This window comes from Streptomyces sp. NRRL S-455 (assembly GCF_000717875.1).
Classification (GTDB): domain Bacteria; phylum Actinomycetota; class Actinomycetes; order Streptomycetales; family Streptomycetaceae; genus Streptomyces.
The window spans coordinates 57672-113727 of record NZ_JOCT01000001.1; the positions used below are offsets into that span (position 1 = coordinate 57672).

54 protein-coding genes (2 of these 54 only partly in view) are annotated in these 56056 nt (G+C 72.4%); 24 read left to right on the top strand and 30 right to left on the bottom strand.

Features of this window, described 5'->3' with window-relative positions; translation table 11 throughout:
• Window positions 1–983, bottom strand: the 5' portion of a protein-coding gene (locus tag IE97_RS0100230) for a lysine N(6)-hydroxylase/L-ornithine N(5)-oxygenase family protein (RefSeq protein ID WP_030147083.1). Its footprint begins 385 nt before the window's first position; 983 of the gene's 1368 nt are visible here — the first part of the coding sequence; it begins with the start codon at window positions 981–983; the stop codon falls past the left edge of the window.
• Between the two features lie 194 nt (window positions 984–1177).
• Here IE97_RS0100230 and IE97_RS0100235 point away from each other — a divergent pair, with 194 nt between their 5' ends.
• Window positions 1178–2125, top strand: coding sequence for a methionyl-tRNA formyltransferase (locus tag IE97_RS0100235; RefSeq protein WP_030147084.1), 948 nt, complete (start codon window positions 1178–1180; stop codon window positions 2123–2125).
• 39 nt (window positions 2126–2164) lie between these two features.
• On the opposite strand, the gene IE97_RS0100240 is transcribed toward IE97_RS0100235, so the two are convergent.
• Window positions 2165–2449 (bottom strand): transglycosylase family protein, encoded by a 285-nt coding sequence (locus IE97_RS0100240; RefSeq protein WP_106975268.1) that lies wholly within the window; start codon window positions 2447–2449, stop codon window positions 2165–2167.
• Between the two features lie 282 nt (window positions 2450–2731).
• Between IE97_RS0100240 and IE97_RS0100245 the strand changes: the two genes are divergently transcribed.
• On the top strand, window positions 2732–3154 hold the full coding sequence (locus IE97_RS0100245) for a DUF350 domain-containing protein (RefSeq protein ID WP_030147086.1): 423 nt from the start codon (window positions 2732–2734) through the stop codon (window positions 3152–3154).
• Between the two features lie 61 nt (window positions 3155–3215).
• On the opposite strand, the gene IE97_RS0100250 is transcribed toward IE97_RS0100245, so the two are convergent.
• The 4 genes from IE97_RS0100250 to IE97_RS0100265 all read right to left on the bottom strand — a co-directional run bounded on the left by IE97_RS0100250 (window position 3216) and on the right by IE97_RS0100265 (window position 6726).
• Window positions 3216–4232, bottom strand: a complete 1017-nt coding sequence (locus IE97_RS0100250) for an NAD(P)/FAD-dependent oxidoreductase (RefSeq protein WP_030147087.1) — start codon at window positions 4230–4232, stop codon at window positions 3216–3218.
• 10 nt (window positions 4233–4242) lie between these two features.
• Entirely contained in the window at window positions 4243–4761 is a 519-nt protein-coding gene (locus IE97_RS0100255) for an isoprenylcysteine carboxyl methyltransferase family protein (RefSeq protein ID WP_030147088.1), read from the bottom strand.
• Window positions 4758–5846 carry a type III polyketide synthase gene (locus IE97_RS0100260; protein ID WP_030147089.1) on the bottom strand — a complete coding sequence of 363 codons (1089 nt, stop codon included), beginning with the start codon at window positions 5844–5846 and terminating at the stop codon, window positions 4758–4760. Before IE97_RS0100260 ends, IE97_RS0100255 begins: the two co-directional genes overlap by 4 nt.
• A gap of 91 nt (window positions 5847–5937) precedes the next feature.
• Window positions 5938–6726 (bottom strand): UbiA family prenyltransferase, encoded by a 789-nt coding sequence (locus tag IE97_RS0100265; RefSeq protein WP_324605856.1) that lies wholly within the window; start codon window positions 6724–6726, stop codon window positions 5938–5940.
• 506 nt (window positions 6727–7232) lie between these two features.
• Between IE97_RS0100265 and IE97_RS0100270 the strand changes: the two genes are divergently transcribed.
• Window positions 7233–8528, top strand: coding sequence for a glycosyltransferase (locus tag IE97_RS0100270; protein WP_199809786.1), 1296 nt, complete (start codon window positions 7233–7235; stop codon window positions 8526–8528).
• Window positions 8529–8773: 245 nt separating this feature from the next.
• Window positions 8774–10159 (top strand): MFS transporter, encoded by a 1386-nt coding sequence (locus IE97_RS0100275; protein WP_030147092.1) that lies wholly within the window; start codon window positions 8774–8776, stop codon window positions 10157–10159.
• A gap of 44 nt (window positions 10160–10203) precedes the next feature.
• Here the strand turns inward: IE97_RS0100275 and IE97_RS0100280 are convergent, their stop codons facing one another.
• The 4 genes from IE97_RS0100280 to lnt form a co-directional block, all read right to left on the bottom strand.
• The gene (locus IE97_RS0100280) at window positions 10204–12144 is read right to left on the bottom strand and encodes a helix-turn-helix domain-containing protein (protein WP_030147093.1); all 1941 of its coding nucleotides are present in this window, start codon (window positions 12142–12144) and stop codon (window positions 10204–10206) included.
• 74 nt (window positions 12145–12218) lie between these two features.
• A complete protein-coding gene (locus IE97_RS0100285; RefSeq protein WP_030147094.1) occupies window positions 12219–13019 on the bottom strand; it encodes a 3-hydroxybutyrate dehydrogenase in 801 nt (266 codons plus the stop codon).
• Window positions 13020–13073: 54 nt separating this feature from the next.
• Entirely contained in the window at window positions 13074–13553 is a 480-nt protein-coding gene (locus IE97_RS0100290) for an NUDIX hydrolase (protein ID WP_030147095.1), read from the bottom strand.
• 68 nt (window positions 13554–13621) lie between these two features.
• A complete protein-coding gene (gene lnt, locus IE97_RS0100295) occupies window positions 13622–15238 on the bottom strand; it encodes an apolipoprotein N-acyltransferase (RefSeq protein ID WP_030147096.1) in 1617 nt (538 codons plus the stop codon).
• A 328-nt stretch (window positions 15239–15566) separates the two neighbouring features.
• On the opposite strand from lnt, the gene IE97_RS0100300 reads away from it, so the two are divergent.
• Window positions 15567–16640, top strand: a complete 1074-nt coding sequence (locus tag IE97_RS0100300) for an O-antigen ligase family protein (RefSeq protein WP_199806990.1) — start codon at window positions 15567–15569, stop codon at window positions 16638–16640.
• A 50-nt stretch (window positions 16641–16690) separates the two neighbouring features.
• Here IE97_RS0100300 and IE97_RS0100305 read toward each other — a convergent pair whose 3' ends face one another.
• Together IE97_RS0100305 and IE97_RS0100310 are read right to left on the bottom strand one after the other, a co-directional pair.
• Window positions 16691–17248 (bottom strand): hypothetical protein, encoded by a 558-nt coding sequence (locus IE97_RS0100305; protein WP_030147098.1) that lies wholly within the window; start codon window positions 17246–17248, stop codon window positions 16691–16693.
• A gap of 115 nt (window positions 17249–17363) precedes the next feature.
• Window positions 17364–18149, bottom strand: coding sequence for a glutamate racemase (locus IE97_RS0100310; protein WP_030147099.1), 786 nt, complete (start codon window positions 18147–18149; stop codon window positions 17364–17366).
• A gap of 16 nt (window positions 18150–18165) precedes the next feature.
• Between IE97_RS0100310 and IE97_RS0100315 the strand changes: the two genes are divergently transcribed.
• On the top strand, window positions 18166–19383 hold the full coding sequence (locus tag IE97_RS0100315) for a glycosyltransferase (protein ID WP_051704777.1): 1218 nt from the start codon (window positions 18166–18168) through the stop codon (window positions 19381–19383).
• On the opposite strand, the gene IE97_RS39675 is transcribed toward IE97_RS0100315, so the two are convergent.
• Window positions 19347–19649 carry a TerD family protein gene (locus IE97_RS39675; protein ID WP_420706035.1) on the bottom strand — a complete coding sequence of 101 codons (303 nt, stop codon included), beginning with the start codon at window positions 19647–19649 and terminating at the stop codon, window positions 19347–19349. The two genes, IE97_RS0100315 and IE97_RS39675, sit on opposite strands and share 37 nt — an antisense overlap.
• 236 nt (window positions 19650–19885) lie before the next feature.
• Between IE97_RS39675 and IE97_RS0100320 the strand changes: the two genes are divergently transcribed.
• The 4 genes from IE97_RS0100320 (at window position 19886) to IE97_RS0100335 (ending at window position 24658) form a co-directional block, all read left to right on the top strand.
• Window positions 19886–20317, top strand: a complete 432-nt coding sequence (locus tag IE97_RS0100320; protein WP_030147101.1) for a DUF6643 family protein — start codon at window positions 19886–19888, stop codon at window positions 20315–20317.
• A gap of 44 nt (window positions 20318–20361) precedes the next feature.
• Window positions 20362–21255 (top strand): MOSC domain-containing protein, encoded by an 894-nt coding sequence (locus IE97_RS0100325; RefSeq protein ID WP_078603029.1) that lies wholly within the window; start codon window positions 20362–20364, stop codon window positions 21253–21255.
• 128 nt (window positions 21256–21383) lie between these two features.
• A complete protein-coding gene (locus IE97_RS0100330; protein WP_030147103.1) occupies window positions 21384–21989 on the top strand; it encodes a hypothetical protein in 606 nt (201 codons plus the stop codon).
• Window positions 21990–22216: 227 nt separating this feature from the next.
• Complete coding sequence (locus IE97_RS0100335) at window positions 22217–24658, top strand: right-handed parallel beta-helix repeat-containing protein (protein ID WP_030147104.1); 2442 nt, start codon at window positions 22217–22219, stop codon at window positions 24656–24658.
• 4 nt (window positions 24659–24662) lie between these two features.
• On the opposite strand, the gene IE97_RS0100340 is transcribed toward IE97_RS0100335, so the two are convergent.
• Complete coding sequence (locus IE97_RS0100340; protein ID WP_030147105.1) at window positions 24663–27005, bottom strand: membrane protein; 2343 nt, start codon at window positions 27003–27005, stop codon at window positions 24663–24665.
• 290 nt (window positions 27006–27295) lie between these two features.
• Here IE97_RS0100340 and IE97_RS0100345 point away from each other — a divergent pair, with 290 nt between their 5' ends.
• Both IE97_RS0100345 and IE97_RS0100350 read left to right on the top strand, forming a co-directional pair.
• Window positions 27296–28129, top strand: a complete 834-nt coding sequence (locus IE97_RS0100345) for a DeoR/GlpR family DNA-binding transcription regulator (protein ID WP_030147106.1) — start codon at window positions 27296–27298, stop codon at window positions 28127–28129.
• 58 nt (window positions 28130–28187) lie between these two features.
• On the top strand, window positions 28188–28658 hold the full coding sequence (locus IE97_RS0100350) for an SRPBCC family protein (protein WP_030147107.1): 471 nt from the start codon (window positions 28188–28190) through the stop codon (window positions 28656–28658).
• 27 nt (window positions 28659–28685) lie between these two features.
• Here the strand turns inward: IE97_RS0100350 and IE97_RS0100355 are convergent, their stop codons facing one another.
• A complete protein-coding gene (locus tag IE97_RS0100355) occupies window positions 28686–29810 on the bottom strand; it encodes a PLP-dependent cysteine synthase family protein (protein WP_030147108.1) in 1125 nt (374 codons plus the stop codon).
• 352 nt (window positions 29811–30162) lie between these two features.
• On the opposite strand from IE97_RS0100355, the gene IE97_RS0100360 reads away from it, so the two are divergent.
• The 5 genes from IE97_RS0100360 to IE97_RS0100380 all read left to right on the top strand — a co-directional run bounded on the left by IE97_RS0100360 (window position 30163) and on the right by IE97_RS0100380 (window position 33460).
• Window positions 30163–30486, top strand: a complete 324-nt coding sequence (locus tag IE97_RS0100360; protein ID WP_030147109.1) for a hypothetical protein — start codon at window positions 30163–30165, stop codon at window positions 30484–30486.
• A gap of 183 nt (window positions 30487–30669) precedes the next feature.
• Window positions 30670–31212 carry an ATP-binding protein gene (locus IE97_RS0100365; RefSeq protein ID WP_030147110.1) on the top strand — a complete coding sequence of 181 codons (543 nt, stop codon included), beginning with the start codon at window positions 30670–30672 and terminating at the stop codon, window positions 31210–31212.
• A gap of 190 nt (window positions 31213–31402) precedes the next feature.
• Complete coding sequence (locus IE97_RS0100370) at window positions 31403–31966, top strand: TetR/AcrR family transcriptional regulator (RefSeq protein ID WP_030147111.1); 564 nt, start codon at window positions 31403–31405, stop codon at window positions 31964–31966.
• Window positions 31967–31976: 10 nt separating this feature from the next.
• On the top strand, window positions 31977–32555 hold the full coding sequence (locus IE97_RS0100375) for a DUF4865 family protein (RefSeq protein ID WP_030147112.1): 579 nt from the start codon (window positions 31977–31979) through the stop codon (window positions 32553–32555).
• Window positions 32552–33460, top strand: coding sequence for a phosphotriesterase family protein (locus IE97_RS0100380; protein WP_030147113.1), 909 nt, complete (start codon window positions 32552–32554; stop codon window positions 33458–33460). Before IE97_RS0100375 ends, IE97_RS0100380 begins: the two co-directional genes overlap by 4 nt.
• Window positions 33461–33500: 40 nt before the next feature.
• Here IE97_RS0100380 and IE97_RS0100385 read toward each other — a convergent pair whose 3' ends face one another.
• The 4 genes from IE97_RS0100385 to IE97_RS0100400 all read right to left on the bottom strand — a co-directional run bounded on the left by IE97_RS0100385 (window position 33501) and on the right by IE97_RS0100400 (window position 36917).
• The gene (locus IE97_RS0100385) at window positions 33501–33923 is read right to left on the bottom strand and encodes a PPOX class F420-dependent oxidoreductase (protein WP_030147114.1); all 423 of its coding nucleotides are present in this window, start codon (window positions 33921–33923) and stop codon (window positions 33501–33503) included.
• An 18-nt stretch (window positions 33924–33941) separates the two neighbouring features.
• Entirely contained in the window at window positions 33942–34832 is an 891-nt protein-coding gene (locus IE97_RS0100390; RefSeq protein WP_030147115.1) for an NAD(P)-dependent oxidoreductase, read from the bottom strand.
• A gap of 167 nt (window positions 34833–34999) precedes the next feature.
• On the bottom strand, window positions 35000–36238 hold the full coding sequence (locus IE97_RS0100395; RefSeq protein ID WP_030147116.1) for an ROK family protein: 1239 nt from the start codon (window positions 36236–36238) through the stop codon (window positions 35000–35002).
• A gap of 37 nt (window positions 36239–36275) precedes the next feature.
• Window positions 36276–36917 carry an alpha-ketoglutarate-dependent dioxygenase AlkB family protein gene (locus IE97_RS0100400; protein ID WP_030147117.1) on the bottom strand — a complete coding sequence of 214 codons (642 nt, stop codon included), beginning with the start codon at window positions 36915–36917 and terminating at the stop codon, window positions 36276–36278.
• Between the two features lie 68 nt (window positions 36918–36985).
• Here IE97_RS0100400 and IE97_RS0100405 point away from each other — a divergent pair, with 68 nt between their 5' ends.
• Window positions 36986–38119: a methyltransferase gene (locus IE97_RS0100405; protein WP_030147118.1), complete on the top strand. Its 1134-nt coding sequence runs from the start codon at window positions 36986–36988 to the stop codon at window positions 38117–38119.
• 23 nt (window positions 38120–38142) lie between these two features.
• Here the strand turns inward: IE97_RS0100405 and IE97_RS0100410 are convergent, their stop codons facing one another.
• On the bottom strand, window positions 38143–39003 hold the full coding sequence (locus IE97_RS0100410; RefSeq protein WP_030147119.1) for a class II fructose-bisphosphate aldolase: 861 nt from the start codon (window positions 39001–39003) through the stop codon (window positions 38143–38145).
• A 20-nt stretch (window positions 39004–39023) separates the two neighbouring features.
• On the bottom strand, window positions 39024–39905 hold the full coding sequence (locus tag IE97_RS0100415; protein ID WP_030147120.1) for an SIS domain-containing protein: 882 nt from the start codon (window positions 39903–39905) through the stop codon (window positions 39024–39026).
• Window positions 39906–40022: 117 nt separating this feature from the next.
• On the opposite strand from IE97_RS0100415, the gene IE97_RS0100420 reads away from it, so the two are divergent.
• Both IE97_RS0100420 and IE97_RS0100425 read left to right on the top strand, forming a co-directional pair.
• Window positions 40023–40802: a DeoR/GlpR family DNA-binding transcription regulator gene (locus tag IE97_RS0100420; RefSeq protein ID WP_030147121.1), complete on the top strand. Its 780-nt coding sequence runs from the start codon at window positions 40023–40025 to the stop codon at window positions 40800–40802.
• Window positions 40803–40871: 69 nt separating this feature from the next.
• On the top strand, window positions 40872–42689 hold the full coding sequence (locus tag IE97_RS0100425) for a glycoside hydrolase family 15 protein (protein WP_030147122.1): 1818 nt from the start codon (window positions 40872–40874) through the stop codon (window positions 42687–42689).
• Between the two features lie 3 nt (window positions 42690–42692).
• On the opposite strand, the gene IE97_RS0100430 is transcribed toward IE97_RS0100425, so the two are convergent.
• Entirely contained in the window at window positions 42693–43655 is a 963-nt protein-coding gene (locus tag IE97_RS0100430) for a hypothetical protein (protein WP_030147123.1), read from the bottom strand.
• Window positions 43656–43840: 185 nt separating this feature from the next.
• Here IE97_RS0100430 and IE97_RS0100435 point away from each other — a divergent pair, with 185 nt between their 5' ends.
• Window positions 43841–44056: a heavy-metal-associated domain-containing protein gene (locus IE97_RS0100435; RefSeq protein ID WP_030147124.1), complete on the top strand. Its 216-nt coding sequence runs from the start codon at window positions 43841–43843 to the stop codon at window positions 44054–44056.
• A 201-nt stretch (window positions 44057–44257) separates the two neighbouring features.
• Here IE97_RS0100435 and IE97_RS0100440 read toward each other — a convergent pair whose 3' ends face one another.
• Entirely contained in the window at window positions 44258–44914 is a 657-nt protein-coding gene (locus IE97_RS0100440; protein ID WP_030147125.1) for a class I SAM-dependent methyltransferase, read from the bottom strand.
• A gap of 164 nt (window positions 44915–45078) precedes the next feature.
• On the opposite strand from IE97_RS0100440, the gene IE97_RS0100445 reads away from it, so the two are divergent.
• On the top strand, window positions 45079–45780 hold the full coding sequence (locus tag IE97_RS0100445) for a phosphatase PAP2 family protein (protein WP_037843821.1): 702 nt from the start codon (window positions 45079–45081) through the stop codon (window positions 45778–45780).
• Between the two features lie 28 nt (window positions 45781–45808).
• Here the strand turns inward: IE97_RS0100445 and IE97_RS0100450 are convergent, their stop codons facing one another.
• The 7 genes from IE97_RS0100450 to IE97_RS0100480 form a co-directional block, all read right to left on the bottom strand.
• Window positions 45809–46426: a hypothetical protein gene (locus IE97_RS0100450; RefSeq protein ID WP_037843824.1), complete on the bottom strand. Its 618-nt coding sequence runs from the start codon at window positions 46424–46426 to the stop codon at window positions 45809–45811.
• Entirely contained in the window at window positions 46423–47283 is an 861-nt protein-coding gene (locus tag IE97_RS0100455; RefSeq protein ID WP_030147128.1) for a carbohydrate ABC transporter permease, read from the bottom strand. Before IE97_RS0100455 ends, IE97_RS0100450 begins: the two co-directional genes overlap by 4 nt.
• On the bottom strand, window positions 47280–48218 hold the full coding sequence (locus tag IE97_RS0100460) for a carbohydrate ABC transporter permease (protein ID WP_030147129.1): 939 nt from the start codon (window positions 48216–48218) through the stop codon (window positions 47280–47282). The genes IE97_RS0100455 and IE97_RS0100460 overlap by 4 nt, the downstream gene beginning before the upstream one ends.
• On the bottom strand, window positions 48215–49498 hold the full coding sequence (locus IE97_RS0100465; RefSeq protein ID WP_030147130.1) for an ABC transporter substrate-binding protein: 1284 nt from the start codon (window positions 49496–49498) through the stop codon (window positions 48215–48217). Before IE97_RS0100465 ends, IE97_RS0100460 begins: the two co-directional genes overlap by 4 nt.
• 62 nt (window positions 49499–49560) lie before the next feature.
• Complete coding sequence (locus IE97_RS0100470) at window positions 49561–50325, bottom strand: cupin (RefSeq protein WP_030147131.1); 765 nt, start codon at window positions 50323–50325, stop codon at window positions 49561–49563.
• Window positions 50319–51245: a PmoA family protein gene (locus IE97_RS0100475; protein WP_030147132.1), complete on the bottom strand. Its 927-nt coding sequence runs from the start codon at window positions 51243–51245 to the stop codon at window positions 50319–50321. The genes IE97_RS0100470 and IE97_RS0100475 overlap by 7 nt, the downstream gene beginning before the upstream one ends.
• The gene (locus IE97_RS0100480) at window positions 51242–52357 is read right to left on the bottom strand and encodes a Gfo/Idh/MocA family protein (RefSeq protein WP_030147133.1); all 1116 of its coding nucleotides are present in this window, start codon (window positions 52355–52357) and stop codon (window positions 51242–51244) included. Before IE97_RS0100480 ends, IE97_RS0100475 begins: the two co-directional genes overlap by 4 nt.
• A 339-nt stretch (window positions 52358–52696) precedes the next feature.
• Between IE97_RS0100480 and IE97_RS0100485 the strand changes: the two genes are divergently transcribed.
• Entirely contained in the window at window positions 52697–54250 is a 1554-nt protein-coding gene (locus tag IE97_RS0100485) for an alpha/beta hydrolase (RefSeq protein ID WP_030147134.1), read from the top strand.
• A 386-nt stretch (window positions 54251–54636) separates the two neighbouring features.
• On the top strand, window positions 54637–56056 hold the 5' portion of the coding sequence (locus IE97_RS0100490) for a SpoIIE family protein phosphatase (protein WP_030147135.1). Its footprint extends 1040 nt past the window's final position; the window shows 1420 of its 2460 coding nt (coding positions 1–1420); its start codon is at window positions 54637–54639; its stop codon lies off the right edge, out of view.

Sequence of the window (56056 nt, forward strand, 5' to 3'; positions counted from 1 at the left end):
ACCTTGTCCGGCGTCTCCTCGACGGCGGTCAGCCGGGACACGTTGAGGAAGCGGAGCCGCTCGGTGCCGAGGACCTTCTCCTGGTACATCTGGCGGTACAGATCGTCGATGAGGTCGATGTCCACCACGGAGTAGTTGGTGTTGCCGTGGTAGTCCATCAGCCGGCGTTTGACGTTCTCGGGCGCGGCGAAGTACTCGTCGACCGCCGCGGGGTCGAAGATCCGGTTGGCGAAGCCGCTGTCGTCGGCGGGGCTGTAGCCGTAGCGGGAGAAGACCGCGCAGATCTCGGCCTCGGGGAAACGGCGGTGCAGGTAGGCCACGTTCTCGGCGGCGCTCTGCCCCGCGCCGACGACGATGAACCGGGAGGGCGAGGTGTCCTCCAAGTCATCGACCTTCGCGAGTAGTTCGGAGTTGTGCCAGACGCGGCCGCTACGCTCCACCCCTTCCGGCATGAGAGGGCGCAGCCCGGTGCCGATGACGAGGTTCCGGGCCCGTTGGACCATGAGGCCCTCGCCCGAACGGACCGTCACTTCCAGGCACTCCACGGCTCCGTCACGCACGACGGGCGCGACGCCGACGACCTCGTGACCGTAGGAGACCATGCCCTCGACCTGGGCCGCGGCCCACTCGAAGTAGTCGTGGAACTCCACCCGCAGCGGGAAGAGGTTCTTGTGGTTGATGAAGTCGATCAGCCGTCCCCTGCTCTTGAGGTAGCACAGGAAGCTGAACTCGCTGGCCGGGTTCCGAAGCGTCACCAGGTCCTTGAGGAAGGACACTTGCATGGTCGCGTCGTCGATGAGCATGCCGCGGTGCCAGCCGAAGCGGGGCTGCTGCTCGAAGAAGTGAGCGGAGATCGCCTCCTGCCCTCCGGCCTGTGCGTTGTGCTCGCCGACGGCGATCGCCATGGCCACGTTGGACGGTCCGAAGCCGACGCCAATGAGGTCGTGTACCGGTGTTGCGTCACCAGGAAGAACCCGTGACATGTCTCTCCCATCGTGCGGGGCAGACGCCTGTCATGCGTGGGGACAGTACGAGGAGCGGGCACGCTGACGGAGCGGCAAACCGAGAACTTAGGTGAGCCTAAGCTCTCAAGTGCGAGCCCACAAGGGGCTGTTGTGCACTAAGGCAAGCCTTGCTTTACTTGCCTCGCGCACACCCAGCCCTGAGGAGGAAGCCCATGCGGGTCGTCATGTTCGGCTACCAGACCTGGGGGCATCGCACCCTGCAAGCCCTCCTGGACTCCGAACACGACGTGGTCCTCGTGGTGACACACCCGAAGAGCGAGCACGCGTACGAGAAGATCTGGAGCGACTCCGTCGCCGACCTCGCCGAGGAACACGGCGTCCCGGTGGTGATCCGCAATCGCCCTGACGACGACGAGTTGTTCCAGCGCCTCAAGGAGGCCGACCCGGACATCATCGTGGCCAACAACTGGCGCACCTGGATCCCGCCACGCGTCTTCGGCCTCCCGCGCCACGGCACCCTGAACGTGCACGACTCGCTGCTGCCGAAGTACGCCGGGTTCTCCCCGCTGATCTGGGCCCTGATCAACGGTGAGCCCGAAGTGGGCGTCACCGCGCACATGATGAACGACGAACTCGACGCCGGCGACATCGTCCTCCAGGAGGCGGTGCCGGTCGGGCCGGCGGACACCGCCACCGACCTCTTCCACAAGACCGTCGACCTCATCGCCCCGGTCACCACCGGCGCGCTCGCCCTCATCGCCGCCGGGCAGACGGAGTTCACCCCGCAGGACCGGTCCCAGGCCAGCTTCTTCCACAAGCGGTCCGTCGAGGACAGCCGCATCGACTGGACCTGGCCGGCGGAGGATCTCCAGCGCCTGATCCGCGCCCAGTCCGAGCCGTACCCCAGCGCCTTCACCTTCCACAAGGGCAAGCGGCTCGAGGTCCTCGCCGCCGTGGTCAGCCAGGGCCGCTACGGCGGTACGCCCGGCCGCATCTTCTACCGCGAGGACGACGGCGTGGTGATCGTCGCCGGGTCCGACGCCCGTACCGGCCGCAACCACGGTCTGTCCATCACGCGCGTACGGACGGAGGACGGCCGGGAGTTGGGCGCGACCGAGTACTTCACCTCCATGGGCGGCTACCTCACCAGCCGTCCCTGAGCACGGGGGTTCGTCGAACCGTTCCGGGGCCTGCGCTGTTCAGCCCCGGTGGGCGCAGGACCACGCGGACATGCCCTGCAGTGCGGCCAGGCGCCTGGCCACGGTGATCTGTTCCTTGCGGGTGGCCAGGTCGGCACGGGGGGCGTACTTGCGTCCACCGGCGGCGACCCAGCTGGACTGGCTGAACTGCAGACCGCCGTAATGGCCGTTGCCGGTGTTCGCCTTCCAGTTGCCGCCGGACTCGCACGCGGCGATGGCGTCCCAGTCGGGCCCTGCCTGAACAGGCGGCAGGGCCTCCGCGCTCGTGGCAACGCCCGCCAGCATCACGGCCGCCAGGACCACGGCCGCCGGACTCGCCCTGCGGCGGCGACAGTCACGGGCACTGATCGTTCCAGCGTTCGTCTCAGCGTTCTGTGTCGAGATCATAGGTAGACGGTTGCACCGCGTCCGGTGAGCGGCGATTCGAGAACAAGGAGTCCTAGGCCAAAAGGCTGCACCGTGCTCTCCGCCACCCGGGTTGGTCAGGTCATCGGACAGGTGCGTTACATTTTGCTCCTCCTTGACCGCGATCATTCATGATCTTTCACGCTACGGAGCAGCCACGCCATGAGCGACATCGTCAACGGACTCGGCAGGGCCACCGCTTACGGCGGGCTCGGCCTGGTCCTGCTGGTCCTCGGCATCGTCCTGGTCGACGTGCTGACGCCCGGTAAGCTCGGCCGGCAGATCTGGGAGCAGCGCAACCGCAACGCCGCCCTGGTGCTCAGCTCCGCACTGCTCGGTATCGGCGGCATCGTGTTCACGTCGATCTGGACGACCTACGAGGACTTCGGCAAGGGCCTGGTCTCGACCGCCGCGTTCGGGCTGCTCGGTCTGGTGATGATGGCGGTGGCGTTCCTGGTGGTGGACCTGATCACGCCGGGACGCCTGGGCGCGGCGCTGGTCGAACCGGAGCCGCACCCCGCGGTCTGGGTGACGGCGTCCTGCAATCTCGCCGTGTCGGCCATCCTTTCGGCTTCCATCGCCTGAAAAGGCTTCCCCCGCGGGGCCGCTCGGCTACCCGGCCGGCCGGGCCGGGCGTGCCGGCCCGCTAGCGTGCCAGCATGCCGACGGTCGCGGAGAACAGCCACGGCAGCCGCCCGGCGACGGGCACCAGCGCCGCGCGGGCCGGGAGCGTCCTCGTCACGCCGAGGAGCGCGTGCGTCAGCCAGCGGTGGCGGCGGGTGATGTGCCGCCACTCCCGCTCGTAGGCCGGCAGGTCGTTGCTGGTGATGGCACGCACCGCGGCAGCCGCCTGCGCGAGCGCCAGCGCGATGCCCTCGCCGGTCAGCGCGTCGACGTAGCCGGCGGCATCGCCCACGAGCAGCACCCGGCCGGCTGTGCGTGCGTTCGCGGTCTGGCGGAACGGGCCGGCCCCCCGTACCCGTCCGGCCGGGCCGGCCCCGGCCAGCCGCTCCCGCAACTCGGGGAAGGCGGCGAGGTGGTCGTCGTACGACCGGCGGGCGGTGGTGAGCACCGCGACGCCTACGAGGTCGTCGGCCACCGGGGTCACATAGGCCTCCGCCTCGCGGGCCCAGTACACCTCCACATGGTCGCTCCAGGGGGCGAGGCGGTAGTGGCGACGCAGCCCGTGCCGCTGACGGGCCCGGCGCGGCCGGTTCAGTCCCAGGGCGCCGCGGATCGGCGAGTGCAGTCCGTCGGCCGCCACGAGATGGCCGGCGCGGGTGCCGTCCACCACCACCGCGTCCCGGTCCTGCTCGACGTGGTGCGCGGTGCGCCGGTCGACGCGTACGCCCGCTGCCAGCACCGCCTCACGCAGCAGCGCGTGCAGCGTCGTACGCCGCACCCCGCGCCCCGGGCCCGCTCGGAAGCCGGCGTCGACGTGGCGGGGCCCGGCGACGTAGCGGATGCCTCGCAGGTCGCGCCCCGGCGGGTGCACGCCCAGCGCTGACAGGGCGGCGACGGCGCCCGGCATCAGGCCCTCGCCACACGCCTTGTCGACGATGCCGGCCCGCTGCTCCCAGACGGAGACGTCGAGTCCCGCCCGGGCCGCGTGCAGGGCCGTGGCCAGGCCCGCGGGTCCCCCGCCGACGACGAGCAGGTCCATGCGTGCCTCCTCAGGCCAGCCGTGCCAGGGCGGCGTCCTCGGCGCGGACGCGCGTGGCGAGCAGGGCTCCGTTCAGTACGGTGAAGACGGCGGCCGTGGCCCAGGCCACGTGCACGAGAGGGAGCGCGAGTCCCTCGATCACGACAGCGACGTAGTTTGGGTGCGGGATCCAGCGATAGGGGCCGCCGGTCACCCGGGCGGCGCCCGGCACGACGATCACCCGGGTGTTCCACTGCCGGCCCAGTGTCGCGATGCACCACCAGCGCAGCCCCTGCGCGACGGCGACGAGGCCGAGCATGGCCCAGGCCAGGGGCGGCACGGCGTCCGGTCGTCGCGCCCACACCTCCACGAGCGCGCCGGCGAGCAGGGCCGTGTGCAGCACCACCATGAACGGGTAGTGCCCGCGCCCGGATTCCACGCCGCCCCGCGCGAGGCTCCAGACGGTGTTGCGGCGGGAGACGGCCAGCTCGGCGACCCGCTCCAGGCCCACGGCCAGGACCAGGAGGGTGAACAGGGCCTCGCTGCTCACCGCCCACCCCCCGGGGCGCGGAGGAGCACCAGCTCGGAGCAGAACCCGGGGCCCATGGCGAGCATGAGCCCGTAGGAGCCGGGCGGCGGTGGGCGGTCGGCGAGCGTGTCGGCCAGGACGTGCAGCACCGAGGAGGAGGACAGGTTGCCGATCCGGCGCAGCGAGTCCCAGGTCACGCCCAGCGCGTCCCGGTCGACACCGAGGGCGTCCTGCAACGCCTCGAGGACCTTGGGACCGCCCGGGTGGGCGACGTACCACTCGAGGTCGTCAGATGCCAGTCCGTGATCGGCGAGAAAGCCGCGGACGTCGTCACCGACGTACCGGCGCACCAGGTCGGGGACCGCGGGGTCGAGCACGACTCTGAACCCGCCGGAGCCGATCTGCCAGCCCATCAGACGTTCGGAGTCGGGGTAGAGACGGCTGCGGGAGGCGAGTACTTCGGGAGCGGCGGGATCGTCGGACCGCGCGAGGGGGTGCTCGCACCCGACGGCGACCACCGCTGCCGCACCGTCCCCGAACAGGCCGCCGGCCACGAGGTTGGCGACCGAGGTGTCGTCCCGCTGGAGCGTGAGCGAGCACAACTCGACCGACATCAGCACCGCCACACCGTCCGGGCGGCCGCGCAGCAGGTCGTGCAGACGGGCGATGCCCGCCGCGCCGGCGACGCAGCCCAGTCCGACGAGGGGCAGGCGCACCACGTCGGGGCGCAGTCCGATCTCCGCCGCGACGCGGGCCTCGAGGGAGGGCACCGCCAGGCCGGTCACCGTGCAGGAGACGATGCAGTCGACGGCGGCCGGTGTGAGGCCGACGGCCTTGAGCGCGTCGACGACGGCGCGACCGCCGAGTTCGACACCGGCCTGGATGAAGAGGTCGTTCGACTGGCCGAAGTCCTCGATCCGGCTGTACTCCTCCAGCGGCAGCACGGTGTGCCGGGTCTCGACACAGACGTTGCGGTGGAGCCGCTCGACGACGCCGCGGTCGACCGGGTTCACGACCCGTGTGGTGGTGAGGAACTCGGTGATCTCCTCCTGCCGGTGGCGGTGCTCGGGCAGGACGCCACGGACGCTGAGGACGCGCATGGTCATGCTGACTCCTTGGACGGTGCGGTGGGGCGCGACGCGCACCCGGTCGAGGCCGAGCGCCGCGGCGGTACGGACGGGCAGACCGACGTCATCATCAGCCGGCCACCAGCAGCGCGACGTCGAGCAGCGCGATGGTCACCGCGGCACGGAAAGGAGCGCGCCCGCGGGCGAACCACGTGAGCACCGCGAGGGCGGCCACCAGTGCCAGGATCATCCACGCCCACGCCGGAGCGGGCCCGGCGGGACCGGCCACGGCGAGCGCGGAGGCGGCGGTGAGCAGCACGGCGGCCAGGCCGCGCGAGAGGCGTTCGCCGATCCGGTGGGGCAGTCCGCGGACACCGGTGAGTTCGTCGTCGGCGAGGTCGGGCAGCACGTTGAGCAGATGCGCTCCGACGCCGAGCGCGGCGCCGGCACCGGTCATCCACCATGACGCCCAGCTCTGGGCCGGACCGGCGAGGGTGACGACCGAGGGCAGCGTCCCGAAGCCGCACGCGTACGGCGCCCATGACCACGGGGTCGCCTTGAGCCCGAGGTTGTAGGCGTGGCCCGCGCCGACGGCGAGAACGACATGGGCCAGCGCGCTGCGCCGGCCGGCGAGCAGGGAGAGCAGAAGGGAGGCGAGTGCGGCCACGGCCAGGGCACGCGTCACCCAGGCGGCCGGGAGGGAGCCCGCGGCCAACGGCTTGTCGGTGCGGCCCACGGCACGGTCGCGCGAGAGGTCGAGCAGGTCGTTGCCCCAGCCGATCGTGAGCTGCCCGGTGAACACCGCCGCGGTGACGGCGGCGGCGTCCCACGGATGCAGACCGCCGCGGAGCGCCAGCAGCCCGGTGATGACGGTGACCGCCAGCGCCGGCCCGCCGTGGGCGGCTGAGAGCAGCAGCACAACGCGCGACGGTCCGGGCCGCGTCGGGGCCGTGTGGGCGGTCACGGGCATCGCACCACCACGTCCAGGGCTTCCCCCTCGATCGGGACAGGTCCGGGCCCCGTACCGGCCCGCAGGCTGCCTGCGACGCAGCCGATGTTTCCGGGTCGGCCCGGTGACCACGATGCGCATGCAGCATCGGTCCCACATTGCCCGCCCGCTCACACGAGGGATTCCGGCATCCGGTGGAACGGACTGCCCCGGACGTGGCGGGGCACCGCGGAACGGGTGGACCGGTGAGGGACCGTGCGCCTGGTCCTTCAGTTCGGAAGCGATCCCCACGAGGTCCTCACGCGGGCTCACGCCTCGAACTGTCTCCGCCGCGGCCGCGCCCGGGGTCGGCTCCGCATACCCGGCGGCCGTGATGATCGTCCAAGCGCCTCCGCCGGGCGGCTCCGGTGGTCTTGCCCGGCGTTCGAGCCCGGTGCGAAACTCTGTGACCGTCCTTGCCTGCAAAGGAGTTGGGCTTGTCACGTACAGGGAGAGCGTTACGGCCCCTGACCATCCTCTTCGCACCGGAGAGCGCCTACGGACCGACGAACAACTGCGTGGGGATCGGGAGTGTCCTGCGCCGGCGGGGGCACCGTGTGGTGTTCGCCGCGGAGGCGTCCTGGAAGGGGCGCCTCACGCCGCTCGGATTCGATGAGGAACTGGTCGATCTGGCCCCGCCGCCCGAACAGCCCCAGGAGGCCGGCCAGTTCTGGAAGGAATTCGTACGCGACACCGCGCCCGAGTTCCGGAAGCCGACCATCGAGCAGCTGGGAACGTGGATCAAGCCGGTGTGGGAGGAGCTGGTCTCCGGCGCCCGGTACTGCGAGCCGCGATTGAAGGAGATCGTCGACCGGGTCCGGCCGGATGTCATCGTCGAGGACAACGTCGTGTGCTTCCCGGCGTTGACCACGGCGGGTGTCCCCTTCGTGCGGATCGTCTCCTGCAACCCGCTGGAGATGAAAGGCGAGCACGTTCCGCCGCCGTTCTCCGGATATCCGGCCGGGGACCGGAGCGGGTGGGACGAGTTCCGAGCCGAGTACGACCGCACGCACCGGAGCCTGTGGAGCGACTTCAGCGCCTGGGTGACCGAGCAGGGCGCGCGTCCGCTGCCCGACCTGGAGTTCATCCACGAGGGCGACCTCAACCTGTACGTCTATCCCGAGTCGGCCGACTACACGGACGCCCGTCCCCTGGGCCCCACCTGGCACCGGCTGGACTCCTCGGTCCGCGAGACGGAAGAGAGGTTCACGCTGCCGCCCGGCCTGGCCGGTGGCGGAGCGCTGATCTATTTCAGCCTCGGCTCGCTCGGCTCGGCCGACGTGGACCTCATGCGCAGGGTCATCGCCTCACTCGCCCGCACCCCGCACCGCTACATCGTCTCCAAAGGCCCGCTGCACGAGGACATCGAGTTACCGACCGACATGTGGGGCGAGGAGTACCTGCCGCAGACCCGGATCCTGCCGCTCGTCGACCTCGTCATCACGCATGGCGGCAACAACACGACCACCGAGGCCCTCCACTTCGGCAAGCCCATGATCCTGCTGCCGCTGTTCTGGGACCAGCACGACAACGCCCAGCGCATGGCCGAACTGGGTTACGGCGTCCGGCTCGACCCATACCGCTTCACCGACGCCCAACTCCACGGCGCGATCGGCCGTCTGCTCGGCGACACGGCCCTGCGGCGCACCCTCACCGAGGCCGGCGAGATGATCCGGGCGCGCGACGGGCTGCATACGGCCGCGGACCTGATCGAGCGGGCCGCCACGGGTTGACCCCACCGGGCCTCGACACGCAACCGTCCTGGTAGAAACGCCAGGAAGCGCTCACGAGGCTTGGATCACCTTGAAAAGCCCTCAATGATCAGAACCCCGGGACGGCCGTCGAAGCACAGACATGGGGGCAACACGCACACCCCGCCCCCGAACTATGTAGTCCCACCACATGTGCCCCTGACCTGCGGATTCCTACCGTGTGCGCACACGTACCCGTCCCCACCGCACACGAGGAAGTGGCGCACATGGCCTCCGGAACCACCGCTCCACCACCACCCGCGAACCTCCGGCGCATCGTCGCCGCCAGCCTCATCGGCACCACCATCGAGTGGTACGACTTCTTCCTCTACGGCTCCGCAGCCGCGCTCGTGTTCAACCAGCTGTTCTTCCCGGACTCCGACCCGCTCGTCGGCACGCTGCTGTCGTTCCTGACCTATGCGGTCGGGTTCGCCGCCCGGCCGCTGGGCGCGCTGGTGTTCGGGCACTACGGTGACCGGCTCGGGCGCAAGAAGCTGCTGGTGCTGAGTCTGCTGCTGATGGGCGGGGCGACCTTCGCGATCGGGTTGCTGCCGACGCACGCCACCATCGGGACGGCCGCACCGGTCCTGCTCACCGTGCTCCGGCTGGTCCAGGGGTTCGCCCTCGGCGGTGAGTGGGGCGGTGCCGTGCTTCTGGTGTCGGAGCACGGGGACGCGCGGCGGCGCGGGTTCTGGGCCTCGTGGCCGCAGACCGGCGCGCCGGCGGGGCAGTTGCTGGCGACGGGGGTGCTGTCCCTGCTGACGGCCGTGCTGTCGGACGCCGCGTTCGGCAGCTGGGGCTGGCGGATCCCGTTCCTGCTCTCCGGTGTGCTGGTGATCGTCGGCTTGTGGATTCGTCTGTCTGTCGATGAATCGCCCGTCTTCAAGCAGGCGCTGGCACAGGCCGAGGCCCGCAAGGCGGACCGGTCCGGGGACGCGGAGAAGATGCCGCTCGTCGCCGTGCTGCGGCACCACTGGCGTGATGTGCTGGTCGCCATGGGGGCGCGCATGGCGGAGAACATCAGCTACTACGTCATCACCGCGTTCATCCTCGTCTACGCCACCACCTCGGCCGGTGTCTCCAAGCAGACGGCGCTCAACGCCGTGCTGATCGCCTCGGCCGTGCACTTCGCGGTCATCCCGGCCTGGGGAGCGCTCTCCGACCGGATCGGACGTCGTCCCGTCTATCTGATGGGTGCCGCCGGTGTCGGACTGTGGATGTTTCCGTTCTTCTCCCTGATCGACACCGGCGGCTTCGGGAACCTGATCCTCGCCGTCACGGTCGGGCTGGTGCTGCACGGCGCGATGTACGCGCCCCAGGCCGCGTTCTTCTCGGAGATGTTCGCGACGCGGATGCGTTACTCCGGTGCGTCCATCGGCGCCCAGTTCGCCTCGGTCGCGGCCGGCGCGCCCGCGCCGCTCATCGCCACCGCGCTGCTGTCCGACTACGGCAGTTCCACGCCGATCGCCCTGTACGTCATCGCCGCCGCGGTGCTCACGGTCGTCGCGGTGGCGGTGGCCAAGGAGACCCGCCACCGGGACCTGGCCGACGTCGTGCCGCCCGCCGGCGCGGACGGAACGACGGCCCCCGCGGCGGACGCCCGCACCGTCTGAGGGGACCGGCACTGATCCCCGTGCGTCGGACGGGCGCACGGGGATCAGTGCCGCGCCGGGCCCGACAACCGGTGCAGGCGCAGGGCGAGTTGGATCTCCAGAGCGCGGGCCGGGCTCTGCCAGTCGTCGCCGAGGAGGCGGCCGACGCGTTCCAGGCGCTGGGCGACCGTGTTCACATGGACGTGCAGTTCGTCCTTGGTGCGGGCGGGACTCATGCCGCAGGCGAAGTACGCGTCGAGCGTGCGTAGCAGTTCGGTGCCGCGTCGGGCGTCGTACTCGGCGACCTCGCCGATGGTCCGGTCGACGAAGCCAGGGATGTCCCGGTCGCCGGCCAGGAGCAGTCCCAGGAAGCCGAAGTCCTCGGCGGCGGCCCCGTCGCCGGAACGGCCGAGGAGCCGCAGGGCGTCGAGGCAGCGCCGGGCTTCCCCGTAGGCCGTGGCCACGGCATCGGGGTGGGTGGCGAGGTCGGCGGCGGGCGCGGAGGCGCCGACGGTGACCGGTGCGTGCACCGCGGTGCCCAGCTGCCGGGCGGCGCGGCGGGCCACATCGGTGGCGGTGGCGCCGGGGTGGAGGGGCAGCAGCAGGACGGTGCCGCCGTCGCGTGCGGAGGCCAGTCCGTGCCGGGTCGCCGCGAGGTGGGAGGCCGCGGCCGCCAGACGTCTGCGGGTGTGCGCTTCCTGGTCGGCGTCGGCCGCGTCACCCTCGAGCCGCGCGGCCAGCACCACGTGGACCGCGTCGAGGTCGGCGTGGAGGCGGGTCGCGCGCTCCCGGAGCAGGCGCGGGTCGCGGTCCCGGGCGTCCAGCAGGTCGTCCAGGAGCTCGCCCCGCACCCGCTGTTCGGCCTCTGCGGCGGACCGGCGGGCGAGCAGCAGCAGGGACGTGACCATGGCGGCACGCTCCAGGGTGCGCTGGTCGACGGGGTCGAGCCCCGGGTGGCCCCGCAGCACGAGTGCGCCGAGCAGTTCCCCGCCGGCGGCGACGGCGGCGATCCAGTCGTCCTCGTGCCGCACCGCGTGCCCCTCCACCCGCGAGACCTCCAGGGCCTCGGCCGGCGCCGTGGCGGCCTCGGTGAACTCGACCGTGCCGTCGAGGACCTCGGAGACCGCGGCGGCCACGTCGTGGACCCCGCCGCCGCGCAGCACGAGCTCGGCGAGCCGGTCGTGCACGTCGGAGGCGCGCTCGATGACGCCGCTGCGGTCCCGGATGATCTCGTTGGCCCGTTCCAGCTCGGCGAGGGCCGACCGGGTCTCGGTGAGCAGGTTGGCGGTGTCGATGGCGGCCGCGGCGAGGGCCGCGAAGGAGCCGAGCAGGGCGATCTGCTCCCGCTCGAAGACCCGGGCACGGCGGTCGGCTGCGAACAGCACACCGATGACGTGGTGCCCGAGCGTCAGGGGCACGCCGAGGATGGCCACGAGCCCCTCGTCCCGCACTCCGGCGTCGATGCTGAGGGTGTGCTGGAAGCGGTCGTCCTTGAAGTAGTCATCGGTGACATAGGGGCGTGCCGTCTGGGCGACCAGGCCGCCGAGGCCCTCCCCCATGCCGAGCCGCAGTTGCTGGAACCGGGCCGCGACCGAGCCCTCGGTGACCCGCATGTAGGTGTCGCCCCGCGCCGGGTCGTTCAGGCTGAGGTAGGCGACGTCCGTGCCCAGCAGCGATCGGGCACGCTGCACGATCGCCTGGAGCACGGCGTCCAGGTCGCGCAGCCCGGAGAGGTCGTGGGCGGTCTCGAACAGCGCGGACAGCTCGGCTTCGCGCCGGCGCCGTCCTTCCAGCTCCGAGCGCACCCGCAGCGCGAGCGGCTTGGCCTGCTCGAGCGCGGCGATCCGCTCCGCCGGGCGTCCCTCGGCGCGCGCGAGCAGCACCGGCTGCTCGTAGGCCTCGGCGGACGCGCCCCTGGCCAGGAGCTCGAGGTACGGCGTCTCGGCGCTCGCCGCGGGGGCCTTACCGGTGGAGTGCTCGGCTTGCTGGACGTGATCGCTGGACATGCCCACAGGATTCACCATCACCCGCCCGTCCCGTCAGGCCTGTGGACAACTCCCCGCCCGACGGGTCAGGCCGCTCAGTGAGCGGTCCAGCCGCCGTCGAGGACGAGTGAGGTACCGGTCACGAAGGACGCCTGCGGGCCGCACAGATAGGCCACGGCCTCGGCGACCTCCTCCGGTTCGATGAGCCGTTTCACGGCACTGTCCTGCAGCAGCACCTCGGACAGGACGCGTTCCTCGGGGATGCCGTGCGCCTGGGCCTGGTCGGCGAGCTGCTTCTCGACCAGTGGGGTGCGCACATAGGCGGGGTTCACACAGTTCGAGGTGACACCGTGGGGTGCGCCTTCGAGGGCGGCGGTCTTGGACAGTCCCTCCAGGCCGTGTTTGGCGGCCACATAGGCCGACTTGTAGGCCGAGGCGCGCAGCCCATGGACGGAGGACACGTTCACGATGCGGCCCCAGCCTTGTCCGTACATGTGGGGCAGGGCACCGCGGATGAGCCGGAACGGTGCCTCCAGCATCACGGTGAGCACCGTGTGGAAGACGTCGGGCGGGAACTCCTCGAGGGGCCGTACCAACTGGATTCCGGCGTTGTTGACGAGGACGTCGGTGCCGGCGGCGGCGAGTTCGGCGGCGTCCAGGTCGGTGAGGTCGAGGACGTGCGGTTCCACGGTGCCTGCGAGGCCGCGGCCCTGTTCGGCGAGGGCCTCGAGACCCGCGGCGTCCCGGTCGACGGCTCTGACCTTGGCCCCGGCGGCCGCGAGCCGCAGCGCGCAGGCGCGGCCGATGCCGCCGGCGGCGCCGGTGACGAGCGCGGTGCGGCCGCCGAGGTCGAGCGGGGAGGCGTGGGGAGCCGGAAGGACACGGGGCGCGGTCATGCGTCGACCCTAGGCAGCGTCCCCGCCGCACCCCATGTGGTCACACCCCATAGTTCAGCCGGAGGCAGTGGGGTCGAACCATGTGGGGGCGTCCGACACAGCCTGCTTGATCCGGAACAGACAGAGCTCGTCCAGTTCCGGCAGGGCATCGATGTCGAACCAGCGCACGTCCAGGGACTCGTCGTCGTTGACGCGCGGTTCGCCGCCGACGGCGCGGCAGCGGAAGGTGATGTCCATGTACTGGCAGGTGTCGCCGTTCTCGTAGGTGACGGGGTCCAGCGCCTGGACGAGGACGACCCGTTCGGCGACGCAGCGCACGGCCGTCTCCTCGTAGACCTCCCGCACGGCGCAGGCCGCGGGCTGCTCTCCCGGGTCCGGGATGCCGCCGATCACCGACCACTTGCGGGTGTCGGTCCGGCGGTTGAGCAGCACTCTGCCCTGGTCGTCGAAGACGAGGGCGGTGACCCCGGGGAGCCAGAGCAGCTGGTGGCCGGCCGAGGCACGCAGGGTGCGGATGAAGTCAGGAGTAGCCATGGTCACGACCCTAAGGGCCGCGTTCCGCCGTCCCGGCGGGTTTCAGGCAGCGTGCGCCCGGCGTACCGCTACACGTCACCGGCGCGTCGCCCGCGCAGCCCGGCGCCCACGGCCCAGCCGAGTCCGCCGGCCGCGACCAGCACGAGCACGATCTCCGGCAGCACACCGAGCTGCGTGGCCGGGGTCTGCGAGGACCGCAGCGGCACCTTCTGCACCAGCGAGTCGGCCACGAACATGCCGGTCCGCTGGGTGATCTTCCCGTCCGGCATGATGATCGCGCTGACGCCGCTGGTCACCGGCACGGCCACGGTCCGGCTGTGCTCGACCGCGCGGACGCGGGACATGGCGAGCTGCTGGTAGGTCATCTCGCTGCGGTCGAAGGTGGCGTTGTTGCTCGGCACGGAGATCATCTGGGCGCCGTCGGTGACCTCGGACCGCACGGTCCAGTCGAAGGCCGCCTCGTAGCAGGTGACGAGGCCCACCTTGGCGCCGTCCATGGTGAACACGCCCGGCTGGGTGCCGCGACTGAAGTCCTGGCGGGCCATCTCCGTCCAGTTCTCGTTGATCGCGCCGATCAGTGAGCGCAGGGGCAGGTATTCGCCGAACGGCTGGATCTGACGCTTGTCGTAGGTGTCGACGGGGCCCTTCGCCGGATCCCAGAGGATCTGCTCGTTGTACAGCTTGCCGTCCCGCTCGACGACGCCGCCGACCGAGATGGGTACGCCGATGGCCTTCGCCGCCCTGTCGATCACGTCGCGGGCGTCGGGGTTGGCGAACGGGTCGATGTCGGAGGAGTTCTCCGGCCACAGTACGAAGTCGGGCCGCGCGACCTTGCCGGACTTGACCTCCGCGGCCAAGCGTTCGGTCTCACGAGCGTGGTAGTCGAGCACCGCCCGCCGCTGCGAGTTGAAATCAAGGCCCGCCCGAGGCACGTTGCCCTGGACGGCCGCGACGGTCACGCTGCCGTCCTCGGCCGTGTCGCTGACCAGCGTCCGGGCGGCGAACGCCCCGAGGACCGGGACGCCCAGGCTCAGCAAGGCGACAGCGGTCGCCACGGGCCGCACGGCCCCGGTGGCACGCCGTTCCAGACCCAGGCGCAGGGACTCGTGGAGTCCGAAGCCGCACAGAACCACCGCGAAGCCGAGCACCGGGGTGCCGCCCACCGCCGCCAGCGGCAGGAACACGCCGTCGGCCTGCCCGAACGCGATCTTCCCCCAGGGGAAGCCGTCGAACGGCACACGCGCGCGTGCCGCCTCGCCGGCGATCCACAGAGCGGCCGCCCACACCGGCCATCCGGGCAGCTTCGAGACGACGGCGACACCCGCGCCGACCAGCGCGACGAAGATCGCCTCGATGGCGACCAGGGCGAGCCAGGGGCCGGGACCGACCTCCACTCCGGTCCACACCAGCAGCGGCAGCAGGAAGCCGAGCCCGAAGAGGTAGCCGAGGCCGAGCCCCGCCTTCCAGCCACGGCCGCGCAGCACCCAGCCGAAGAGGGCGAAGGCCGGCACGGCCAGCCACCACAGGGTGCGCGGCGGGAAGCTGACGTACAGAAGCAGGCCGGAGAGCGCGGCAGCGGCGGCGGGAACGAGGCGTACCAGCCGCCGGGTCCAGGACCGCGCCCCTAGCGCGGTCCGCGGCTCCAGCTGGTCCGACTCGCCGACGGAGGTTGCGGTGACGGTCACTCCCGGAGTCTACGGCGCGTGACCTTGGCGCCGACAGCTCGGTCCACGGGCCGGCCGCGCGGCCCGCCGAAGCCACGCCCCTCGCTCCCCCCGGCACTCTCCCCTCCACGGCGTTCTCCCCTCCACGGCGCTCCCACGCCCGTCGCGGAACGTCCCAGCAACAACGTTCCTGCTCATTTCGTCACCACACATCCACAAACCGTCCACCAGCGGCTACGGTGTCCCGAAGCCTCAGTCGTGCGGCCGGTGGCGGTCGGCCCGGCCGGGGTCTTCACAGGTCAGGGGCGACATGGTGCGCGGGGGGCGGGGCGGGGTGGGTTCCAGTGGGGTGACGTCTGCGTCCGAGCCGGGCGCGGACGGTGAGAGACGCGTTGTCTCCGACGCGGCGGGCGTCGTGGTGCTGGGGGGCTGCGCCGGCTGGTCCCTGATCACGGCGGCCGTGCACGACGGCCGGCCCGAGGGTGTGCTCCTGGCGGTGCTGGCCGTTGCGGCCGGGTACGCCGCCGGGCGGATCGGCGGGGCGCTGCTGCCGGTCGGCGCGCCCTTGGCCGGGGCACTGGCCGGTATCGGACTGACGGTGGCCGTGCCGCATCTCGCTCCGGGTCCGCAGATCTCCACGCCACTGGGGCATGCCGGGGCCACCGCGGCGGTGCTGACACTGTCGGCCGGTGCCGCGTGCTGCGCGGCATGGGCCGCTCCGGTACGGGCCGTGCGGTTCGCCCTGCGTCTGCTGGCCGCCGGGACCGCGGTGCTGGCGGGGATCCTCGGTTCGACGACCGGTTGCGTCACCTGTCTCGCGGTGCTGCTGTGCTCGCTGGCCGCCGGCCACACCCGTCACCGCGGCGCCGGCCTCGCCGCGCTGGGTACGGTCGCCGCCCTGGTGACCGGTCTGACCTGGGCCGTCGCCGCGCGGGCCGTACCGGGCGGGCTCGTGGCCGCGCTGGAGGGGCGGCTCACACCGCACCGTGTACAGCTGTGGCAGGACGCGTGGCACCTGCTGCGCGACGACGCCGTCCTGGGCGTCGGCCCGGGGCGTTTCGGGGAGCTGAGCGCGGCCTCCGCACAGTCGCTGCTGTCCGACGGCAAGCCCCATTCGGCGCCCCTTCAGCAGGCCGCCGAGCAGGGCATCGTGGGCATGGCCCTGCTGGCGGCGGCGTTCGGCTGGGTGCTGTACGCGCTGTGGCGCGGGCCGCGTCCGACGCCGCTGGTGCTCACCGCAGGCTCGGCCCTGACGGCGCTCGCGTCCATCGCCGCGATCGGCAACGCGCTGAGCTTCACCGCGGTGTCGGTGGGCGCGGGCCTGCTGGCGGGCACGGCCACGGCCCGCCCTCTGGCCGACGAACCGCCGGACCACACACCCGGCACACGTCCCCGGGGCGCCGGACGCGCTCCCGCCTGGTGATCACACCCGGCCGGCGGGAAGAAGGACCGTCCGATCAGGTTCCGGGCCGCTCAGTGCGCGGGAGCACCCGGCGGCTTCGTGGATCCCAGCCGCGCCTCGATCTCCCGTACGGCCGCCTCCGCGTCGTCCACCGTGATCGTGAAGGTGTGTCCGTCCCACAGCTCCAGCACGACGCCCTCACCCCGTCGTACGACCACCGCCGTGCCCTTCTCGGGCCGCCACCGGTAGCCCCAACCGCCCCAGTGGCGTGGGGTGACGTGCGAGATGTACGTGGCGCCCACCACGTGGGAGAGCGGGATACGCCGCCGGGGCAGTCCGATGTGACCGCAGCGCACCTCGAGGTGCTCATCTTCGACCTTCAGGGCGACGTGCACGAAGGCGAGCGTTCCGAAGAGGACCAGGAGCCCGGCGGCGATGCAGCCGACGACGGCCATGATGAGCGGGGCGCTGCCGGACGTCCACGCCGAGTCGACCGCCAGCTCGATGCCCAGCGCCATGCAGGCGGCGCCGATGAGCGCCAGCAGCCACTGGACCCGGTTGGTGGCCCGTCCGGTCCAGACGTCTGGGTGCTGGTGGGAGGCGTTCTCGCCGTGGGCGTGGTCCCTCATGCATATGAGGTTACTCAGGTTTCGTTCCGCTGGTACCCGGTGGCGGAGCGTGACTGCGCCGGCCGGGCGGTCAGGGCTGATCCAGCTCGCCGACGGCCCTCGGTGTCCGGAGTCGTCAGCCGGCGGGCGTGACCGCCTGGAGCAGCCGCCCTTCGCCGTAGGCCAAGGCCGGTGCGGGCAGCGTGCCCTCGCGTCCGCTCAGCAGCACGGCCAGCGTGCCGTGGGGGGCGGCCGACGGCTGGGGCTGCTCGCCCAGCCGGCGCAGGGCCTGGGCGGCCACGGCGCCGGCGGAGCCGTGCAGTACGAGGGGCGGCCGGCCGGGGCGCTGGACGGCGGTCCGGATGCGCTCGGCCACCAGCTCGTAGTGGGTGCAGCCCAGGACGACGGTGGTCACCTCGTCGGGCGTCAGGGCGGCGGCCGCGGAGAGGGCGGCGTCGATCGCCGGCTCGTCCGCGTGCTCGACGGCCTCGGCGAGCCCCCAGCAGGGCACCTCCGTGACGGGCACCCCGTCGGCGAAGTCCCGGATCAGGTTGCGCTGGTAGGTGCTGCCGGTGGTGGCAGGGGTGGCCCAGATGGCGAGGGGCCCGCCGCCGGCCGCGGCCGGCTTGATCGCCGGGACGGTGCCGATGACCGGAAGCTCCGGCTCGAAGCGGGCCCGCAGGGCGGTGAGCGCGTGCACGGTCGCCGTGTTGCAGCCGACGATCAGGGCGTCGGGGCGGTGCGCGGCGGCTGCCTCGGCGACGGCCAGGGCACGCTCGGTCAGGTCCTCCGGGGTCCTCGGGCCCCACGGCATGCCGTCGGGGTCGAGGGAGAGCACGAGATCGGCGTCGGGGCGCAGCCGCCGTACCGCGGCGGTGGCCGCCAGCAGACCGATTCCGGAGTCCATGAGCGCGATCTTCACCCGATCACGATAGACGATGAGCCGTCCCGGGCAGGTCCGGTGGGGCAGACTCACGCGCGTGAGCGCCGTTGTGTGGACTGCCGCCGGATCACTTCTCGCCTGGCTGTGGCTGCTGCTCTGCCAGGGCTCCTTCTGGCGCACGGATGTGCGGCTGCCGCCCCGCCGGGAGCCGGAGGTGTGGCCGTCCGTGTGTGTCGTCGTCCCGGCGCGGGACGAGGCGGCGGTGCTGCCCGACGCGCTGCCGTCGCTGCTGCGGCAGGACTATCCGGGGCGAGCGGAGCTCTTCCTCGTCGACGACGGCAGTGCGGACGGCACCGGTGACCTGGCCCGTGAACTGGCGCGCCGGCACGGCGGGCTGCCGCTCACCGTGGGCTCGCCGGGCGAGCCGCCCGCGGGCTGGACCGGCAAGCTGTGGGCGGTGCGCCACGGTATCGGCATGGCACGCGCGCGTGACCCCGAGTACCTGCTGCTGACGGACGCCGACATCGCGCACGCGCCGGACAGCCTGCGGGAGCTGGTGGCCGCGGCCCGTACCGGTGGGTTCGACGTCGTCTCCCAGATGGCCCGGCTTCGGGTGGAGAGCACCTGGGAGAGGCTGGTCGTGCCGGCCTTCGTCTACTTCTTCGCGCAGCTCTACCCGTTCCGCCGGATCGGCGGGGCGAGGACGCGGACGGCGGCCGCGGCCGGTGGCTGCGTCCTGCTGCGGGCGGACACCGCCGAGCGGGCGCGGATCCCGGACGCGATCCGGCACGCCGTGATCGACGACGTGGCCCTCGCGCGGGCCGTCAAGCGGGGCGGCGGCCGGGTGTGGCTGGGGCTCGCCGACCGGGTGGACAGTGTGCGGCCCTATCCGCGACTGGGTGACCTGTGGCGGATGGTGTCGCGCAGCGCGTACGCCCAGTTGCGGCACAGTTCCCTGCTGCTGGCCGGGACGGTCGCGGGGCTGGCGCTGGTGTACCTGGTGCCGCCCGTGGCCCTGGGAGCGGGCCTGGCGTCAGGGAACGGGACGGCAGCGGTCATCGGCGGACTGGCGTGGCTCGTGATGACGGGGACGTACGTGCCGATGCTCCGCTACTACCGGCAGCCCTTGTGGCTCGCTCCCCTGCTGCCTTTCACCGCGTTCCTCTACCTCCTCATGACGGTCGACTCGGCGGTGCAGCACCACCGGGGGCGGGGTGCTGCCTGGAAGGGCCGCACCTACGCCCGCCCGGACGCCGTGCCCGACGAGGGCTGACGCCTCCGGCACGAGTCATGGCAGAACTCCGGGTGCGTCGCGGCCGGGCGGCCGAATGCGCTGCTCCACCCCGAGAACTGTCCGCGCGCCTGCCGGTTGAGGTTCACGTCCAGGGCGCCGTCCCTGGCCGGCCCTTCGAGGCCATTGCCGTATCCCTGTCCGACGGCACGGAACTTCCAGGCACCCTGGCGGCGTAGAACTCGCCCTAGACGAACGCGCTTTCTGTGCCGGCGCCCCCTTTGCCGAAGCGAGCCCCGTGCTTGAATCTTTCAGTTTTGCATGTCCGCCCCGTTGCCTGTCAGGTGCCGGGCGACCGCCGGAAGGCCAGCGGTCAACCGCTGGTAACCCGCCCGGAACTCGGCCTTTACACGATCAGAACCCTGTTCGGCGCCCCTTTTTGCCGAGTTCGCTCGCATTGAGGATGCCCGGTCACCGCGGGAACGGAAAACAACCCTCTTATCGGTCTCCCCAACCAGCACATCGTTGGCTTAACTTATGTGGCATGACCTCCCCCCGCTCCACCTTCGGCGGCGGCTACTACTCCGCCTCCTTCCCGGACACCCCGATCTACGACAAGCTCGTCGCCGAGCGGGGCACCCCGCAGATCGCCCCGATCCGGGTTCCCGCTCAGTACGACATGCCGGGCAGCAGCCTGCCCGCCCTCCCGTCGGCTCTGCCCGCTCTGCCGGCCACCCCGTCCCAGCCCGCCTACGGCTATCCGCAGGCGCAGCAGCCCGCCCCGCTCCAGCAGGCGCCGGCGGCGTACATCCCGCAGCAGGCCACCGCGCCGCGCGGTTATCCCGGTCCCCAGGGGCAGCAGCCACGTCCGGCGGCGCCCGGCGCGGGCTACGAGGCGATGCGTCCCGCGGCACCCCGGCCGGCCCCGGCCTCCCCGCAGGACCCGTACGGCAACCAGCAGTACCGCGGTTACTGAGCCGCCTCCCGGGGGCTGTCGGTGCCGGATGGCACGATGGCCCCATGGGGAACCCACACCTGCACTCGATCCACGTCCATCCGGTCAAGGCGCTCCGGGGCCTGGCCCCCCGGGAGGCCGCCGTGGAGCCCTGGGGGCTGGCCGGGGACCGGCGCTGGATGCTGATCGACGCCGGGGGAAAGGTCCTCACACAACGCCAACAACCGCGCCTCGCACTGGCCGCCGCCGAGCTCCTGCCCGGCGGCGGCCTCCGGCTGTCCGCGCCCGGCATGGAACCGCTGACGGTGCCCGTGCCCCGGCCGATCGACCGGGTCCCGGTGGAGATCTTCCGCGACAAGGTCGAGGCCGTCCCGGCCGAGGACGCGGCCGCGCACGCCTGGTGCAGCGCCTATCTCGGCATCGGCGTGCGCCTGGTGCACATGGACGACCCGGCCACACGCCGGCCCGTCGACCCGGAGTTCGCGCGGCCCGGTGAGACCGTCTCCTTCGCCGACGGCTTCCCGCTGCTGCTCACGACCACGGCTTCGCTCGACGCCCTCAACGCGCTGATCGCGCAGGGGGACCACGCGGACGAGGGCCCGCTTCCGATGAACCGCTTCCGGCCGAACGTGGTCGTGGCGGGTACCGCCGCCTGGGCCGAGGACGACTGGTCGCGGCTCACCATCGGGGAGGTGTCCTTCCGCGTCGCCAAGGCCTGCGGACGGTGTGTGGTGACCACCACCGACCAGGGTTCGGCCGAGCGTGGCCGTGAGCCCCTGCACAGCCTGGGGTTGCACCGGCGGCGCGGCGGAAAGCTGGTCTTCGGGCAGAACCTGGTGCCCCTGTCCCCGGGCACGATCCGGGTCGGGGACCCGGTCAGGATCCTCGGACAGCCCGGTCAGGAGGCCTCCGGCCTGGGCGGGAACCCTGCCGCGGGGCCGGGCGTTGGCGTTGGGTGAGAAGCGCATGAGAGTCGAGAAGTGCATGAGAGTCGCCGGGGCGAGGTGATTTCGCTCTCTCTTCGCCGGGGTTGGCACGTGAATGTCACCGTCGGGGGTTATCACGGAGCGGGAAGGGGGTGCGGGCGGTGCGAGCGATCAGGGGGCTCTGGCGCTGGCGGCGCAATCCGCTGTGCCGGGCGACCGATCTGGCCGAGGCCTGGGTGGCGTTGGCCGCCCTTGTGCTGATTCTCCTGGCCGCCCCGGTGGCCGGTTCCCTCGTCGGAAACGCCGCGCAGGACGCCCTCCAGCGCTCCGTCCGCGAGCAGCACGAGGCACGGCACAAGGTGACGGCCACGGTGGTCCGCAAGCTGGACCGCTCCCCGCTGGACGCCGACCCGGAGGTCTCCACGGGCCGGGATGTGCGCAGCCGCGTCCTCGCCGACTGGACCGCGCCGGACGGCACCGCGCACCAGGGCCCGGTCCTGGCGAGCCTCAAGGACCCGCGGCAGGGGGACCGGTTCCCCATATGGACCGACCGGCACGGCCGGATGGTGACCCGCCCGCTCGACCCGGCGACAGCGTCGACGCACGCGGTCCTCGCCGGTCTCGGCGCGGCCCTGCTGGCCGTGGGGCTCGTCGAAGGCGGCAGGCGACTGATCGTCTGGCGCATGGTCCGCCGCCGGTACGCCCGTTGGGACCAGGCCTGGGACAAGGCCGGCCCGGACTGGGGCAGGACGGGCACCGGCAGCTGAACGGCCTTCCGGCTCTGGTCAACCCACCACCCGCGCGCACGCTACGGTGGTCCGGCCGAACCGTTCGGCACAACCCGCGCGCGAGCGAGCAGGAGGGGCGCGCCGGTGGCGAGCCCGCGTGCGCGTGAGTCCCGAAGGGGCCGGGCGCGGTCGTGGCCCTGGCATCGGCAGGCGCTCCGAGGGCGAACACGCCATCAGTACGACCGAGGTGGGGGCACAGCTACACCATGGCACAGGGCACGGTCCAGGTGACGCACAGCGGCACGTCGCGGTGGCGGCGCCGCACGGGTGAGTACGCATCGCTCGGCGCCGCCCTGGAGGCCGCGGCCGACGGAGACGTCCTCACCGTCGCCGCCGGCACGTACCGGGAGAACCTCGTCGTGCAGCGCGCGGTGACCCTTCGGGGCCCCGAGGGCTCCCCCGGCTCGGTGCGGATCGCGCCCCTGGACGGGGTGCCGCTGACCGTGCGCGCCTCAGCGGTGGTCCAGGACCTGCATGTGGAGGGCCAGGACGCGGCCGCCCCGGCGGTGCTGGTGGAGGACGGCACCCCGGAGCTGACCAACGTCCGCGTCGTCACACGCTCGGCGGCCGGGATCGAGGTGCGCGGCAGTGCCCGGCCCACGGTCCGCCGCTGCGCGGTCGACAATCCGGCGGGCGTCGGCATCGCCGTACTCGACGGTGCGGGCGGGGTGTTCGAGGAGTGCGAGGTCGTCGCGGCCGGGCAGTCGGGTGTTGCGGTACGGGGCGGGGGCCATCCCCGGCTCGAGCGCTGCCGGGTGCACCACGCCTCGGGCTCGGGCCTGTCGGCCACCGGGGAGAACTCGGCACTGGAGGCGGTGGGCTGCGAGGTCTACGAGGTCCGGGGCAGCGGCGTCCAGGTGACGGGCGGGGCCACCGCGCACCTCACAGACTGCGATGTGCACCGCACGACGGCCGACGGTGTCACGCTCGACACGGACGCCGTGCTGACGCTCGCCGACTGCCGCATCCACGACATCCCGGAGAACGCGATCGACCTGCGCTCCCGCTCCGTCCTCACGCTGACCCGCACCACGGTGCGGCAGTTCGGGCGCAACGGTCTGTCGGTGTGGGACCCGGGCACGCGCGTGGACGCCAACCAGTGCGAGATCTTCGACAGCACGGGCGACTACCCGGCGGTGTGGGTGAGCGACGGGGCCACGGCGGTGCTCGACTCGTGCCGGGTCCACGATGTACCGGACGCCCTGTTCGTCCTCGACCGCGGCTCACGGGCGGACGTCGTCGACAGCGACTTGTCTCAGGTGCGGAACACGGCGGTGTCGGTGAGCGACGGCGCGACCGCGCAGCTCGACGACTGCCGCATCCGGGACGCGGCGACCGGCGCCTGGTTCCGTGACCACGGCAGCGGCGGCACGCTCAGCAACTGCACGCTGGACGGCACCCAGACCGGGGTGATCGTCACCAAGGGCGCCGACCCCGCCGTGGAGCGGTGCACGATCGACTCGCCGGTGGAGGCGGGAGTCTACGTCTCGGCCGGTGGCCGCGGCAGCTTCCAGAACTGCCGGGTGACGGGCAGTGGCGGCTACGGCTTCCATGTGATCGACGGCAGCCGGACGACGCTGCGCAAGTGCCGCACGGAGCGGTGCGCGCGTGGCGGTTACGAGTTCGCGGACAGCGGCGCGGACGCGGCGTCCGGGGCGGGCCCCCTGGTCGAGGACTGCACCAGCGACGAGAGCGTGGAGCTGCGGACGCCGACGGCGCGGGAGACAGCCGTGCAGGCGGTCGGCCACTCCCCCGGCCTGCTGGGCGCGCTCCCGGGACAGCGCACCGAACCGGTGCTCCCGGCCCCGGCCCCTGTCGCGGAGCCGGAGCAGCCGGCCCGCACCTCCAAGGACGTCCTCGGTGAACTGGACGCGTTGGTGGGCCTGGAGAGCGTCAAGCGCGAGGTACGTGCCCTCACCGACATGATCGAGGTCGGCAGGCGCCGGCAACAGGCGGGCCTGAAGGCGGCGTCGGTCAAGCGGCACCTGGTCTTCACCGGCTCTCCGGGCACCGGCAAGACGACGGTCGCCCGGCTGTACGGCGAGATCCTCGCCTCCCTCGGTGTGCTGGAGAAGGGGCACCTCGTCGAGGTGTCCCGGGTCGACCTGGTCGGCGAGCACATCGGCTCGACCGCCATCCGTACACAGGAGGCCTTCGAGAAGGCGCGCGGGGGCGTGCTGTTCATCGACGAGGCGTACGCGCTGTCCCCCGAGGACGCGGGCCGCGACTTCGGCAAGGAGGCCATCGACACGCTGGTGAAGCTCATGGAGGACCACCGGGACGCGGTGGTGGTCATCGTCGCGGGCTACACGGCCGAGATGGAGCGCTTCCTGTCGGTCAACCCGGGTGTCGCCTCCCGTTTCTCACGCACCATCACCTTCAGTGACTACGGCCCGGAGGACCTGCTGCGGATCGTGGAGCAGCAGGCCGAGGAACACGAGTACCGGCTGGCACCGGGCGCGGCCGAGGCCCTGCGGAAGTACTTCTCGGAGATCCCGAAGGGCCCGGCGTTCGGCAACGGCCGTACCGCACGGCAGACCTTCGAGGCGATGGTCGAGCGGCACGCCGGCCGGGTCGCCCAGTTCACGGAGCCGAGCACGGACGACCTGACGCTGCTCTACGCCGAGGATCTGCCAAAGCTGCCCTGACCGCCTACGCGGCGGGCGGCTCGGGCTCGCCGCGCGGTGCCGGCAGGTCCGGTCGCAGCCGGGCCAGCAGCTTGTGGCGCTCCTCGGCGAACACCGGGTCGGCCTGGTAGTCGGAGTGGCCGAGGATCGGCGCGGGCAGCGGGTGCAGGTCGGTGCGGCCGTAGGCGAGAGGGTCCGTCAACGGTGCGTGGTCGACGCCGAGATCGCGATCGCCGGGCAGACGTACGGGGCCGCCGATGGGGTCGGTGAGCCGGTACAGGTTGCGCCAGCAGTCGACCTCCCGGCGCAGGGAGCCGAGTGCGGCCGGGCCGAAGTGCGCCGGGAACCAGCGGCCGTAGAGGCGTTCCAGCGGTGAGCCGTAGGTCAGCAGCGCGACGCGTTTGCGGGCGGACGGGACGAGTTGCCAGGCAGCGGCGGCGGCGAGGACGCTGCCCTGTGAGTGCCCGGAGATGACCAGCCGTCCGCCGGTGACCCGGGTCCAGGTCGCGATCCGCCAGGTCAGGTCGGGCACGGCGCGCTCGGCGTAGCAGGGCGGGGCGAAGGGGTGGGCGGCGCGCGGCCAGAAGGTGCCGACGTCCCAGAGGATGCCGATGGTGCGGCGGGCGGCGGCGTCCTTGTAGGCGCGGCGGCCCCAGGTGACGAACAGTATGAAGCCGAGGCCGATCAGCCAGGAGCCGAGGGCCTCGGCGGTCTCCGCGGCGCCGTGGACGATCGGGGAGGCGCCCCGCGCCGCCTCGCCCGGTGTCTCGTCGGTGGTCAGGGCGCCCACGAGGGCCCCGGATCCGAGCAGCAGGGTCGCGCCTGAGGTGACGGCGACGAAACGAGGCCCCCGGTCGGTGAGCGCGGCCATCGCCCGGGCGTAGGCGATACGGCGGGTGCGGGCGCGGTCCTGTGCCTCGTCCGGGTAGTCGCGTGCCACCGCCTCGCGCTCGGCGCGGGCCAGTTGCCAGGCGCGGTGGGCCAGCCAGCCGCTGAGCACCAGGAGCACGACGATCAGGGGTGGGATCACGGACGCCTGCCAGGTCAGCAGGACCGGCGGGCCGTCGATCGAGGTGCCGGTGCCGTCCAGCCAGTCGGAGACGCGCTGGGACACGCCGCCGGACATCACCCCGCCGAGGGCGCAGGCCAGCATGGCGACGGCCGGTCCGCCGAGGCCCCGCAGCACGGCCCGCCGGTCGGGGTGGGTGCGGTGCAGGAGGTGGGCGACGACGGCCAGGACGATCACGAGCAGCCCCTGCGCGAGGGTGATCGCGCCGAAGGTGGCGTCGCCCGGCAGCCGGCCGGACGACTCCCACCCGGGGCGCTCCCACCCGGCGTACAGCAGCGAAAGGGCGAGCAGCATCAGCGCGACGAGCGGCAGGCGTCGTACCAAGCGCCCGTCGAGTTCCTTGTCGAGCCGGTGCTCGCTGCGGCCCCGGCGGCACACCACCCACACCACGGCGACCGCGCAGGCCGCCAATGCCACCTCCAGGAGCAGGCCCAGGGTGTCCAGTACGGCGGGTCCGCCCGGCCCGCGGTCGTGGCGGGCGGCGGCGCTGCCGACCGCTGCGGCGACCGTGACCAGTCCGGCGGCGGTGTGCGCGGCGCGCAGCCGGGCGACCAGCCGGCGTCCGTACCAGAAGCCGGGCCGGCCCAGGGCGGTCGGTCTGCCTTCCTCCTCGGGCTCCAGATCGCGGGCGAGCGGCTGCTGGGACTCGTAGTCGCTCCAGGTGCGCCGGGACAGGTACCACAGCAGAACGGTCAGGGCGGTGGGGACGAAGGACGCGAGGGCGAGCCTGCGGCCGGGACTGCTCCACCAGCCGCCGTCCGAGACGGTGGGAGAGAGGAAGCCCAGCCAGGAGTGGCGGTCCGCGCAGGCCCGTGTGCCCGCGCACTGCCAGGCCGCCAGGTCGAGGGCGACCTCGCAGGCCGCCGCGACGAGCAGCACCGTGAGGGTGAGCCCGGCGAGCCGCACCAGCAGGCCGTACAGTCGCACGGTGCGGCGGCGGCCGCGGGCGGCGGGGCGCATCCAGTGGGCGAGGTTGACGACCATGAACGGCAGCAGCAACAGCCACAGGGCGCGGGTGCCGTTGCCGGAGGTGAGGTTGCACCAGACGTAGGCCTCGGGCACCGGTCCGTCGCGGCGGTGGGCGCCGGGGCTGGTCTCCGCGTCGACGTCGTCGGCGCGCCGGAAGACGGCCGCGATGTTGTCGCCGGTGATCCGCACCGTGCGCGGATCGTTGAGCATCTCCTGCGGCGTGGTGCCGCCCACGCCGTGGACCAGGAGTTCCAGGGCGGTCCCGGTCTCCCCGGGCCGCGCGGCGGGTCTTTCCGGCCCGCCGGTCGACGCTTGCTGCGCACGTTCCACTGATTCGCACTTCCCCCGTGACACGCCGTCGGCTCTGTCCGTGCGGGCACAAGGATCTCCACTTTCGGGGTGCCGCACACCTCCTGTCACGGAATCTCCCCGATCCGTGACCTGGCGGAGCGACAGGCGAGGCGGAGGTGACGTGTGCGCGACAAGTGGTCCGTGGCGCCGTCCGCTCCGCGACATGCGAGGATGGGGCGTCCGCGCACCGGAGCCGGGGAGAATGTCCCATAAGGGGCGGGTGTGCAGGGCGTGTCGGACGGCATTGAGGCGAAAGGACCGGAGCGTACGTGAGCGAGAATCAGAACCTCCTCGCGGAGCAGCGGCGATCCCTGATCCTCGACGAGGTCCGCCGCCGCGGCGGGGTCCGGGTCAACGAGCTGACCCGCAAGCTCGGCGTGTCGGACATGACGGTCCGCCGCGACCTCGACGCGCTCGCCCGCCAGGGCGTGCTGGAGAAGGTGCACGGCGGCGCGGTACCGGTGGTCGAGGCGAGTACGCACGAACCCGGCTTCGAGGCCAAGTCGAGCCTGGAGCTGACCGCCAAGGAGGACATCGCACGGGCCGCGGCCAAGCTGGTCGCCCCGGGCGCGGCGATCGCCCTGTCGGGCGGTACGACGACGTTCGCGCTGGCGCAGCAGCTGCTCGACGTGCCGGACCTGACGGTGGTCACCAACTCGGTGCGGGTCGCCGACGTCTTCCACGTGGCACAGCGCACCTCGGGCCCGCGACAGGGCGCCGCCACGGTCGTGCTGACCGGCGGTGTGCGCACACCCTCCGACTCACTGGTGGGACCGGTGGCCGACCAGGCGATCGCGGCGCTCCACTTCGACCTGCTGTTCCTCGGCGTGCACGGCATATCGGTCGAGGCCGGCCTGTCGACGCCGAACCTCGCGGAGGCGGAGACCAACCGGCGGCTCGTGCAGTCGGCCCGGCGGGTGGTGGTGGTCGCCGACCACACCAAGTGGGGCAAGGTGGGCCTGAGTTCGTTCGCCTCGCTGGAGCGGATCGACACGCTCGTGACGGACGCCGGCCTGCCCGACGAGGCGCGCGGGGTGGTCACGGAACACCTGCGGCGGCTGGTCGTGGCAGGAGAGGCCGAGGACGAGGGTACAGACATCTGACGGGCCGCCGGCTAGGGTGACCCGACCGCCCGCCTCCTCGCCACGGAGGGCACCGTCCATGGCTCACCGTCTGCGCCCGGTGGGGCTCGACTTCGCCGAGGCCGCGCCCATACGGCACGTCTCCGCGCTGGACATCTCCGCTCCGGTGGAGGCGGTCTTCCGCGCCCTGAAGGACGTGCCGGGCTGGGTCGACTGGTTTCCCCAGGTGGCGGAGGCCCGTCCGGTCGGCGACGGGGCGGAGCGCTACATCCGGCTCATGGGGGGTGTCCGGTTCCGTGAGTCGATCATCGCGGTGAAGGAACCCGAGGTGTACGCCTACCGTGTCGACCTCACCAACGTGCCCGGGGTGCGGGCGATCGTCGAGGAGTGGCGGCTCGCACCCGTGGGCCGTGGCACCCGGGTGCGGTGGACGTTCGCGACCGACGGGACGGCGCCGTACCGGCTGTTCATGAAGCCGGTCCGGGCCGCCCAGGCCCGCGCGTTCCGGGACGCCGTCACGGCGCTGGACCGGCGGCTGACGGCCTCGTAGCACCCGCCGGGTCCGCGGGCTCGGCTCTCAGTCGGCCCAGACGCCTGTTTCCAGCAGCGAGTCGATGGCGGCCGTGTACGGCGCGATGTCCAGCCCCTGGGCGGCCAGCCAGGTGTCCGAGTAGTACTTGTCGAGGTACCGGTCCCCCGGGTCGCACAGCAGGGTCACAACGCTCCCCTGCCTCCCCTCGGACACCATCTCCGCCACGATCTTCAGCGCGCTCCACAGGCCGGTGCCCGTCGAGCCGCCGGCCTTGCGGCCGATGGCGCGCTCGAGAGCCCGAACGGCGGCGACGCTGGCCGCGTCGGGCACCTTCATCATCCGGTCGATCGCGCCGGGCACGAAGCTGGGCTCCATGCGGGGGCGGCCGATGCCCTCGATGCGGGAGCCGCAGTCGCAGGTGACGTCCGGATCGCCGGTGGTCCAGCCCTCGAAGAAGCACGAGTTCTCGGGGTCGGCGACGCAGACGCGGGTGTCGTACTGCATGTAGTGGACGTAGCGCGCGAGGGTCGCGGAGGTGCCGCCGGTGCCCGCCGTGGCGACGATCCACGCCGGCTCGGGGAACCGCTCCAGGCGCAGCTGCCGGAAGATGGACTCGGCGATGTTGTTGTTGCCCCGCCAGTCGGTGGCCCGTTCGGCGTAGGTGAACTGGTCCATGTAGTGGCCGCCGGTCTCTGCCGCGAGACGGGCGGACTCCTCGTACATCGTGCGGGGGTCGTCCACGAAGTGGCACCGGCCGGAGTGGAACTCGATGAGGCGGATCTTCTCGGCGCTCGTGGTGCGCGGCATGACGGCGACGAAGGGAACGCCGATGAGCTTCGCGAAGTACGCCTCCGAGACCGCCGTCGAGCCGCTGGAGGCCTCGATCACCGGTCTGCCCGGCCGGATCCAGCCGTTGCACAGGCCGTAGAGGAACAGGGAGCGGGCGAGCCGGTGCTTGAGACTGCCGGTGGGATGCGTCGACTCGTCCTTCAGGTACAGGTCGATGCCCCACCGCTCGGGCAGGGGGAACTGGAGCAGGTGTGTGTCGGCCGAGCGGTTGGCGTCGGCCTGGACCCTGCGGACGGCTTCTTTCAGCCACGCGCGGTAGGCGGCGTCGCTGTGGTCGACGTCGACGGTGACGCCGTTCCGGGTCTGCTGGGGGGTGCTCACGGGGGCTCCTAACGCTGCGCGCCGACGACGGGTCGCGCGGCCGACACTCCGATCATAAACACCTTCCGCACGCTTCTCACCTGCATAAACGCATCTTTGAGCCCCCCAAAGCGCCCCCTGGGGCAGGACCCGGTGCAAGGGGGCGCGCGCTCCCGGGGACGCACTTGCGTGTGTGCTCCGGGCGCCCCCTCGAGAGGGGGTCGCGTGCACTGGTGCTCGACGAGGGGTGGGGGGCAGACTGCATCGCGGGAGTCAGGCCCCGCACGGGGCACACTGGATCAGCACAGGAGCTTGCGCCGGGTACCGCGGAGAGCGCGACCGGTGCACCGACGCGCACAAGGGGGCGGGTGACATGGCGGAGCCGGAGTTCAGGGCCACGGGGGTGCGGATCGGGAAGCGGCTGCGTTCGCTCACCCGGGCCGGGCAGGTCCGGATCAGCGACGGCCGGCTCGAGCTGCTGACGAGTTACGGCAGTGAGATCGACAGCGCGCCGGTGCAGGCGGTGCGCGCCTCCAAGCCCTGGTTCGGCCCCGAGGACCGGGCCACGGCTGATCTCAACGGCAAGCGGTACCAGCTCACCCTGGGCGAGCACGACCCCGCTCCGGGCGAGCCCGGGCCGCCCGCCGCACGGCGCTTCATCGAGGCCGTGCGCCGAGCGGCGGGGCGTGGCCACTGAGATGTCCGCGAGTTGCGGTACTCCGGCCCCTGCCTCACTCTGGTCTCACGTCACTCTGGGTTTACCGGCGATAACGCTGCGAACCAGCCCGCCGGCCACGACAGCGGGCGGCAGTGTCAGGAAGACGCCCTGCTGGATCCGAAATCCGTGTTCTTCCGGACCTCACGTCGGGGAGTCGCAGCCGTGATCAGCTATCCAAGCAGGCACTGCACGGTGGAGCTCCAAGCCCTGCCGTCGCGGATCGGCCAGGTCCGCAGAATCGTATCTGCGCAGTTGCGCTACTGGCATCTGGACGCCCTGATCGACCGGGCCTCGCTCGGCGTGACGGAGCTGTTGTCCAACGTCCACCGGCACGCCCAGCCCGACAAGACGTGCACCGTGGAGATAGAGCTGCTGCTCGACCGGCTCACCGTCTCGGTCCGCGACCACGACCCTCGGATGCCCGTGCTCGAGGATCCCCGGGACATCGCGCCGCTGGCGACCTGCGGGCGCGGGCTCGCGATGGTGGCCGCCATGAGCGAGAGCTGGGGCGTCCGACCGGACGGCGAGTCCGGAAAGGTCGTGTGGTTCACCCTGCCGACGCCCGCCCCCGCGGTGGCGGCGCCGCCGCGACGGGCCAGGCGCGCGGTCCAGGAGAAGCCAGCGCGCAGGTTCGCGGAGGTCGCGCACGTCACCGACGCGCTGCGACCCGAACATGCTCCCGCCCGGTCGGCCGTTGCCGGTTGACCGGGCGGTGACCACCTCCTTCCCCTCCCGCGGGGGGTGCCGCCGAGGCGTACGCCGCCGGGTGCCGTCAGCCCGGGGCGCCCGCCCTCGGGACCTGCCGAGGCGGGCCGGGAACCGGCATGCCCCTTGAGGGCTGCACGATGCCTTTCCCGTCTCGCCTTCTGTACCTACTGGTATGTACAGTAGGCGCATGAGTACGTCGGAACGGCTGATCGAGTCCACTCGCGAGCTGCTGTGGGAGCGCGGCTACGTGGGCACGAGCCCCAAGGCGATCCTCGAGCGGGCGGACGCCGGGCAGGGAAGTATGTACCACCACTTCAAGGGCAAGCCCGATCTCGCCCTGGCCGCGATCCGGCGGACAGCCGAGGAGATGCGAGCCGGAGCCGCGGCAGTGCTCGACGGCCCGGGCACGCCCTACGAGCGAGTCGAGGCGTATCTGCGGCGCGAGCGGGACGTGCTGCGGGGCTGCCCGATCGGCCGGCTGACCATGGACCCGGACGTGGTCGCCAGCGCCGAACTGCGCGCACCGGTCGACGAGACGCTGGACTGGCTCCGTGGACGGCTCGCCGGGATCGTCGAGGAGGGCAAGGAGCAGGGCCTGTTCGCGCTCTCGCTGGACGGCGAGGAGATCGCGGCGGCGATCGTCGCGACCGTCCAGGGCGGCTACGTCCTCGCCCGCGCCTCCGGCAACCCGGCCGCGTTCGACGCCGGAGTGCGGGGCCTGCTGTCCCTGCTGGCACCCCGACCCGCCTGAGGAGACACGCATGCATGCCACGCAGTACGGACTGACCCTGCCGGCCGACTACGACATGGGCGTCATCCGCGACCGTGTCGCCCGGCGGGGGCATCTGCTCGACGACTGGGACGGACTCGGCCTCAAGGCCTATCTGGTGCGCGAGCGCGGACTGCGCGGCTCGCCGGTCAACCAGTACGCGCCCTTCTATCTGTGGAACACCGTCGAAGGCATGAACGCCTTCCTCTGGGGCGGCGGGTTCCAGGGAATCAGCAACGACTTCGGGCGGCCGTCCGTGCGGCAGTGGACGGGGCTCGCGTTCGAGGAAGGGACCGGTGCGGACGCGCGGTTCGCGGTACGGCGGTGCCAACCGGTACCCGACGTGGGCGGGTTGGCCGAGACGGTCGAGGACGCCGTGCGTGAGACCCGGCGGCTCGCGGCGGAGGACGGGGTTCTGCTCGCTGCGGCGGCCGTCGACACGAGCCGGTGGGAACTGGTGCACTTCTCCCTCTGGGAACACGACACGCCCAAGGCCGACGGCGACGTGTTCGAGGTGCTGCACCTGTCGGCGCCGGGCCGGGACCGGCTGCCGCGGGGGCGCCAGTGGTGAGCGCGGTCCGTACGGTGCTGGGGGACGTGGCGCCCGGGGATCTGGGCGTGTGCGACGCCCACGACCACCTGTTCTTCGGCAGTCCCCGGCTGCCGGGCCAGGAACTGAGCGGCGTGGCGGCGGCACGGGCGGAACTGGTCGCGTTCCGGGAGCAGGGCGGACAGGCCGTGGTGCAGTGGACGCCGTACGGGCTCGGGCGGCGGGCCGCCGATCTGCCGCCGCTGTCCCGGGAGACCGGCGTGCACGTGGTGGCGGCGACCGGCCTGCACCAGGCCGTGCACTACGACGAGGAGGCGCTCGACGGGCTGCGGGGCCGGCTCGCCGAGGTGTTCGTCTCGGAACTCACCACGAGCATCGGCGTGTCGGGGGTGCGGGCGGGGCTCGTCAAGGTCGCGGGCGGATTCCACGCCCTGGACGCGCACGCCCGCTGGACCATGGCGGCGGCGGCCGAAGCGCATCACGCCACGGGCGTGACCGTCGCCGTGCACCTGGAGCTGGGCACCGGCGCGCTGGACGTCCTCGACCTGCTGTGCGGTGAGTTGGGGGTGCCGCCGCACCGTGTGGTGCTCGGGCATCTGAACCGCTCCCCCGACCTGGTGGTGCACCGCCAGGCGGCGGAGTACGGCTGCTATCTGGCCTTCGACGGCCCGTCACGGGCGAACCACGCCACGGACTGGCGGATGCCGGACGCCGTTCGGGCGCTCGCCGACGCCGGGTTCGGTGACCGGCTGCTGCTGGGCGCCGACACCACGACGGCCCCCGCCCGCTCGGTGGGCGGCGGCCCCGGGATGCCGTACCTGCTGCGCCGGGTGCGTCCGCGGCTCGTGGAGGCCGTGGGCGAGGAACTGGTGGGACGCGTCCTCGCGGAGAACCCGGGCCGGGCGTTCGCCGTGGAGTGGCGCTGACCGGCGTGGCGCCGGCCTCAGGATCCTTTGAGAGGCCCCCTCAGCCCCCGGCCTGGTCGCTGTCCTTCATCTCGCCCCAGCCGTGCCAGCGGTCCACCTCGATCCAGGCGCTGACCCGGGGCCGGACCCGGTCCGGGTAGGGCTTGCCCAGGTAGTGCCGGGCGAGGAGGTCGATGTCGGTCAGGCCCTCGTCGTCGTACATCTCGGTGACGCGGCCGATGAGGGTGACGTGGGTGTACCAGTCGTCACCGGCGAGGACGGTGAGCGTCACGCGCGGGTCGCGGCGCAGGTGCTTCAGGCGGACGCGGCCGGCGTCGAGGTTGACCAGCACCCGGCCGTCCTTCCACGCGTACCAGGTGGCGGTCGAGACCGGTGCGCCGTCGGAGCGCAGGGTGGCCATGACACACGGGTTGGGCCGGCTCAGCAGGGCGTCGGCCTCGGGGGGCAGCGGCGGCTTGGACACAGGGATACCTCCAGGTGGTCAGGCGGACGGTTTCTCGTCGAAGCTGGCGAAGTAGGCCGCGACCATGTCCTCGTCGCCGTGCCCTTGGGCGGCGGCACGCTCCATCCGGGCGGCGGCCGCTTCGGCGACGTCCAGGCGGACGCCGCCCTCGGCGCCGGCCTCGACGATCAGGCGGGCGTCCTTGGCGGCCGTGCTCACCGCGAACTGGGGCGGCGTCAGGCGGTCGTTGAGGAGCAGGTCGGACTTGGCGCGCAGATAGCCCATGTCGAGCGGGCCGCCGGCGACGAGGCCGAAGAAGTCGGCCGGGTCGACGTCAAGAGCCTTCGCCAGCGCCAGGGCCTCGCCGGCGGCGGCCGTGACCGCGAGTACCCAGCTGTTGGCGACCAGCTTCAGCCGGGTGGCCCCGCCCTCCGCCCCGTCCTCGCCCGCCCACACCGTGCGGGCACCGACGGCGTCGAAGACCGGGGTCACCTTCTCGCGGCCCCCGGTGGGGCCGGCGGCGAGCACGGTCAGTTTTCCTGCCTCGGCGGGCTGGCGGGTGCCCAGGACGGGGGCGTCGTAGAAGACCAGTCCGTGATCGCCGGCGAAGGCGGCCAGAGTGCCGATGGACTCGAGGCCGGCGGTCGTGGACTGCACCCAGACGGTGCCGTGGCGCAGGGCGGGGGCGGCCTGGCGCATCGTGTCCAGCGTGGCGGGACCGTCGTGCAGCATGGTCAGGACGACGTCACTGTCCTGTACCGCTTGCGCGGGGGTGTCCGCGACGCGCACCCCTTCGGCGGCCAGCGGCTCGGCCTTGGCGCGGGTGCGGTTCCAGGCGCGGACGGTGTGCCCGGCCCGGGCGAGGTTGCGGGCCATCGCGGCGCCCATGATGCCGGTGCCCAGGACGCTCACGGTGAGCTTGTCGGTCATTGCGTCGAACTTCCTCGTTGGTGCGGTGCGGGCATGCTGCCTGCGGACCAGCGTGCCCGCTCAGCGGCGAGCCTGCCCGGAAGCGGCGCGGACAAGCCTGCCGACCGTTCGCGCCCACCGCGATGAGCCCCCTCCCGAGTCCCGCCCGGAGTCTGCTGCGAAGGGCCCTAAGTGAGTGCCCCGAGCGGGTCGTCCAACACCGGCTGCCAGGCCAGTTCGGCGGCGCCGACCAGGCTGTTGTGGTCGAGCGTGCACGGCAGGATCGGGACGCCGCCGCTCTGGCCCCACAGGCTGCGGTCGGCGACGACGGCGCGCAGCCGGTCCGGATCGGCGTCCAGGAGGGTGCGGTGCAGACCGCCGAGGATGATCCGGTCCGGATTGAGGATGTTGACCAGCCCGGCGAGCCCGAGGCCGAGCCGGTCGATGAGGGCCTTGGTGGCGGCGCGGACGCCCGGGTCGTCGTAGTGGTGGCGGACCAGGTCGATGGACTGCTGGAGCAGGGACACCTCGGGGCCCGGCTCACGTCCCGCCTCCGTGAGGAAGGCCAGCGGGTCGGTCTCCACGTCCAGGCAGCCGCGGCTGCCGCAGTGGCAGGGGCGGCCCTCGGGGTGCACGGTGAGGTGCCCGACCTCCAGGGCGAGGCCCGAACTGCCCCGGTGCAGGCGGCCGTCCAGGACGAGCGCGCCGCCGACGCCCCGGTGGCCGGTGGCCACGCACAGCAGGTCGCGGGCACCGCGTCCGGCGCCGTGCCGGTGCTCGGCGAGCGCGGCGAGGTTGACGTCGTTCGCGGCGAACGCGGGTCCGTCGATGCCGGCCGCACGCACCTGCTCGGCGAAGATGTCCCGCACGGGCGCGCCCGCGGGCCAGGCCAGGTGCAGGGGGTTGAGGGCCAGGCCCTCGGGTTCGGCGACCGCGGACGGTACGGCGAGCCCCGCGCCCACGCACCGGCGTCCGGTCCCGCGCAGCAGCTCGGCGCCCGCCGTGACCACGGAGGCGAGCACCTTCGCCGGGTCCGCGTCGACGACCTCGCAGCCGGGCGTGGTGGCGACGATCCGGCCGCCCAGGCCGACCAGCGCCGCCCGGAATCCGTCCGCGTGCACCTGGGCGGCGAGCGCGACAGGCCCTTCGTCGGCGACGGCCAGCTTGTGCGAGGGCCTGCCCTGCGAGCCGGCCGCCGCGGCGGGCCGGGCGTCGACCCGGATCAGCCCGAGCGCCTCCAGTTCGGCGGCGACGGCACCGGCCGTCGCCCGGGTCACCCCGAGCTCGGCGGTGAGCACGGCCCGGGTGGGGGCACGTCCGGTGTGCACGAGTTCCAGTGCGGGCCCGAGCGCTGACCGCCCCCGTTCGAGCCGCGTCCTCGAGGTGCTCCCATCCCCCGCCGGCCGGGGGTCCGCCTTCCCGCTCATGAGGGCGAGTCTCCCATGATCCGCCGGGCCGGGCGGCCTACAGCCCGCTGACCCGGAGCGTGATGTTGAGCCGTCCCGTCAGTCCGAGTCCGGGTGGCGCCGTGCCCGCGTGCACACGGGGAACACCGTGGTAGGCGAGCCGGGACGGGCCACCGAAGACGAACAGGTCACCGCTGCACAGCTCGACATCGGTGTACGGGCGGGCGCGGGTCTCGGTGTTGCCGAAGCGGAAGACGCAGGTGTCACCGAGGCTCAGCGACACCACTGGAGCGTCCGACTTCTCGTCGCTGTCGCGGTGCATTCCCATGCGGGCGTCGCCGTCGTAGAAGTTGATGAGGGCGATGTCGTAAGCGGCGACCCGTTCACCCAGTGCGTCCAGCACCGCCCGGCTGCCCAGCTCGCCCAGCCATCCGGGGAACGGCTTGACGGGGGCGCCGTCGCCGTCGACGACCGTGCGGGCGTAGGCGTACGGGTACCAGTGCCATCCCAGGCATACCTGCCGGGCGGTCATGGTGCCGCCGCCGGGCGTGCGAACCGTGCGCAGCCCCGCCGGTGGGCGTGCCCACTCCCGGCAGGCCTCGAGCAGCTCGCGCTGGTGCCGCGCGTCCAGCCAGCCGGGCACGTGCACCGCGCGCGGTGCGACCTCCGTACGTTCCCGGGGAAACAGCTCGGCGTCCATGCTTCCCATCCTCCCCCACCGGTCGTGAGCTGCGGCTCGGCTAGCCTTGACGCACGATGGACGACCGTATGACGACGCCGTGGGGCGAGCTCGCGCTGAGCCGTTTTCCCGAGGACCCGCGAGACAGGCTGCGCGCCTGGGACGCCTCCGACGAGTATCTGCTGAGGCATCTGGCCGAGGAGAAGGTCCCGTTGCCGGGCACGGTGGTGGTCGTCGGGGACCGCTGGGGCGCGCTGGTCACGGCGCTGGCGGCGCACCGGCCGGTGCAGATCACCGACTCGTACCTGGCGCAGGAGGCGACGCGGGCGAACCTCGCGCGGGCCGGAGCGGAACCCGGTGCGGTGCGGCTGCTCACCACGCAGGATCCGCCGCCGGAGCGGATCGACGTGCTGCTGGTACGGGTGCCGAAGAGCCTGGCACTGCTGGAGGACCAGTTGCTGCGGCTGGCGCCGGCGGTGCACGCGGGGACGGTCGTGGTCGGGGCGGGCATGGTGAAGGAGATCCACACCTCGACGCTCCAGCTCTTCGAGCGGATCCTCGGCCCGACCCGCACCTCGCTCGCCGAGAAGAAGGCCCGGCTGATCTTCTGCACGCCGGATCCCGCACTGGAGCGGCCCGCCAGTCCGTGGCCGTACGTCTACACGCTCCCGGACGGCATCGGCCCGGCGGCGGGACGCACGGTCGTCAACCACGCCGGGGTCTTCTGCGCTGACCGGCTCGACATCGGGACCCGGTTCTTCCTCCGGCATCTGCCGAGCGGCGGGGGCGGCCGGCGGGTGGTGGACCTGGGCTGCGGCAACGGCGTGGTCGGTACGGCGGTTGCGCTGGCCGACCCGGCGGCCGAGGTGCTGTTCGTGGACGAGTCGTTCCAGGCCGTGGCCTCGGCGGAGGCGACATACAAGGCGAACGGTATGCCGGGGCACGCCGAGTTCCGGGTCGGCGACGGGCTGGCGGGCGTACCGTCCGGCAGTGTCGACCTGGTCCTGAACAACCCGCCGTTCCACTCGCACCAGGCGACGACGGACGCCACCGCCTGGCGGATGTTCACCGGGGCGCGGCGTACGCTGCGGCCGGGTGGTGAGCTGTGGGTGATCGGCAACCGGCACCTCGGCTACCACGTCAAGCTGCGGCGGCTGTTCGGCAACAGTCACCTGGTGGCGAGCGATCGCAAGTTCGTGGTGCTGAAGGCCGTCAAGCTGTAGCCCCGCCGAGGGCATGACGGCTGTCAGGCCGTAGCCCCGCCGAGGACGTGCAGGGTCCGGGCCACCGCCCGTGTCATCGCGTCCCGTCCCACCGTCAGGTAGCCGCGCGGATCGACCGCTTCGGGGCGTTCGGTGAGGAAGTCCCGGATCGCGCCGGTCAGCGCGATGTTCAGGGCCGTGCCGATGTTGACCTTGGTGATGCCGCCCTCGACCGCGGCCGTGAGTTCGCCGTCCGGAACGCCCGAGGAGCCGTGCAGGACGAGCGGGACGTCCAGGGCGGCGGACAGTCGTGTGAGGAGAGCGTGGTCGAGGGCGGCGGTGCGGGTCGTCATGGCGTGGGCGCTGCCGATGGCGACGGCCAGGGAGTCCACACCGGAGTCGGCGACGAAGGACCGTGCCTCGTCGGGGTCGGTGCGGGCGCCCGGGGCGTGGGCGTCCAGCGGGGGTCTGCCGTTCTTGCCGCCGATCTGCCCCAACTCGGCCTCGATCCACAGCCCCCGGTCGTGTGCCCAGCCGACGGCCGCCCGGGTCGCGGCGAGGTTCTCGGCGTAGGGCAGCCGGGCCGCGTCGTACATCACGGAGCTGAAGCCGGCCTCCGCTGCCTGGTGCAGGAGCGCCTCGCTCTGTACGTGGTCGAGGTGCAACGCGACCGGCACGGCTGCGTGTTCGGCGGCGGCGAGGGCCGCCCGGGCGAGCGGGAGGAGCCGTCCGCCGCGGAACTTGACCGCGTTCTCGCTGACCTGGAGGACGACGGGGGTGTGCACGGACTCGGCGCCGGCGATGACGGCCTCGACGTGTTCCAGGGTGATGACGTTGAACGAGGCGACGGCCGAACGGGCCGCGGCGGCGCGGGTGACGAGTTCTCCGGTCGTGGTGAGGGGCACGGTGTCTCCAGGGTCGGCGGTCAGGGCGCGAGGATCACCGAGCGCGTCAGGTGGCGCGGGCTGTCCGGGTCGAGGCCGCGGGAGGCGGCGACGGCGACCGCGAGGCGCTGGGCGCGGACCAGTTCGGCGAGGGGGTCGAGTCGCCCCTCGATCCACGTTCCGCCGGTGGACCGCACCTGTGCTGCGAGACCCTCGGGTGCTTCTCCGACCATCCAGGTCGCTGAGCCGCTGGTGGTGACGCTGATGGGTCCGTGCCGGTATTCCATCGCCGGGTAGGCCTCGGCCCAGGACAGCGACGCCTCGCGCATCTTCAGCGCTGCCTCGTTGGCCAGGCCGACGGTCCAGCCGCGTCCCAGGAAGGTGAACTGGGCGCACTCCACGAGCCCTTGGGGCAAGGGCTCCGTCAGGGCGGTGCGCGCGTCGGTGACGGCGGTGTCGCGGTGGAGGCCCAGGTGGGCGCGGAGCAGGGTGAGGGCTGTCGTGGCGAACCTCGTCTGGACGACGGATCGTTCGTCGGCGAAGTCCAGGACGGCGAGCTCGTCGGCGGCCGTCATCACCGGCGTGTCCGGGTCGGCCGTGATCGCGGTGGTGCGGGTGCGGCCCTTCAGCCGGCCGAGCAGGTCGAGGACTTCGGTCGTCGTGCCGGAGCGGGTGAGGGCCACGACCCGGTCGTAGCCGCGGCCGTACGGGAACTCCGAGGCGGCGAAGGCGTCGGTCTCGCCCTGGCCCGCGCTCTCACGCAGAACCGCGGCGGCCTGCGCCATGAAGTACGAGGTGCCGCAGCCGACGATCGCCACCCTCTCCCCCGGCACGGGCAGCGCCTCGGCGAACCGCTCCGCCTCCGAGGCGGCGCGGGTCCAGCACTCGGGCTGGGTGGTCAGCTCGTCCTCGACATGCGTCATGCCGCACCTTCCGCTCTGATTGTTCCTGCAAGATAGCGCGCACTTTCGAGCAACAACAAGCATTCGGGCGGGGGCGGTGCGCTAGGGTCGCCCGGAGATCGAGACGTGGAGGTGCGGATGTCGCGCGACGCCCGCTGGAAGGCGCTGCTGGAACTGCTCGTCGAGCGGGGCCGGCTGGACGTCGAGGAGGCGGCCGCGGAACTCGGCGTGTCGGCGGCGACGATCCGCCGGGACTTCGACGGGCTCGCCGAGCAGCAGATGCTGGTGCGCACGCGGGGCGGCGCGGTGGTGCACGGTGTGTCGTACGAGCTGCCGCTGCGCTACAAGGCGGCCCGCCACGCCTCCGAGAAACAGCGCATCGCGAAGGCGGTGGCGGATCTGGTCGCGCCCGGTGAGGCGGTCGGGCTGACCGGCGGTACCACCACCACCGAGGTCGCGCGGGCCCTGGCCGTCCGCGGGGACCTGGCCTCCGGGTCGCCCGCGCTGACCGTGGTGACGAACGCGCTGAACATCGCGAGCGAGCTGGCCGTACGGCCACAGTTCAAGATCGTGCTGACCGGCGGGGTGGCACGGGCCCAGTCGTACGAGCTGGTCGGGCCGCTCGCGGACGCGGTGCTGGGGCAGATCAGCGTCGACGTGGCGGTGCTCGGCGTCGTCGCCTTCGACGTCACGCACGGTGCCGCGGCGCACGACGAGGCGGAGGCCGCGATCAACCGGCTGCTGTGCGAACGGGCCGGGCGGGTGGTGGTGGCCGCCGATTCCAGCAAGCTGGGGCAGCGGGCGTTCGCCCGGATCTGCGCCGCCGGGGCGGTGAACACGCTGGTCACGGACACGGCGGCCGACGCGGCGACGCTACGGGCGTTCGAGGAGGCCGGGCTGCGGGTCGTCACGGTGTGACTGACCCGGCGTCGTCGGCCGGCGCGCCTAAGCTGGAGCTGAGGGGCGTGCCGGCTCAGGGAGGCTGCCATGCGCGGAACAGCGGACGGCCGGCGGTATCTGCCGATCGCCGAGCACGGGCTGATCGGCGATCTGCGCAGCGTGGCCCTGGTGGGGACCGACGGCACGATCGACTGGTACTGCTCCCCCGCCTTCGACGCGCCCAGTGTGTTCGCCTCGATCCTGGACGCGGAGCGCGGCGGCTGCTTCGAACTGGCGGCGACCGCACCGGCGCGGACCAAGCAGTTCTACTTCCCCGACACCAACGTCCTGATCACCCGGTTCTTCACGGAGGACGGCGTCGGCGAGGTGCAGGACTTCATGCCGGTCGACGGTGAGCCGGCGGAGGCGGAGCGGCACCGGCTGATCCGCCGGGTGGTGTGCGTGCGCGGCTCGATCCCGTTCCGTACGCGTGTCGCTCCCCGGTTCGACTACGGCACCCGGCCGCACTCCGTACGGCTGGCCGGTGACACGGCGCTGTTCGAGGCCCCGGGGCTGGCGCTCGCGCTGACCGCGACCGTGCCGCTGGAGCCGGACGGTCCGGACGTCCGCGGCGAATTCAAGCTCTCGGAGGGCGAGTCGGCGGTGTTCGCGCTGGACAAGGTCGGCGGTGAGGTGGCGCCCCGCCGCTGCGCCCGTACCGAGGCGGAGGAGCAGTTCGCGGCGACGGTGGCGTACTGGCGGCGCTGGCTGTCGGCCTCCCGGTACAAGGGCCGCTGGCGGGAGATGGTGCACCGCTCGGCCCTGACGCTGAAGCTGCTCACCTACGCGCCGACCGGGGCGATCGTGGCCGCGCCGACGACCAGTCTGCCCGAGCGGTTCGGCGGCGAACGCAACTGGGACTACCGGTACGTGTGGGTGCGCGACGCGGCGTTCTGCGTCTACGCCCTGCTGCGGCTGGGCTTCAGCGACGAGGCCGAGGCCTTCATGGACTTCGTGACCCGGCACATCAGCCCGGGCGACAGCAAGCCCTCCGGCCCGCTGCAGGTCATGTACGGCATCGACGGTCGCTCCGAGCTGCCCGAGCGGGAACTGGACCATCTCGAGGGCCACCAGGGCTCGGCGCCGGTCCGGGTCGGCAACGCGGCCACGGACCAGCTCCAGCTCGACATCTACGGGGCGCTGATCGACTCCATCTACCTCTACGACAAGTGGGCCAAGCCCGTCTCCAGCGACCAGTGGGACGACGTATGCGCGCTGGTGGACTGGGTGTGCGCCCACTGGGACCAGCCGGACGAGGGGATCTGGGAGACCCGGGGCGGGCGCAAGAACTTCCTGTACTCGCGGCTGATGTGCTGGGTGGCGATCGAGCGGGCCATCCGGATGGCACACCGGCGCGGCCTGCCCGCCGATCTGCCGCGCTGGCGGGAGTGCCGCGACACGATCTACCGGCGGATCATGAGACGTGGCTGGTCCGAGACGCGGCGGGCCTTCGTCCAGCACGAGGACGGGGACGTCCTGGACGCGGCCGTACTGATGATGCCGCTGACGAAGTTCATCGCCCCGACCGACCCCAAGTGGCTGTCGACGCTGGACGCGCTCACCGAGGAGCTGGTCTCCGACTCGCTGGTCTACCGCTACGACCCGCAGTCCAGCCCGGACGGGCTGCGCGGCGACGAGGGCACGTTCTCCATCTGCTCGTTCTGGTACGTCGAGGCCATGGTGCACGCCGGCCGGGTCGACGAGGCGCGCCTCGCCTTCGAGAAGATGCTGACGTACGCCAACCATCTCGGCCTGTACGCCGAGGAGATCAGCCACACCGGCGAGCAGCAGGGCAACTTCCCTCAGGCGTTCACGCACCTCGCGCTCATCAGCGCGGCCTTCAACCTGGACCGGGCGCTCGGCTGACGCTCAGTGCCCGTGACCGTCGCCCGAGTGCCCCTGGGGGGTACCGGGTTCGGCGGCGGCCGCCCCGCCGGCCCGGACGGTGAAGGCCGCCGTGTGGACCTTTCCGTCGTGCTTGAAGTCGAGGAACAGGCGATAGGGACCGGCGCTCGGGGCCGTGGCCGTGAAGGAGATGTCCGGGCCGGGCCTGGTCTTCCCGTCGCCGGGTTCGCCGTTGGGGTGGACGTGGAGGTAGGCGAGGTCGCCGGAGCGCAGGGCCACGAGGTGGCCGTAGGCGCCGAGGTAGGGCTGGAGGTCCCTGACGGCCTTGCCGCCGCGCGAGACCGTCAGCTTCAGTTCGCTCGCCCTGCCCGGGCGGAGGGTGCCGGCCAGCTCGACCTCGTAGCCGTCGCTCCTGGCCGTGGTGCTCGCCGGCGGGAGTTTCTCCGGACGGTACGGGCCGGAGGCGGCGAGGTCCGCGCCGAGGGTGAGGTTGCGGGCGTCCTTCTTCGCCGGGGTGAAGTCGGCGAAGACACGGTAGGCACCCGCGGTGGGGAGGTCGACGGGGGTGCTCCAGGTGCCGTCGGCGGCGCGGGCGGGGTGGAGATGGCGGTAGGTGACCAGGTCGCGTGAGGCCACGATGAGGTGGAGTTCCTTGTCGTGTTCGCGCTGGTAGGCGGTGACGGCCCGGCCGCTGCCGTCGCGGACGGTGAAGCGCAGGTCGGTGCGCTGCCCGGAGGTGACGCTCGGGGTCTCGAGGTCCAGGGTGTAGCCGTCCTCGGAGATCTGCAGTCCGCCGGCCGGGGGCGTCTCGTGCCGGGCGTGTGCGCCATCCTCCTCCGGCCTGGGCGCGGGACGTGTGTGCTCGTCCTCGTGCTTCGGCGGGCTGTCGGCGACGACGGGGCCGATGCCCTGGCCGACTCCGTAGGCCGTGCCGAAGGTCGCGGCCAGGACAGCCGCGAAGGTCGTGATCCTCAGTCCGGTGTTCATGGCCGACGTCTCCTCGAAGAACGGGCCTCCCGCTCGGATGCGGGCCTCCTATGCAGTTCACAATACCCCTGGGGGGTACTAAGTCAAGTTATTCCGACGCTTGCGGATTATACCCCGTGGGGGTATACAGGATTCCCGCGAGGGGTACCCCCGCCCCGTATACGATTCTCATCAAGGAGGCACCGATGCCCGTCACCACCTACGCCGTCTCCGGGATGTCCTGCGGCCACTGCAGGGCCACGCTGACCAAGGTCATCGGGGAGCTGGACGACGTCAGCGGGGTCGAGGTCGATCTCGGGACCGGCCAGGTCACCGTCACCACCGCCACCGCCGAGCCGGACGACGACCGGATCGCGGAGGTCGTCGATGAGGCCGGCTACGAACTGACCGCGCGGGTGTGAGCATGACCGGCGCCCTCCCGCGGAGCGCCTCGGGGGAGAGACTCACCCGCATGGACGGGGTGACGGCCCTGCCGTCGGCCGCGGCCGGCCCGCTCACTCCGGTGATCGCCGGGGCGGCCATGGCCTTCTCCCCGGTTTTCGTCGTCGGCAACTCGCTGCGGCGGCGTACCGTCCGGGCGACCGGCCGAGAACGGCGGCCGGTCAGCCGTTGCGCCACACCAGCGTGTAGCGCCAGAAGAGGCGACGGCGCAGGCGTGCGCCCGGCAGCACGGTGCGGGCCTCGCGGACGATCTCAGGGAAGGTCATGTCGGGCTGCCGGGTGCGCGCGGTCATCGAAGCCGGGCGGGATGCCCGGCGGCCCCGGTTCTTCACCAGCGCCATCACCACGTTGAGCGGGATGGACGCGATGCCGAGCAGACGGTCGACGGGCGTCCCGTCCCTCGAGACACCGACGACCACCAGGGTGCCGCCGGGAGCCAGACGGTCGCGGAAGGCCACGAGGGCCTCGGTGAACGGCAGATGATGGAGCACCGCGACGCAGGTGATGGCGTCGTACGACCGATCGGGAAGCCCGGTCGGCGCCTCGGCCACCAGGTACGTCACCGGGGCCGCCGGCGGGGTCAGCTCCCGGGCCCGGGCCGTGATCGCCGGGTCGGCGTCGACCGCGTCCACCCGCCCGGCCCGGGCGGCCAGCAACCGGGCGAGGTCGCCGCTGCCGCAACCCACGTCCAGGACGCTCCCCACCCGAGGCGGGAGCTGCCGTAGAACCCAGGGGTGGAAGTGGGCGTTGTGGTCCCAGGGGCGGGCGGCGTGGAAGCGGTCGAGGGCGCGCAGGAGCCGTGGCGGCAGGAGCGTCATGCGCCCAGTTCAGCAGAGGGGTGTGCCCGGGCACAGTGCCCGGCGTCACCAGGATGGCCGACGGCCGCCGGGGCACTCGCAAGGTACCGGCTCGCGGGGGCGCCGAGCGTGCGCCCGGCATGGGCCGGTACCTTGCTGGGGAAGGCCACTGCGGGGAGAAACACATGACCGATCCGACGACCACAGACGCGGACGCCCCCCGTCCGCTCCCGGGCAGAGGGAAGCCCGAGAACGGACGCGGCAGGCTCCTGCCCGCCGTGCTCGGTGATCTCAGAGCTGTGGACGGCGCCCTGTACGCGGCCGTGGCCGCCACCCCCACACCCACCCTTGACCGGACGCTGCGCCATCTGTCCCACGCGGCCGACCACTCCAAGATCTCGTTCGGAATCGCCGCCGCCCTGGCACTGGCCGGGAAGCGCCCGCGCCGGGCCGCGATCGTCGGCGTCGGCGCGATCGCCGTGGCGTCGGCCTCCGCCAACCTGCTCGGCAAGCGCCTGGTCCGCCGGGCCCGGCCGGACCGGGAGGCGGCACGGGTGACGGTGGACCGGCACGTGCCCATGCCGACCTCGGCCTCGTTCCCGTCCGGGCACACGGCGTCGGCGGTCGCGTTCGCCACCGCCGTCGGCGTGGTCCTGCCTCCCGCGGCGGTGCCCCTCGGTGCGCTGGCCAGTGCCGTCGGCTACTCCCGTATCCACACCGGCGTGCACTATCCGGGCGATGTGGCCGCGGGCGCGGTCCTCGGCATCGCGAGCGCCGCCGTGGCACTGGCAGCGGCAGCGGCCACGCCGTCGGCGCGAGCCCAGACGCTGCTCGCGGCGGCGCGTTCCTGGCCGCGGATCAGCATCGGCGGCCTGGTGCGCGGCTGAGTCGCAGGACAACGTCGACGTGCGCCGGTCAGCCGCCGCTCGGCCGTTCCAGAGGAACGGCAGCCGACCGGCGCACATCGACAGCGGTGAGCGCCAGGGCCAGCGGCCCCGGGGCCAGGAAGGCCAGCGGCAGCAGCATCCAGGCGCACAACGCGGCCGTCGCCACGGCGAGCAGCACCAGCCCGCTGCCGCCCACGTCCGCCACGGCGTCCCGGGCCGCCCCGCGCACCGCCGCGGGCCAGTCGGTGAGCGACTCCGGCCGTGCGCAGGCCCGCAGCCCGACGACCGCCGCGCAGGCGGCGATGGCGGCGGCCGCCACCGCGAACAGTCGCGCCCCGGGCAGCCCCGCCCCGGCCAGCGCCAGGTCGGCGGCGAACAGCAGCAGACCCGCCAGGGCGACGGCGCCCGCCCGCAGGTCACCGGCCCGCAGGCGCCGACGCAGCAGGGCGAAGTACCGTCCGGCGGTGACGGGTTGGCCCTGCCCGGCCCCGCGCAGGACCGCGCACGCCGTGGACAGCGCGGCCGGTGCGGTCAGCAGGGGCAGGCACGCCACCGAGGTGGCCACGCCGACGCTCAGCACGTCGGCGAACAGGGTCATGCGCGGGCCGAACACCTCGCCCGCCTCACGAGCTCGCACCCCGCTCACCCCTTGACTCCGGAGCTGGCCATGCCCTCCACCAGGAAGCGCTGGAAGGCGAGGAAGAACAGCACGATCGGCAGCAGCGCGATCACCGACATCGCGAACATCGGGCCGAACGCCGACGTGCTGGAGGCGTCCACGAAGGAGCGCAGCGCGAGGGTCAGCGTGAACTTGTCCGGGTCGAAGAGGTAGATGAGCTGGGTGAAGAAGTCGTTCCAGGTCCAGATGAACGTGAAGATGGCGGTGGTGATCAGGGCCGGCCGGGTCAGCGGCAGCACGACCTTGAAGAAACTGCGGAAGGGGCCGCAGCCGTCGATGCGCGCGGCTTCCTCGAGTTCGCGGGGCAGTCCGCGCATGAACTGCACGATGAGGAAGACGAAGAACGCCTCGGTGGCGAGGAACTTCGGCAGGATCAGCGGCCAGTAGGTGTTCACCAGCCCGAGCTGGTTGAAGATGATGTACTGCGGGATCAGCACCGCGTGGTGCGGCAGCATGATCGTGGCGATCATGAAGGCGAACAGCGGCCCGCGCAGCCGGAACCTGAGGCGCGCGAAGGCGTACGCGGCGAGCGAGCAGCTGAGGACGTTGCCGACGACAGCCCCGCCGGCGATCAGCAGGGAGTTGCCGAGCAGCCGCCACACCGAGACGTCGTTGACGCCGTCCAGGGCGGTCTTGTAGTTCGACCACTCCAGATGGCTGGGCAGCAGGTCGAGGCTCGCGATGACCTCGTCGGCGGGCTTGAGCGAGGTCGCCAGCAGCCACGCCAGCGGGTACAGCATGACCAGCAGCGCGGCCAGGCAGCCGAGGTGGACGGCGACCCGCCCCCACCGGACGGGCTTGTGGGAAACGGCGGTCGAGGTCATCGGTCCCCCTCGGAGGCGTAGAAGACCCAGGAGCGGGAGGTGCGGAACAGCACCGCCGTGACCACACCGATCACGAGGAGCAGCACCCAGGCCATGGCGGAGGCGTAGCCCATGTGGGAGGCGACGAAGCCGCGGTCGTAGAGGTACATGGTGTAGACGAGGGTCGAGTCGGCCGGCCCGCCCTTGCCCGCGCTGACCGCGAAGGCGGGCGTGAACACCTGGAAGGCCTGGATGGTCTGCAGGACGAGGTTGAAGAACAGCACCGGGGACAGCATCGGCACGGTGACAGACAGGAACTGGCGCCATGTCCCGGCCCCGTCGACCGCCGCCGCCTCGTACAGCTCGGCGGGGATCTGCTGGAGTCCGGCGAGGAAGATGACCATCGGCGCGCCGAACTGCCACACCGTCAGCAGCGCCACCGCGAGCAGCGCCCAGCCGGGCCTGTTGACCCAGCCGCCGGTGCCGAACAGGTTGTCCACCGTGCCGCCGTCGTTGAAGACCGCCCGCCAGACGAGGGCGATGGACATCGACGCGCCGAGCAGCGAGGGCGCGTAGAAGGCGGAGCGGTAGAAGGCCTTGCCGCGCTTCATGCCCTTCAGGGCGAGCGCGACGACCAGGGCGAGGGCCAGTTGCAGGGGCACGGCGATGATGACGTACGTCACCGTCGTCACGACCGAGCGCCAGTAGCGGGGGTCCTCGGTGAACATCTGCGTGTAGTTGCGCAGGCCGACCCACTTCGGCGGGTTGAACAGGTCGTAGTCGGTGAACGACAGGTACAGCGACACGGCCATCGGCAGCAGGGTCAGGACGATCGCGCCGAGGACCCAGGGCGAGAGGAACACCCAGGCGGCGCCCTCGCGTTCGCGCCTGGGGCGGCGCTTCGGGGCGGTGGCCGTGACGCGTGTGGCCTCCGTGGGGATCGCGGTGGTGGTCATGACCTCAGCTCCGCCTTCGCCTCGGTGACGTAGTTCTCGGCCGCCTCCCGGGGCGACATGCGCGCGTAGGACACCTGGTCGTAGTCGCGCTGGAAGGTGCTCTGGAGGGCGTTGTCGCCCGACGGCGGTGCCTGGGGCGGGTCCTTGAGCTTGCCCTCCAGGGACGTCTGGAAGTCGGCGATGGTCTTGTCGAAGTCCTTGAGCTGCGGGCCGATCTCGTCGCGGACGGTCTCGTTGACGGGGATGCCGCGGCTCGCGCCGAGGATCCTCGCGGCCTGCCGGTCGTTGACCAGGAAGTCGACGAGCTGCGCCGCCTCCTTCGGATGGGCGGTGTTCGCGGAGACTCCGACGAACATGGACGGCTTGAAGTACTGGCCGGGTGTGCCGTCCTCGCCGGACGGCATGGGGGCGAGGGCGACGCCGGTCGGGACGAGGGCGAGGAAACCGCTCGCCGGGGCGTCCCAGTTGGCGTCGCTGACGGCCTTGCCGCGCCCCAGCGGGGTGTTCTCGACCGAGCCGTCGAGCTGGGTGGTCTCCTCGGCGGGCGAGACGGCGCCCTCACGGCGCAGTTTGTCGGTGAAGGTCCACCAGCGGGTGAGGTCGTCGGCGGTGAAGCCGAGCCCGCCGTCCTCGGTGTAGAGGGACTTGCCCTGGCCGCGCAGCCAGACCTCGAAGGCGTCCTCGCTCTGGCCGGGGTCGGTCGCCCCGGGTTTGCCGGTCTTCTCGGCCAGGGCGCGCATGGTGTCGGCCCACTGGCTCCAGGTCCAGCTCTTGCCGGGCAGCGGCACCCCCGACTTCTTCCAGGTCTCGACGTCGTAGGCGACGGTCTCGGTGCCGCGGCCCTGCGGGATCGCGTACTGGACGCCGTCCACGCGGCCGGTGCCGAGCAGCCCTCGGTCGATTGCGGAGGTGCGCAGTACGGACTTCTGCTTCGCCAGGTCGAGCAGCACACCACCGGTGGCGTACTGGTCGATCTGGCGGTAGTCCAGCTGCATCACGTCCGGCGCGTCACCGCCGGCGGCCTGGGTGGCGAGCTTCTGCTTGTAGGCGTCGTAGCCGGAGAACGACGTCGTGACGTCGACGTCCGGATGCTGTTTCTCGAACAGCGCGACGGCCCGCTCGGTGCGTTCCGCGCGGTCGGGGTTGCCCCACCACGTGTAGCGCAGCACGACCTTGCCGCCGCTGGCCGATTCCCCGGATCCTCCGCAGCCCGCCAGCACGGCACACAGTGCCAGTGCGGCGGCCGACGCGCAGAACCCCTTTGTCCTGTGTCCGGGCATGCCGAGGTCACCTCTCCCTTCCTCGGACTCTCTGTCGGCCCCCCTTCGGCCCCCCTGCTCTGTTACTCGCCCCGGTACGGCAGCGTCGTCCCGGGCAGGTTGTACTCGTCCCGCCGGCCGCACATGCCGAAGCCGCCGAGCCGGGTGGGTGCGGCCTCGTACGCCGTGGCCTCGTCGAGGTAGGCGGGCTCACCGTCGGCCAGTGCGTCGAGCTGGGCGCCGGTGCGTTCGGCGGTGGCCAGGGCGCCCGCCCGCCACAGGGCGCGCCAGGTGGGCACCTTGTCGCGCACGATCCGGGCGGCGGCCCGCTGGAACTCCCGGTACGGGCCGTTGTCGCCGGCGACGAGCGCCTCGCGCAGGGCGAGGTAGCCCTCCACCGCGAGGTCCCTGCGGCGCCGGGCGGCCGCGGCCGTCTCCGGGCCGGTGCCGGGCGGGAGGGCCGCGGCGGCCGCGTACTTCTCGGGGTCGGCCAGCACCTCGGGCGGGAAGGTGAAGACCGCGTCCCCGGCCTCCGGCAGACCGCTGTTCTGCATCAGCACGGTGATGCGCAGATCGCCGCCCTGCACCATGCGGTGCACGGTGCCCGGGGTGAACCAGGCGATGGAGCCGGGCTCCAGGGGGATGTCGCGGTAGCCGTCGGGGCTGAGTGTCTGGACCGCGCCCCGTCCGCCGGTGACGACGTACGCCTCCGTGCACACCAGGTGCAGATGCGGGCTGCCGCCGCAGACGCCGTCGGCGGCCTCCCAGTCGTAGGCGCTCAGATGGGACAGGCCGATCGCGCCCGGCAGCGGGTGCACAAGCCCCGCCGGTTTCGGTTCGTTCACCACGGCAGGCCCTCCAGGTACGTGCCGACCCGGTCGCGGTCCCAGGCGCCGTCGGCGATCACCAGCCGGTAGCGGTAGGCGAAGGACTCGCCCGGGGGCAGCTCGAACTCCTCGAAGAACGCCCAGGAGAACGCGACCGTCGGGAAGGGTTCGGAGCGGAGGAACCAGTGCGACTCATGGATCGCGGACGTCTCGTCGAGGTTCTCGGGCGCGTGCGCGAAGACGAGGGTGGAGTGGCCGTCGACGTCGTCGTGCTCGGTGGTGAAGGCGAGCCAGGGGCCCTGGGTGCCCATGAGCTTGCCCGCGTCGGCGTCGGTGTCCGGGGCGAAGACGGTGCCACCGGTGAAGTCGCGCGGGCCGCGCCACTGGAGTCCGGTGTAGCCGGCCATCTCACGGCCCGCGGTGGTCGGGGAACCGAAGGCCAGGGGTTCGGAACGGACGTTGGTGAGGCGGATCGACCAGTCCAGGGCCCAGGCGCCGGCCTGCTCGTCGACCGAGTGGACGGTCAGCCCCCGCACCTCGCGAGCCCACTCCTCGCCGCCGTTCTCGACCCAGGTGAGCTCCTCGGTGAAGGCGAGGCGGCCGTCCTCGACCGTGAGGTCCGGGAAGCCGTCGTGCCGCATCGAGCCGACGCGCTCGGGCAGGGGCAGATAGCCCTGACCGTGGACGTAGCAGTTGCCGCCCCAGAAGTTCTGGCCGGACAGATGACTCGCGGTCATCTGAAGGCCCTTGTGCCAGCGGTGGTCGTTCGGCCGGTAGCCGGTGACCGTGCGGCCGGACAGGGTGCGCACCGGGTGGGCGTACGGCTTGCGGGACTCGAACGGATCCGGGTCGGGGCGGTAGACGTAGCGGAGGATCTCCGTGCCGTTCGCCGCCGTGACGGCGATGTCCTCGCCGTGGGTGTGCGTGACTCGGATGCTCATGCGCGCTCCTTGGGGGCCCAGTCGGGGTACTCGCCGTGCATGGCCTCGTAGAAGGGGTCACCGGGGCCGATCTCCCCCGCCCGCACGGAGTGGCCGGTGAACGCCGCCTTGTAGAGGGCGGCGGCGAACTCGAGGGTGGCGCGGGCGTCCTGGCCGCTGCCCGGTGGCCGGGTGCCGGTGTCGTAGGCGTCGAGGAGTGCGCCCAGCTGGGCGGTGTGCGAGCTGGGCACGTCGTTCGCCGGGGTGCGCCAGGCGGTGGCACGTTCGGAGGCCACGTGCGGGGCCGGGGTGTAGACCCAGCTGTCGTTGGTGTGGCCGTACAGGTGGGTGAGTTCGACGGTGGCGTCCGCGCAGTCGACGCGGATGCGGCTCACCTCGTCCGGGGACAGCACGCTGTTGACCACGGTGGCGAGGGCACCGCTGCGGAAGCGGACGAGTGCGGTCGAGACGTCCTCGCTCTCGGTGTCGTGGACGAGCCGGGCCGCCATGGCCCGGATCTCCTCCCACTCGCCGAGCAGGTGCAGCAGCAGGTCGTACTGGTGGATGCCGTGCCCCATGGTGGGCCCGCCGCCCTCACTGGCCCACTTCCCGCGCCACGGCACCGCGTAGTACGCGGCGTCCCGGTGCCAGGTGGTCTGGCAGTGCGCGACCAGCGGGGCGCCCAGCTCGCCGCTGGTGATCAGCTCCCGGGCGTGCACGGCGCCGGAGCCGTAGCGGTGCTGGAAGACGACCGAGGCGTAGGCGCCGGAGGCCTCCTCGGCGGCGGCGATCTCGTCGTACTCGGCGAGGGACAGCGTGAGCGGCTTCTCGCACAGCACCCAGGCACCCGCCTTGAGCGCGGCCACCGTCTGGTCCCGGTGCAGGGAGGGCGGCGTCCCGATGAGGACCAGGTCGGGGCGTACGGCGTCCAGCATCGCGTCCACCGACGTGTACCCGGCGACCCGGCCGCCGGCCAGCTCGCGGAACGCGTCGAGTCGCTCCTGGTCCACGTCGACCGCGGCCACCAGCTCCAGCCGGTCGGAGTGGGCCCGCAAGGCGGGCAGGTGGCTGCCGCTGACGATGGCTCCGGTGCCGACGACGGCCACGCGGCGGCGGGCGGGGGACAAGGACATGCGGCGCTCCTCGGACGGCCGGCGGACTCACGCTTGGAAAGCGCTTGCACTCGGAAGGTGACCCTAGGCGCGAGCGAATGTCTGGACAACCCCCCTGCAGCGACCTGCACAAGCTCCGCCCGAGCGTTCGCCCAGCTTGGGGCTGAGTTTCCGTTTGTTGCCACCGCCACGGAAACGGCGTTCCCCCGGCTCCTCACGGGGGCTGGCCCCACCACGAACCGGCTGCCAGCCGGAGTGATCAGGCGGCGCCCCGTCCCTACCGTTCAGTCACACAGCACCCTCTCCAACATCTCCCCGCCAGACGACGGAGGGGATATCGGTGACAGAAAGGACCCCCACGTGTTATCCCGCTTCCCGGGAACCTCGAGAAGAGCGGCCCTCGCGCTGACGGCCGCGGCTCTCACCCTCACGGCACTTCCCGCCACGGCCCGCGCGGCCGAGGCGACCGCCGATCCTCTCGCCCGCTTCCACCAGCAGCGCCTCATCTGGAAGAGCTGCCTGCTCGGCCCGGACGACACGACGGGCGAGGAACTGGAACAGGCGGGCGCCCGCTGCGCCGACGTCACCGTACCGCTGGACTACTCGCGTCCCGGCGGCCGCACGATCACCGTGGCGATCTCCAGGATCCGCGCCACCGACACCGGCCGCCGCATCAGCCCGCTGCTCCTCAACGGCGGCGGTCCCGGCGGGCCGACGCTGGGCGACGCGCCGTGGGTGCGCGAGGCGATGAAGGACGTCGCCGCACGGTACGACGTGGTCGGCGTGGATCCCCGCTTCGTCGGCCGCAGCACTCCGCTGGACTGCCGCTGGCCGACCGGCTCGGCGTGGCGCGGGGCGGGCGGAGACCGGGCCGGATTCGACCGTACGGCCGCGTTGTCGAAGGACCTCGCCCGGCGCTGTCGCACCCACGCGGGCGCCGTGCTCCCCCACGCCACGACCCGCAACACGGCGCGCGACATGGACGTCGTCCGGGCCGCGCTGGGCGAGCGGCGGATCTCCTATCTGGGCTACTCGTACGGCAGTTACCTCGGCGAGGTGTACACCTCGATGTTCCCCGGCCGCACCGACCGGGTCGTCCTCGACGGTGTCATCGACCCGGACCGCTACAGCGCCCGGCTGTGGCGGGGCGTCGAAGGGGCCAACCGCCAGGCCCTGAAGAGGTGGGCCTCCTGGGCCGCCGCTCGGGACGCGACGTATGGTCTGGGCCGTACGCGGGACCGGGTGCTGGCCACCATCGAGCGCGTCCGGGTGGCCGCCGCCCGCACCCCGCTGCGGCTCGGCGGCCACCGGCTGGACGAGCACGTGATGCCGATCGTCGTCCTCAACGGCCTCTCCCAGCACGACGACGCCACCTTCGGGAACTTCGCGCAGGGCGTACGGGACATGCTCCGGGCGGCGCGGGGCCACCACGTCCCGCCGTCCCCGTGGCTGGCCGGAGTGCTCGACTTCGTCCTCACGGGCGCGAAGTCTCCCTACGGCAGCGCGCAGACGGCGATCGTGTGCGGTGACAACGCCGCTCCGCGTGACCCGGAGGTCTACTGGCGCGACGTCCAGCGGGCCCGCGACCAGGACCCCCTGTTCGGGCCCGTGACCGCCAACATCAACCCGTGCGCGTACTGGGACCGGCCTCGCGAGCGTCCGACCACGGTCCGGGACGACCTGCCGGCGCTCCTGGTCAACGCCACCGGCGACCCGCGCACCTACTACGACGGCGCCGTGGCGGTGCGCGGCAAGTGGCCCTCCTCGCGCCTGGTCACCGTGCGCGGCGCCGACCAGCACGGGGTGTACGGCAGCTTCGGTCTGCCCTGTGTCGACGACGCGGTCAACGCGTACCTCGCCACGGGCCGACTGCCGGCACGGGACATCGACTGCGCGGCACCCGCGGTCCGGTAAGGAGCTGTACTGACGGCGTACGGGGTGTGCATGCGACGTGTCGGCAGCGAAAGGCTCTGTGGGACCGGCCCCAGCCCCGACGCGCCGGGCGGACAAGAAGATCGCCGCTCGGCGCCCGGCCACCTCTTCGTCCTCGTCGTAGGGGCCGGCCTGGCCTCGACTCCTGCCGGCCATCCCGGCGGCTGGCTCATCCGTCCAGCCCACCGTTCGTGGCCCAGCAGCAGGCCAGGCCGTACCCGCGCCGCCGACCCGGCTGCGCTCGGACATACCCGGAGTCCGGCGGCCGTCAGGGGGAGAACCGTGCGCGGGCCCTTGCGCCGCCCTGTGCCCGGAGCGTGCGCATCAGGACCCGAGCGGGAACATACTTGCGTGTAGAGGTGAGACCCATGGCGCCTGTGCGAGATGGATTCGGCACGCCTCCGCCCGAAGGACCGCGTGATCTCCTCGACGCGGCCGACGACGCGGTCGCGCTGGTGTCCGCATCCGGCAAGGTGATCGGCTGGACGCGGGGCGCCGAAACACTCCTCGGCCGCACCAGTGCGCAGGTGGTCGGGCGGCCCGCCGCGAACCTGCTGGCCATGCCCGGGGACCCGGTCCGTGTGGCCCGTATCGCGGAGCGGTGCCGCGCGGGAATGGGCTGGAGCGGTCGGGTCGCCCTGTGGCGCGACGGCGACCCCCTCGAGGTCGGCCTGCGCGTGTCCGGGTCCTTTCACGTCGGCGAGGACGAGTGCTTTCTGATCTCGGCACGGGAGGAGCGGCAGCAGTGGACCATGGGCCAGTCCGTCCTCGACGGCTTCCTGACCCGCTCACCCGTCGGCATGGCCGTGATGGATCTGGAGCTGCGCTACGTCTGGCTGAACGACACCCTGGAGCGATTCGGCGGCGTACCACGTGAGCAGCGGCTGGGGCGACGTCTGAGCGAGCTGCTGCCGGGGCTGCAGGGGGAGACCCTCGAGGGCGTGATGCGCAAAGTGCTCACGACCGGCGTGCCGGTCACCGACTACGAGTACATGGGATGGAGCTGGGCGGACCCGCACCGTCAGCACGCCTACTCCACCTCGTTCTTCCCGTTGGTGGATGTCGGCAACTCCGTCACCGGGCTGTGCTACATGGTCATGGACGTCACCGAGCGCTGGAACGCCCGCCAGCTGCTGTCGCTGGTCAGCGAGGCCGGAACCGGCATCGGCAGCACGCTGGACGTGATGCGCACGGCGCAGGAACTCGCCGACTTCGCGGTTCCCCGCTTCGCCGACTTCGTCATCGTCGACCTTCTCGAGCCGGTCCTGAGCGGTGAGGGCCAGGGGGCCTGGCTGCCCGACGCCGGGCCGGCGCCGGCCCGGCCGGTGATGCGCCGGGCCGGAATGAGTTCCGTGCGGCCGGGCTGCCCGGAGGCCGTGGCACAGATAGGGGACAAGGTCGACTTCGTTCCCCCGCCGCACGACGCGAACCTGCTCGTCGACGGTGAATCGATCTTCATACCCGTTCTCGACCCGAGCGATCCGCTGTGGATCACCGAGCAGCCGGCCAGGGTCGCCAGCATCCGCGAGTTCGGCCTGCACTCCCTCATCTCCGTGCCGATGCGGGCGCGCAACACCGTCCTCGGTCTCGCCACGTTCACGCGATCGCTGAACCCCACCTCGTTCCAGCAGGACGACGTGCTGCTGGCCCGGGAGCTGGTGGCGCGGGCCGCGCTGTGCGTCGACAACGCCCGCCGCTACACACGGGAACACACCGCGGCGGTCACGCTGCAGCGCAGCCTGCTGCCGCACGCCCTGACGGGCGGAACAGCGCTGGAGGTGGTCTCCC

Excerpts from the sequence above, each read along its gene's own strand:
- IE97_RS0100465 (WP_030147130.1), bottom strand. The coding sequence starts at position 49,498 with ATGCCCGGACACAGGACAAAGGGGTTCTGCGCGTCGGCCGCCGCACTG.
- IE97_RS0100395 (WP_030147116.1), bottom strand. The coding sequence starts at position 36,238 with ATGAGCGGGAAGGCGGACCCCCGGCCGGCGGGGGATGGGAGCACCTCG.
- IE97_RS0100430 (WP_030147123.1), bottom strand. The coding sequence starts at position 43,655 with ATGAACACCGGACTGAGGATCACGACCTTCGCGGCTGTCCTGGCCGCG.
- IE97_RS0100405 (WP_030147118.1), top strand. The coding sequence starts at position 36,986 with ATGACGACGCCGTGGGGCGAGCTCGCGCTGAGCCGTTTTCCCGAGGAC.
- IE97_RS0100420 (WP_030147121.1), top strand. The coding sequence starts at position 40,023 with ATGTCGCGCGACGCCCGCTGGAAGGCGCTGCTGGAACTGCTCGTCGAG.
- IE97_RS0100290 (WP_030147095.1), bottom strand. The coding sequence starts at position 13,553 with ATGGCTACTCCTGACTTCATCCGCACCCTGCGTGCCTCGGCCGGCCAC.
- IE97_RS0100460 (WP_030147129.1), bottom strand. The coding sequence starts at position 48,218 with ATGACCACCACCGCGATCCCCACGGAGGCCACACGCGTCACGGCCACC.
- IE97_RS0100350 (WP_030147107.1), top strand. The coding sequence starts at position 28,188 with ATGGCTCACCGTCTGCGCCCGGTGGGGCTCGACTTCGCCGAGGCCGCG.
- IE97_RS0100400 (WP_030147117.1), bottom strand. The coding sequence starts at position 36,917 with ATGGACGCCGAGCTGTTTCCCCGGGAACGTACGGAGGTCGCACCGCGC.
- IE97_RS0100440 (WP_030147125.1), bottom strand. The coding sequence starts at position 44,914 with ATGACGCTCCTGCCGCCACGGCTCCTGCGCGCCCTCGACCGCTTCCAC.
- IE97_RS0100335 (WP_030147104.1), top strand. The coding sequence starts at position 22,217 with ATGGCACAGGGCACGGTCCAGGTGACGCACAGCGGCACGTCGCGGTGG.
- IE97_RS0100245 (WP_030147086.1), top strand. The coding sequence starts at position 2,732 with ATGAGCGACATCGTCAACGGACTCGGCAGGGCCACCGCTTACGGCGGG.
- IE97_RS0100480 (WP_030147133.1), bottom strand. The coding sequence starts at position 52,357 with ATGTCCTTGTCCCCCGCCCGCCGCCGCGTGGCCGTCGTCGGCACCGGA.
- IE97_RS0100425 (WP_030147122.1), top strand. The coding sequence starts at position 40,872 with ATGCGCGGAACAGCGGACGGCCGGCGGTATCTGCCGATCGCCGAGCAC.
- IE97_RS0100260 (WP_030147089.1), bottom strand. The coding sequence starts at position 5,846 with ATGACCATGCGCGTCCTCAGCGTCCGTGGCGTCCTGCCCGAGCACCGC.
- IE97_RS0100390 (WP_030147115.1), bottom strand. The coding sequence starts at position 34,832 with ATGACCGACAAGCTCACCGTGAGCGTCCTGGGCACCGGCATCATGGGC.
- IE97_RS0100415 (WP_030147120.1), bottom strand. The coding sequence starts at position 39,905 with ATGACGCATGTCGAGGACGAGCTGACCACCCAGCCCGAGTGCTGGACC.
- IE97_RS0100235 (WP_030147084.1), top strand. The coding sequence starts at position 1,178 with ATGCGGGTCGTCATGTTCGGCTACCAGACCTGGGGGCATCGCACCCTG.
- IE97_RS0100375 (WP_030147112.1), top strand. The coding sequence starts at position 31,977 with ATGCATGCCACGCAGTACGGACTGACCCTGCCGGCCGACTACGACATG.
- IE97_RS0100320 (WP_030147101.1), top strand. The coding sequence starts at position 19,886 with ATGACCTCCCCCCGCTCCACCTTCGGCGGCGGCTACTACTCCGCCTCC.
- IE97_RS0100445 (WP_037843821.1), top strand. The coding sequence starts at position 45,079 with ATGACCGATCCGACGACCACAGACGCGGACGCCCCCCGTCCGCTCCCG.
- IE97_RS0100360 (WP_030147109.1), top strand. The coding sequence starts at position 30,163 with ATGGCGGAGCCGGAGTTCAGGGCCACGGGGGTGCGGATCGGGAAGCGG.
- IE97_RS0100435 (WP_030147124.1), top strand. The coding sequence starts at position 43,841 with ATGCCCGTCACCACCTACGCCGTCTCCGGGATGTCCTGCGGCCACTGC.
- IE97_RS0100325 (WP_078603029.1), top strand. The coding sequence starts at position 20,362 with ATGGGGAACCCACACCTGCACTCGATCCACGTCCATCCGGTCAAGGCG.
- IE97_RS0100370 (WP_030147111.1), top strand. The coding sequence starts at position 31,403 with ATGAGTACGTCGGAACGGCTGATCGAGTCCACTCGCGAGCTGCTGTGG.
- IE97_RS0100285 (WP_030147094.1), bottom strand. The coding sequence starts at position 13,019 with ATGACCGCGCCCCGTGTCCTTCCGGCTCCCCACGCCTCCCCGCTCGAC.
- IE97_RS0100455 (WP_030147128.1), bottom strand. The coding sequence starts at position 47,283 with ATGACCTCGACCGCCGTTTCCCACAAGCCCGTCCGGTGGGGGCGGGTC.
- IE97_RS0100240 (WP_106975268.1), bottom strand. The coding sequence starts at position 2,449 with ATGCTGGCGGGCGTTGCCACGAGCGCGGAGGCCCTGCCGCCTGTTCAG.
- IE97_RS0100280 (WP_030147093.1), bottom strand. The coding sequence starts at position 12,144 with ATGTCCAGCGATCACGTCCAGCAAGCCGAGCACTCCACCGGTAAGGCC.
- IE97_RS0100305 (WP_030147098.1), bottom strand. The coding sequence starts at position 17,248 with ATGAGGGACCACGCCCACGGCGAGAACGCCTCCCACCAGCACCCAGAC.
- IE97_RS0100475 (WP_030147132.1), bottom strand. The coding sequence starts at position 51,245 with ATGAGCATCCGAGTCACGCACACCCACGGCGAGGACATCGCCGTCACG.
- IE97_RS0100315 (WP_051704777.1), top strand. The coding sequence starts at position 18,166 with ATGAGCCGTCCCGGGCAGGTCCGGTGGGGCAGACTCACGCGCGTGAGC.
- IE97_RS0100250 (WP_030147087.1), bottom strand. The coding sequence starts at position 4,232 with ATGGACCTGCTCGTCGTCGGCGGGGGACCCGCGGGCCTGGCCACGGCC.
- IE97_RS0100275 (WP_030147092.1), top strand. The coding sequence starts at position 8,774 with ATGGCCTCCGGAACCACCGCTCCACCACCACCCGCGAACCTCCGGCGC.